This is a genomic window from Pseudomonas eucalypticola (assembly GCF_013374995.1).
Taxonomy (GTDB): domain Bacteria; phylum Pseudomonadota; class Gammaproteobacteria; order Pseudomonadales; family Pseudomonadaceae; genus Aquipseudomonas; species Aquipseudomonas eucalypticola.
Genome location: NZ_CP056030.1, coordinates 621,179 through 677,186 on the forward strand (window position 1 = coordinate 621,179; position 56,008 = coordinate 677,186).

Consider the following 56,008-nt stretch of genomic DNA (forward strand, 5'->3'; position numbering starts at 1 on the left):
AAGACAACTTCCGCTACAACGATGCCGTGATCCGTAACCTGGTCATCCGTCGCGACGAAGCCGTAACTGGTCAGTCCGAGATGCTCAAGGCCGAAGAAAACCGCAGCGAGCGCCGTGAGCGTCGTGACCGTCCTGAGCATGCTGACAGCGCCGATGGCGATGACAGCGACAACAGCGACGCCAGCGATAACGCTGACGAGTAATCCACGGACCTTTTGAGGAGCCAATTACATGGCACGTTTCTTCCGTCGTCGTAAATTCTGCCGCTTCACCGCTGAAGACGTGAAAGAGATCGATTACAAAGATCTCAACACTCTGAAAGCCTACGTATCCGAAACCGGCAAAATCGTTCCAAGCCGTATCACCGGTACCAAAGCTCGTTATCAGCGTCAGCTGGCCGTCGCTATCAAGCGCGCCCGCTTCCTGGCCCTGCTGGCCTACACCGACAGCCACGGCCGCTGAGACCAGGTCGTCGACAGGTAACAAAGGATTGATGCATGCGCCCCATAGCTGATTTCATCATGCGCGGACGCGTGCAGGCCACCCTGGTGGTGGCGGGATGTGCGGCATTGCCGCTGTTGTTCTGGTTGAGTGCCGCCGCAGGTTGTCTTGTACTCCTGCGGCGCGGTTCGGACGCCTCGAGCGTCCTTGGTCTGGGGTTGTTGTCAGGGCTGGTTAGCTGGCACTTCACCCAAGACCCGGCAGGCCTTCTGGTGCTGCTGGGGGCTTGGAGCCTGGCGCTGATGTTGCGCGCCGGCCATTCCTGGAACCGCATACTGCTTGGCAGTGTGGCCGTGGGGCTGTTGTGTGCCGTATGCGTGGGAACTGTGTTCAGTTCCGCCGTCGAACCGCTGGCCAAGGCGTTTGCTGACGTCTTGCCGCAGGCGATGGGTGAGGTCTACCAGAGTTTCTCGGCAGACCAGAAAGCCGCATTCGGTGCATTGATGGTGCCGCTTACGATCATTTCAATCGCGTTTTCGTCGCAGGTCCTGAGCGTGCTGTGCCTGATACTCGGGCGTTATTGGCAGGCGATGTTGTATAACCCCGGTGGGTTCGGTCGCGAATTTCGCGCCATCCGAATCCCCCGAAAAGTGGCGCTGTCACTGCTGGCCATCATGTGCCTCGCACCGTTCTTCGGTACGTACACATTGATCTTGTCGCCGTTGTGCAGCGTTCCACTGGTCTTCGCTGCGCTGGCCCTGATTCACGGGCTGGTAGCGCAGAAGAAACTGGCAGGCTTCTGGCTTGTAGGGGTTTATGTGACATTGCTGCCTTTTATGCAGTTGCTCGGTCCTTTGCTCGTGGTCTTGGCCATTGTCGACAGCCTGATTGATTTTCGCGGACGTTTGGCGTCGAAAGACGCTGACAATGCGAACGGTGAAGGTTAAAAGTTAGAGGATTTCCACATGCAACTGATCCTTCTGGAAAAAGTCGCCAACCTGGGCAACCTGGGCGACAAAGTAAACGTTAAGGCTGGTTACGGCCGTAACTACCTGCTGCCTTACGGCAAAGCCACCGCCGCGACCCCAGCCAACCTGGCTGCGTTCGAAGAGCGTCGCGCCGAGCTGGAAAAAATCGCAGCAGACAAGAAAGCTTCGGCTGAAACTCGCGCTGCCCAACTGGCTGAGCTGGAAGTGACCATCACTGCCACCGCCGGTGACGAAGGCAAGCTGTTCGGTTCGATCGGCACCCACGACATCGCTGACGCACTGACCGCCTCGGGCGTTGAAGTGGCCAAGGCTGAAGTTCGTCTGCCGAACGGCACCATCCGTAACGTTGGCGAATACGACGTAGCCGTGCACCTGCACAGCGACGTAGAAGCTACCGTACGCGTTGTTGTCGTAGCTGCTTAAGTAATACCGATCGGCTTGGCACCTGCGGGTGCCAGCCGGTAACATCGGGCACGATCCTGTACCAACAGGTCGTGCCCTTTGTCTTTCTGTACCCCCTGATTTCAAGTGGCCATGAACGAGATATCCGCTCCCGAGCAATACGATCTGCAAACCGCTGCCCTGAAGGTGCCGCCGCATTCCATCGAGGCCGAGCAGGCCGTGCTCGGTGGTCTGATGTTGGACAACAACGCCTGGGAACGCGTGCTCGATCAAGTATCGGACGGCGATTTCTACCGTCATGACCACCGTCTGATCTTCCGTGCCATCGCCCGCCTGGCCGACCTGAACACCCCGTTCGACGTGGTCACCCTGCATGAGCAGTTGGACAAGGAAGGGCAGAGCAGCCAGGTCGGCGGCCTGGGCTACCTGGGCGAACTGGCGAAAAACACGCCGTCGGTCGCCAACATCAAGGCGTACGCCCAGATCGTCCGCGAGCGGGCCACCCTGCGCCAGCTGATCAGCATCAGCAACGAGATCGCCGACAGCGCATTCAACCCCCAGGGCCGCAACGCCGCCGAGATCCTCGACGAAGCCGAACGGCAGATCTTCCAGATCGCCGAGGCCCGGCCGAAAACCGGCGGCCCGGTGAGCGTGAATGACCTGCTGACCAAGGCCATCGACCGCATCGACACCTTGTTCAACACCGACGAGGCCATTACCGGGCTGTCCACCGGCTACACCGACCTGGACGAGAAGACCAGCGGCCTGCAACCGGCTGACTTGATCATCGTCGCGGGCCGCCCGTCCATGGGCAAGACCACCTTCGCCATGAACCTGGTGGAGAACGCCGTGCTGCGCAGCGACAAGGCCGTGCTGGTCTACTCGCTGGAGATGCCAGGTGATTCCCTGGTGATGCGTATGCTTTCGTCGTTGGGTCGCATCGACCAGACCAAGGTGCGTTCCGGCCGCCTGGATGACGACGATTGGCCGCGGCTGACCTCGGCGGTCAACCTGCTCAACGACCGCAAGCTGTTCATCGACGATACCGCCGGCATCAGCCCCTCGGAAATGCGCGCCCGTACCCGCCGCCTGGTACGTGAGCACGGTGACATCGGCCTGATCATGATCGACTACCTGCAGTTGATGCAGATCCCAGGCTCCAGCGGCGACAACCGTACCAACGAGATTTCCGAGATTTCCCGCTCGTTGAAAGCCCTGGCCAAGGAATTCAACTGCCCGGTGGTGGCGCTGTCGCAGCTCAACCGCTCCCTGGAACAACGCCCCAACAAGCGCCCGGTGAACTCCGACTTGCGGGAATCGGGTGCGATCGAGCAGGACGCCGACGTGATCATGTTCGTGTACCGCGACGAGGTGTACCACCCCGAGACAGAGCACAAGGGCATCGCCGAAATCATCATCGGCAAGCAGCGTAACGGCCCCATCGGTTTCATCCGCCTGGCGTTCATCGGCAAATACACGCGCTTCGAGAACCTGGCCCCAGGCAGCTACAACTTCGACGACGACGAGTAACGTCAATCAGGATTCAAGGACCACCCCCTGTGGGACCGGGCGAAGCTCGGGAATCAGGCGACGCGGACAATCGAATATAGCGTCGCGGCCTTCCCGAGCTTCGCCCGGTCCCACAATTGGTCAAAATTTGTGCTATATTCCGCGCCCGCGTTTTTTCAACACGTAGCCACACGGTCATCGACATGCAAGCAGCCAAGCCGTTATTCGACTATCCAAAGTACTGGGCCGAGTGTTTCGGGCCAGCGCCATTCCTGCCCATGAGCAGGGAGGAGATGGATCAGCTCGGCTGGGATTCCTGTGACATCATCATTGTCACCGGCGATGCCTATGTCGACCATCCGTCGTTCGGCATGGCCATCATCGGCCGCCTGTTGGAAGCCCAGGGTTTCCGTGTGGGCATCATCGCCCAGCCCGACTGGACGTCCAAGGACGACTTCATGAAGCTGGGCGAGCCGAACCTGTTCTTCGGCGTCGCGGCCGGCAACATGGACTCGATGATCAACCGCTACACCGCGGACAAGAAAATCCGTTCCGACGACGCCTACACGCCTGGCGGCCTGGCGGGCAAACGCCCCGACCGCGCCAGCCTGGTGTACAGCCAGCGCTGCAAGGAAGCCTACAAGCATGTGCCGATCGTGCTCGGCGGCATCGAGGCCTCGCTGCGCCGCATCGCTCACTATGACTACTGGCAGGACAAGGTTCGCCACTCGATCCTGATCGACGCCTGCGCCGACATCCTGCTGTACGGCAACGCCGAGCGCGCCATCGTCGAAGTGGCCCAGCGCCTGTCCTACGGCGAGAAGATCGAGAACATTACCGACATTCGCGGCACCGCGTTCGTGCGCCGCGACACGCCCCAGGGCTGGTATGAAGTGGACTCCACCCGTATCGACCGCCCGGGCAAGATCGACAAGATCATCAACCCGTACGTCAACACCCAGGACACCCAGGCCTGCGCCATCGAGCAGGAAAAGGGCGAGGTGGAAGACCCGAACGAAGCCAAGGTCGTGCAGATCCTGGCCAGCCCGCGCATGACCCGCGACAAGACCGTCATCCGCCTGCCGTCGTTCGAGAAGGTACGTGGCGACGCCGTGCTGTACGCCCACGCCAACCGCGTGCTGCACCTGGAAACCAACCCGGGCAACGCCCGCGCGCTGGTGCAGAAGCATGGCGAAGTGGACGTGTGGTTCAACCCGCCGCCGATCCCCATGACCACCGAGGAAATGGACTACGTGTTCGGGATGCCCTACGCGCGCATCCCGCACCCGGCGTACGGCAAGGAAAAGATTCCGGCCTACGACATGATCCGCTTCTCCGTGAACATCATGCGTGGCTGCTTCGGCGGCTGCACCTTCTGCTCGATCACCGAGCACGAAGGCCGCATCATCCAGAACCGTTCCGAAGAGTCGATCATTCGCGAGATCGAAGAGATCCGCGACAAGGTGCCCGGTTTCACCGGTGTCATCTCGGACATGGGCGGGCCGACCGCGAACATGTACCGCATCGCCTGCAAGAGCCCGGAAATCGAATCGGCGTGCCGTAAGCCGTCGTGCGTGTTCCCAGGTATCTGCCCGAACCTGAACACCGACCACTCGGCGCTGATCCAGCTGTACCGCAGTGCTCGTGCCCTGCCGGGGGTGAAGAAGATCCTGATCGCCTCGGGCCTGCGCTACGACCTGGCGGTGGAATCGCCGGAGTACGTCAAGGAGCTGGTCACCCACCACGTGGGCGGCTACCTGAAGATTGCGCCGGAACACACCGAAGAAGGCCCGCTGAACCAGATGATGAAGCCGGGGATCGGCTCCTACGACAAGTTCAAGCGCATGTTCGAGAAGTACTCGAAAGAAGCAGGCAAGGAACAGTACCTGATCCCGTACTTCATCGCCGCGCACCCGGGCACCACCGACGAAGACATGATGAACCTGGCCCTGTGGCTCAAGGGCAACGGTTTCCGCGCTGACCAGGTGCAGGCTTTCTACCCTTCGCCCATGGCGTCGGCCACGGCCATGTACCACTCGGGCAAGAACCCGCTGCGCAAGGTCACCTACAAGAGCGACCCGGTCACCATCGTCAAGAGCGAGGCCCAGCGTCGCCTGCACAAGGCATTCCTGCGCTACCACGACCCGAAGGGCTGGCCGATGCTGCGTGAAGCGCTGGAGCGCATGGGCCGTGCCGACTTGATCGGCCCAGGCAAGCACCAGCTGATCCCGCTGCACCAGCCAGCCACCGACACCTACCAGAGTGCGCGGCGCAAGAACTCGACGCCGGCCGGCAGCCACAAGGTCGCCAAGGAAACCCGCATCCTGACCCAGCACACCGGCCTGCCGCCGCGTGGCAGCGACGGCTCCAAGCCGTGGGACAAGCGCGAACAGGCCAAGGCCGCCGCCGAAGCCCGCGCCAAGGAAGCCGCCAAGGCCCGCCACGACGCGGCCAAGGGCGGCAAGGGCAAGAAGAAGCCGTCACGCCAGCCGGTGTTGCCGCGCTGAGTTGATATCCTCCTGTAGCCGCGGCCTCCGGGCCGCGCCACAGGCGCCGAGCAGCACCGACCCCACCGTAAAGGGCCGCGTGCTGCCAGACGGCGATTGCGACATGTATCGCGTTTCCCCCACTGAACAAGGAACCGTCCAGTGAGCACAGCTCTCATCCAACCTTTCACCACCCCCTCGCAACGTTTTGCCCGCCAGCGCATCGAAACCAGCCTCAACCTGCCGCGCCTGTTCGCGGCCATCGACGCCGACCCCGGTATCGTCGGGGCAGGGGTGGTGTATATCGACAGTGATTTCAATGTCATCACCCTGCGTGAGTTCAAGCCGATCTGCAGCAAGACGGTGAAGCGGGTCATTTTGCGCGAGGCCAAGCGGCATACAACGCCCGAGCAATTCATCAATCGGGTGCAAACAGACAGGCGCGAGTCGCAGGTTTTGCAGGAAGCGATCAACGCCGGTTTGTCGTGCATGGGCGCGGTATTGAGCTGGGTCGTGATGCTCAGCGGCACCATCGCGGCACCCTTTACCGGCGGGACGAGTACGGTCATAACGTTCATCGGCTACAGCGCAGCGACCGCCAGTGGTCTGCAGTGCATTGCTGGCGCCGGGCGTACAGCGGTATCCGCTTACGACCAGGGGGCGGTCGATGAGCTGGATAGCAATGAGTGGTACCAGGCTGTGTCCCTGATTCTGGATGGAATGTCATTGGCAGGCGTTGGCGCATCAGCGGTGACGACCACGAAACTGCTCATGATGGTCAAGGCCAGCACTGGCAGACCGTTGCGTATGGCACTGCAGGGGCTGAACCGCCAAGAGCGCAAGCGGCTGACCGCCGAATTGCTTGCCCTGAAAGACCCGAAACTGACCCCTAAATTGATGAAGCTGAGGCAGGCAGCCAAGGCCTTGGAAACGCGCTATACGCAGGCGCAGTTCAAGCACGCCACGGTTACCCAGATCAGGGACGCGCTTGGCGCCGCTCTTGGTGTGATCGGCAGCGCCCGGTCGGGGAATATCAATGTTGCCGTTGGGCTGTATGAGGAGCATGGCGAGTGAGCACAGAACTGAACCCCGTCAGTTGGCTCGCCAGATACTACCCGGTATTCATTGGCGTAGTGCTTTGCAGTTGCCTGGCAATCGGAACAGCCGTTGCGGTCATTGGCTTCTCCTACTTGGGTGATGTTGCGCTCAAGCCCATCAAGGGCCCCGCGCTTCTGGGGGGCGGCACGTTGGTCGGGCTTATAGTGTTCCTGGCCCACTTCATCATGGTGCGTGGCCGGCTTGCCGCTATGTGGGTCATTGTGGCTGTCCTGTTGGGCTGCCTGTGCACAGGACTTCCCAGCTACCTCTATCAGCCTCCCCTGGGTGTTTACGCGGTAGCGGTGCTATCGCCTCTTGTTGGCCTGCTGTTGCTCAACTCCAGAAGGCACCGCGAGATGCGTCAGCACTGGTTGATGTTGCGTCGCCAGCGCGAGGCGCGTAGCCAATCCGGTTGTTAGCAATGTGCTTCGGCGATCGCAAAAACTGCAGAGCTGGAACTAGCGGTTACAGCGTATCGTTGGGCCACGCTTGCCGCCTTCCGGCTTGCTGACCTTCCGCGACGCAGTCCCTGAATGGCCCGACGGGCGCCTCGCTCAGTTTCGTCATGCGCGCGCCCGATAAATGTGCAACGCTGTCGACGCAAACCGGGCATGGCACGATCTTGGTGCTGTGCTTGAATGAGCAAGCGCTCTAACGCTTGGCTTTGCCACGTGGCATAAGTCTTGCGCGGTACGCTTACCGTCCAGGCTCGCAGGAGGCACGCCGTGTCGATCCATGTCGCATTGCACCATGTCACGCATTACCGTTACGACCGTGCGGTTGAACTTGGTCCGCAGATCGTGCGCCTGCGCCCTGCGCCCCATAGCCGTACGCGGGTGCTTTCCTACGCCTTGAACGTACTGCCCGAGCAGCATTTCATCAATTGGCAACAAGACCCCCAGGGCAATTACCTGGCACGCCTGGTGTTCCCGGAGAAGACCCGCGAATTTCGCGTGGAAGTGGACCTGGTCGCCGAGATGGCGGTGTTCAACCCGTTCGACTTCTTCCTTGAGCCCTATGCGGAAAATATCCCTTTCGCCTACGCCAGGGACGAACAGCACGAGTTGGCGCCGTACCTGGAAACGCTGCCGCTCTCGCCCAGGTTCGAGGCGTACCTGCAGGGCATCGACCGTACCCCCATCCCCGCGGTGGACTTCCTGGTGGGCATCAACCAGCGCCTGAGCCAGGACATTGGTTACCTGATTCGCATGGAGCCGGGCGTACAGACGCCGGAGCAAACCCTGGAAAATGTCTCCGGCTCGTGCCGCGACTCGGCCTGGTTGCTGGTGCAGTTGCTGCGCCACCTGGGCCTGGCTGCGCGCTTCGTGTCGGGCTACCTGATTCAACTGGCCGCCGACGTCAAAGCGCTGGATGGCCCGTCTGGCACCGAAGTGGACTTCACCGACCTGCACGCCTGGTGCGAGGTCTACCTGCCCGGTGCCGGCTGGATCGGCCTGGACGCCACCTCCGGGTTGTTCGCCGGTGAAGGGCATATTCCGCTGGCCTGTAGCCCTGATCCTTCATCGGCGGCGCCCATCAGCGGCCTGGTGGAACCCTGCGAGTGCGAGTTCGGCCACGAGATGTCGGTGGAGCGGATCTGGGAAGCGCCGCGCGTCACCCGGCCTTACACCGAACAACAGTGGCAGGCGATCCAGGCCTTGGGGCGGCAGATCGACGCCGACCTGGTGGAGGGCGACGTGCGCCTGACCATGGGCGGCGAGCCGACCTTCGTGTCCATCGACGACCCCGACGGTGCCGAATGGAACACCGCCGCCCTGGGGGATGCCAAGCGCATACTCTCGGCCCAGTTGTACCAGCGTATGCGCAAGCAGTACGCGCCGAATGGCCTGGTGCACTTCGGCCAGGGCAAGTGGTACCCGGGCGAGCAACTGCCACGCTGGTCGTTGAACGCTTATTGGCGGGTCGACGGCGAGCCCATCTGGCATGACGATGCGCTGATCGCCGATGAAAGCAAAGACTACGGGGCCACCGGTGAGTTGGCCGGGCGCTTTCTGGCCAGCGTGGCCGAGCGGCTGAAGCTGCCGGCCCGCTTCGTCTTTCCAGCCTATGAAGACCATTTCTACTACCTGTGGCGTGAAGGCGCATTGCCCGGCAACGTCACCGCCGTCGACTCGCGCCTGACCGAGGAGATGGAGCGCAAACGCCTGCGCAAGGTGTTCAGCCAGGGCCTGGACACCATCGTCGGCCAAGTGCTGCCTCTGGCCCGCACCGCCGCCGGTGACCAGTGGCAAAGCGGGCGCTGGTACCTGCGTGACGACCATTGCCGCCTGGTGCCCGGTGACTCGGCCCTGGGCTACCGTTTGCCTCTGGCTTCGCAACCTTGGGTCACGGCGGCCGAATACCCCTTCGTCCATCCCCGCGACCCCAACCAGGACCTGGACCTGCTGCCCAGCGCCGCCCAATTGCAGGTGCCGGGGCAGGCGCCTGCAGTGGAAACCGACCGCGCTCCGGCGCTGGATGAATCCGCCGACTGGCTGACGCGCACCGCGTTGTGTGCGGAGGCCCGGCAGGGGCGGCTGTACCTCTTCATGCCGCCGCTGGCGGAGGTAGAGGCCTACCTGGAATTGGTCAGCGTCATCGAGGCCACCGCCAGGGAACTGGACTGCCCCGTGCTGCTGGAAGGCTACGAGCCGCCCCATGACCCGCGGTTGGCCAACTTCCGTATTACCCCCGACCCTGGCGTGATCGAGGTCAACGTACAGCCATCCGCCACTTGGGATGAACTGGTGCAGCGCACCGAGTTTCTTTACGAACAGGCCCGGGAAAACCGCCTGAGCACCGAGAAATTCATGATCGATGGCCGCCACACCGGAACCGGTGGTGGCAACCATTTCGTGCTTGGCGGGGCCACGCCTGGAGATTCGCCGTTCCTGCGCCGGCCCGATCTGTTGCGCAGCCTGATCAGCTACTGGCATAACCACCCATCGCTGTCGTACCTGTTTTCCGGGCTGTTCATCGGCCCGACCTCCCAGGCCCCGCGCATCGACGAAGCGCGCAACGATTCGCTGTACGAACTGGAAATCGCTTTCCAGCAAATGCCCGCCCCGGGTGAGCCGTGCGCTCCATGGCTGGTGGATCGCCTGCTGCGCAACCTGTTGATCGACGTGACCGGTAACACCCACCGGGCCGAGTTCTGCATCGATAAGCTTTACTCCCCGGACGGCGCCACCGGGCGATTGGGGCTGCTGGAACTGCGCGGTTTCGAGATGCCGCCCCATGCGCGCATGAGCCTGGTCCAGCAACTGTTGCTGCGGGCCCTGGTGGCGCGCTTCTGGCGTGAACCTTACGCCCCGGCCAAGCTGGCGCGCTGGGGTACCGAGCTGCATGACCGCTTCATGCTGGCGCATTTCATCGAACAGGACTTCGCCGACGTCATCGCGGAACTGAACACTGCCGGTTACCCACTGCGAGCCGAATGGTTCGCAGCGCACCTGGAGTTCCGCTTCCCCAAGATCGGCGACTACGCCGTCGCCGGTATCGAGCTGGAACTGCGCCAGGCCCTGGAGCCTTGGCACGTGCTGGGCGAGGAGGGCGGTGGCGCTGGAACGGTGCGCTATGTGGACTCGTCGCTGGAGCGTTTGCAGGTGAAGGTCAATGGCCTGTCACCCCAGCGCTACGTGGTGACCTGCAACGGCCGTACCGTGCCGTTGCAACCGACCGGCCGCGTGGGCGAATACGTGGCGGGCGTGCGGTTCCGTGCCTGGCAGCCATTCAATTGCCTGCAGCCGACCATCCCGGTGCATGCGCCGTTGGTCTTCGATATTCACGACACCTGGATGCAGCGCTCCCTGGGCGGTTGCCAGTACCATGTGGCCCACCCCGGTGGCCGCAACTACGTGACGTTGCCGGTGAACGCCAATGAAGCGGAAAGCCGCCGCCTGTCGCGTTTCTTCCGCCTTGGGCATAGCCCTGGTCATCAACCGACTCCTGAACTCACGAACAACGACGAGCTGCCGATGACACTGGACATGCGTCGCACTTGAAAAGGAGAGCCGGGCAACCGGCCGTCCGCATTATCCTGATGCCTTACTGCCCGTGCCGAGCGTTCCATGCCAGACCTGCTTGACCGATACCCGCTGACAGCGGGAAGTTTTGACGAGATGTTGCAGGCAGACGGCTCGGTGCGCCCGCACTGGCGCAGGCTGTTCGAGCAATTGCAGCGCAGCACGCCTGGGCAGTTGGCCCAGCGCCAGGCGCTGTTGACGCGCCAGATCCAGGAAAACGGCGTGACCTACAACGTCTACGCCGACCCCAAGGGTGCTGACCGGCCCTGGGAGCTGGATCTGTTGCCGCATGTCATCCCTGCTGCCGAATGGCAAGTGTTGCGGGCTGGCATCGCTCAGCGGGCGCGCTTGCTCAATGCGGTGCTGGCCGACATCTACGGCCCTCAAAACCTGATACGGGAAGGCTTGCTGCCCGCCGAGCTGGTATACGGGCACAACAATTTCCTCTGGCCGTGCCAGGGCCTGAAACAGCCCGGAGACATGTTCCTGCACCTGTATGCCGTGGACCTGGCGCGCACCCCCGATGGCCGCTGGTGGGTCACCGCCGACCGCACCCAGGCGCCGTCTGGTGCCGGTTACGCCCTGGAAAACCGCATGAGCGTCTCCAGGGCGTTCCCGGAGTTGTACCGCGACCTTAAGGTCGAGCACCTGAGCGGCTATTTCCGGACACTGCAGGACACCCTTCGGCGCCTGGCGCCAGACGGCCACGAGTCGCCGTTGATCGTGCTACTGACCCCAGGGCGCTTCAACGAAAGCTATTTCGAACATCTGTACCTGGCCCGCCAGCTTGGCTACCCCTTGGTGGAAGGCAGTGACCTGACCGTGCGCGATGCCACCGTCTATCTCAAGACCCTCAGCGGCCTGCGCCGGGTGCACGCGATCATGCGCCGGCTGGACGATGACTTCTGCGACCCGCTGGAATTGCGCACCGATTCGGCGCTGGGCGTGCCCGGCCTGCTGGAAGCCGTGCGCCAGGGCCGGGTGCTGGTAGCCAACGCCCTGGGCAGCGGCGTGCTGGAGTCCCCCGGGCTGCTGGGTTTTCTACCCACCATCAATGAGCATTTGTTCGGCGAAAAGCTGATTCTGCCCTCCATTGCCACCTGGTGGTGTGGCGAGCCTCCGGTGCTGGCCCAGGCACTGGAAAAGCTACCCAACCTGGTGATCAAGCCCGCGTTTCCGTCCCAGAGCTTCGCACCGGTATTCGGCCGCGACCTGGACAGCAGGCAGCGCAAGGCCATGGCCGAGCGTATCCAGGCGCGCCCCTATGCCTATGTGGCGCAAGAGCTGGCACAGCTTTCCCAAGCGCCGGTATGGCAAGACTGCGGGCAACTGGCGCCACGCGCCATTGGCATGCGCGTGTATGCCGTGGCCGGACACGATGGTTACCGGGTGCTGCCTGGCGCGTTGACCCGGGTGGCGGCCGAGGCCGACGCCGAAGTGGTCTCGATGCAGCGCGGTGGCGCCAGCAAGGACACGTGGGTGCTGGGCGAGCGCGCGCCCATCGGTGAGCAGTGGAAAGCGCTGCGGACCATCGGCGCGCACGATGTGGTCAGGGTCGACCCCTACCTGCCGTCACGGGTGGTGGAGAACCTGTTCTGGTTTGGCCGCTATTGTGAGCGCTGCGATGACAGCGCGCGCTTGCTGCGCATCATTCTGGGCCGCTACATCGACGGTGACGACCGCCTCGCCCTGGAGGCTGCCGTGGAACTGGCCGAGCGCCTGGGGCTCTTGCCCGAAGAGGGCGAATTGCCAGCGCGCCTGCTGGCAGCTTTGCTCGGGGAAGACTGGGCCTTCAGCCTGCGCAACAACCTGCAACGGTTGCAGTGGGCAGCCTCACAGGTGCGTGGCAAGCTTTCGCGGGAAAACTGGCAGGCCCTGGTGGAACTGCAACGCGAGGCCCAGAGCCTGGACGTGGAAGAACCCGACCTGGGCGAGCTGCTGGACTTCCTCAACCGCCTGGTCATGGCCCTGGCCGCGCTGTCGGGCTTCGCCCTGGACGACATGACCCGCGACGAGGGCTGGCGCTTCCTGATGATCGGCCGGCGCATCGAGCGCCTGCAGTTCCTCAGCACCAGCCTGGCCGGCTTCCTGCGCGGCGTGGGCACTGCCGACCAGGCAGGCCTGGAGTGGCTGCTGGAACTGGGTAACAGCAGCATCACCTACCGTTCGCGGTACCTGGCGGTGCCCCAACTGATACCGGTGCTGGATTTGCTCCTGCTCGATGATCAGAACCCCCATGCCGTGCTGTTCCAGCTCAAGCAGGTGAACCGCGCGCTGCGCCGCCTGAACGATGAATTCGCCGTCCCGCGCGAGCGTGGTTTGGCCATGCTCATCGAGCGGCTGTCGGCCTTCGACCTGGGCAGCTTGGAAAACCCGCTGTTCGGGGCCCCCAGCGTGCAAGCGGTACTCGACGGTCTGGCCGACCTCTTGCAGACCATCGCCGAAGCCAGCGGCCAGGTGTCCGACCGCCTGGCCCTGCGCCATTTCGCCCATGTCGATGATGTCAGCCAACGGACGGTGTCGGTATGAGTGCCCAGTACCAGATCATCCACGATACCCATTACCACTACGACAGCCCGGTATCCCTGGCCCAGCAGCTGGCGCACCTGTGGCCGCGCCCGTGTGCCTGGCAGCTGTGCCGGGAACAGGTGCTGGACATCAGCCCCCAACCCAGCTGGCGCGTCGACGACTACGACGTGTTCGGCAACCCGCTGACGCGCATGACCTTCGAGCGCCCCCATGACGCCTTGAAGGTCAGCGCGCGCTTGAAAGTGGAAGTGCTGGCGCGGCCTGCGGTGGACTTCGCCGGTTCCCAGAGCTGGGAAGTGGTGCGCGACGCCTTGTGCTACAGCAGTGCGCCGATTGCCGAAGACCTGATGAAGGCCTGCCGCTACCGCTTCGAGTCGCCGTACGTGCGCCTCAAGCAGACCTTCGTGGCCTTTTCCGCCAGTTGCTTCCCGCCCGGGCGGCCCTTGCTGGAAGGCACCCAGGCGCTGATGGAGAAAATCTTCGAGGAGTTCACCTTCGACGCCGAGGCCACCCAAGTGGCGACGCCATTGACCGAAGTGCTGGAGCGCCGGCGCGGCGTGTGCCAGGACTTCGCCCACCTGATGCTGGCCTGCCTGCGCTCGCGCGGGCTGGCGGCACGCTACGTCAGTGGCTACCTGCTGACCCAGCCACCGCCCGGCCAACCACGGCTGATCGGCGCCGATGCCTCCCATGCCTGGGTCTCGGTGTACTGCCCGCCGCTGGGGTGGATCGACTTCGACCCTACCAACAACGTGCAGCCGGCGCTGGAACACATCACCTTGGCCTGGGGCCGGGACTTTTCCGATGTGTCGCCTTTGCGCGGGGTGATTCTGGGGGGCGGCAGCCATGACCCGGAAGTGCAGGTCACGGTCATGCCGCTGGACGAGGTGCCGGGCTGATCAGTCCGGCTGCTTGTCGGTCCACTTGGGCAGTACGGTGGGTCGCCAGGCGTCCAGCGCGTCGAGCAGTGCGTCGGCCGAATCGTTCACCTGCAACATGGCGCGGTGTTGTTCGCGCACGAAGTTTTCTTGTACCAGGTGGTCCAGGAAGCCGGTGAGCTTGCTGTAGAAACCATTGACTTCCAGCAGGCCAAGGGGCTTGCCGTGGTAGCCCAACTGGCCCCAGGTCCATACCTCGAACAGCTCCTCCAAGGTGCCCAGGCCGCCAGGCAGGGCGATGAAGGCATCAGCCAGCTCGGCCATGCGGGCCTTGCGCGCATGCATTCCGTCCACCACTTCCAGGCGGGTCAGGCCCTTGTGGCCGATTTCCAGGTCATTGAGGCTGTGGGGGATGATGCCAATGACTTCGCCCCCCGCTTGCAGCACCGCGTCGGCGACGATGCCCATCAGGCCTACGGCACCACCGCCGTAAACCAGGGTGAGTTTGCGCTCGGCCAGCGTCCGCCCCAGGGTCACGGCGGCGTCCCGGTAAGCCGGGTGGGTGCCGCTGCTGGCGCCACAGAAAACACAGACTGAAGTCAGTGACATGGGGATGCTCCTGGCAATGGGGGTGCCATAGGGTAAAGGCCCCGCTGCTCTGGCTCCAGTTTTTCGTTCAGTCGTCCGGGCACTCGGTGCCGGTATTGCCACACGCGTAAGCGGCGAGGAGGCTGCGCAGGAAATTGTTCATGTAAACGCTCCGTGATTGATATTGTATACAATATGCGGTGCGTGCAATGATTGTCCCGTTGATTCTGTCGATGAGGCTCATAGAAGAAGCCTTGCTTAAAAACTGTCCTGGAGATTCACCATGTTCGCGAAAGTAGCTGCTGCCTCCCTGCTTGCCCTGGCTGCCGGCCAGGTATTCGCCGCCGATTGTTCGGTAGACGTCGATTCCACCGACAGCATGACCTTCGACAAGAAGGCCATCGAAATCAGCAAGACCTGCAAGACCTTCACCGTCAACCTGGGCCATTCGGGCTCCCTGGCCAAGAACGTCATGGGCCACAACTGGGTGCTGAGCAAGGCGGCAGACGCCCAGGGCGTGGCCACCGACGGCATGGCCGCCGGCATCGACAAGAACTACCTGAAGGATGGCGACGAGCGCATCCTCGCGCACACCAAGCTCATTGGCGCGGGCGAAAAAGACTCGGTGACCTTCGACGTGTCCAAGCTGCAGGCCGGCACCGATTACGCGTTCTTCTGCTCATTCCCAGGGCACATCTCGATGATGAAAGGCACCGTCACCCTGAACTGACCGCGCAGGCCTCGGCCGAGCGCAGGAGCTGGCAGGCCAGCTCCTGCCGGTGCGTCAGGGTTTGACCTTGAACACATGCCGCAGGTACGCCACGAAGTTTTCGTCCCGGCACTGGGTCTTCGCCGCTTCGTCGGAGATCTTCGCCACCGGCTGGCCATTGCAGTCGGTCATCTTCAGCACGATGCTCATCGGCTCCACCCCGGGGATGTCGCAGGTCAGGTTGGTGCCGATGCCAAAGCTGACATTGATGCGCCCGCGCAGCGCGCGGAAAATCTCCAGGGATTTGGGCAGGTTCAGCCCATCGGAAAACACCAGGGTCTTGCTCATGGGGTCTATGCCCAGCGCCTGGTAATGGGCGATGGCTTTTTCCGCCCATATCACCGGGTCGCCCGAGTCATGGCGCAAGCCATCGAAGAGTTTCGCGAAGTACAGGTCGAAGTCACTGAGGAAGGCATCCATGGTGATGCAGTCCGTCAGCGCTATGCCCAGCAACCCGCGGTATTCACGCACCCAGCAATCCAGGGCGGCGCTCTGGCTGTCGATCAGCCGCGGCCCGAGTTGCTGGTGCGCCATGATCCATTCGTGGGCCATGGTGCCCAGCGGCTTGATGTCCAGCTCGCGCGCCAGGTGCACATTGCTGGTGCCCACGAAGCGTCCTGGGAAGTCATGCTTGAGCACTGATACGACTTCTTCCTGCACTTTGTAGGAAAAGCGCCGGCGGGTCCCGAAGTCGGCCACCTGCAGTTCGGCCAGCTCATCAGCCGAGGCATGCGCCGTCAACCAGTCGAACTTGCGGTACAACTGCTCCCGCGCCTGGCCCAGGGTCACTTCGCGGTAACGCACGCGGTTGCGCACTTCGCTGACGATGGCCAGCAGCGGCACCTCGAAGAGGATCACGTGCAGCCACGGGCCACGCAAGCGAATGCTCAACTGGTCGTTTTCAATGCTGGTCTGCAAGTAGCGCAGGTTGAAGCGGAACAGCCCCAGGAAACGCAGGAAGTCCGGCTTCATGAAATTGATGCGTTCCAGGAAACCCAGCTGGTCGCTGCTCAGGCTCAGTTCGCACAACCGCTCGATCTGGTAGCGGATCTCCGCCAGGTAAGGGCGCAAGTCTTCGCCATTGCGGCAACGAAACTCCCACTCCACCTCGACGTTGGGGTAGTTGTGCAGGACGGCCTGCATCATGGTCAGCTTGTACAAATCGGTGTCGAGCAGGTTCTGCACGATGCGATCAGCGAATACGCTCTCGCTCATTGAGGGCTCCAACTGGGCCTGGCGGCATGACTGAAACGGTAGTGGCGCACAGTAAAGGTACATTCTGCCAGTGTTTTGCCCCGCCTGCGCGCTGCTTGCGTTTGGCGCGAAAGCCTCTGGCGCCGGGTTTTCGCTACCGGTATAGCTAGTTTCCTAACTAACTCTCCGAAATTTCTTACAACAGCTAGCCTGTAATGGTGCGTCGCGTAGCAATTGCGCACCGCTGATGTGCACTTCGGTTACGCACCTTGTTACAGGTCGGTTGCACGCTTGCCTGCCAACTGGTTGCAATGATGGCACCGATTGGTTGCGCCTTTTTCGCAACGGGGTGCTACCAAACGCGTTCCAGACAGTTGCACGACCCGCAGGGGCTACGGTGCAGGGCCCTTGCAGAGGAAAGTGGCGCGACTTTTCGCAGTTTGAAAAATCGCTGGCACGGCGCTTGCTCAGAGCAATTGCTGAAGTTGTGAAGTTGTAGTGCCAACCAAAAAAACTCAGGAGCACCACCTCATGTCGCAGACGTTTTACAGGAAAGGTTTTCTGGCTCTCGCGGTCGCTACTGCGCTGGGCGTTTCTTCGTTTGTTCAGGCAGCCGACATCAAGATCGGCGTGGCGGGCCCAATGACCGGTGCCAACGCATCGTTCGGCGAGCAGTACATGAAGGGGGCGCAAGCCGCCGCTGATGAAATCAACGCCCACGGCGGCGTGAATGGCGGCAAGATCATCCTGGTGGCTGGCGATGATGCCTGCGAACCGAAGCAGGCGGTGGCGGTGGCCAACAAACTGGCAGACCAGGACAAGGTCGCGGGTGTGGTCGGGCACTTCTGTTCCTCATCGACCATTCCGGCGTCCGAGGTGTACGGCGATGCCGGGGTCATTGCTATCACGCCGGGCTCCACCAACCCGGCAGTCACTGAGCGCGGTCTGACCGCGATGTTCCGCATGTGTGGCCGGGACGACCAGCAGGGCGTGGTCGCAGGGGACTACATCGTTGATGTGCTCAAGGGCAAGAAAGTCGCAGTTATCAACGACAAGGACACTTACGGCAAAGGGCTCGCGGACGCCACCTCGGCGCAGTTGACCAAGCGTGGCGTCAAGCCGGTACTGGAAGAGGGCCTGACTCGCGGCGAGAAAGATTTCAGCGCCTTGGTGACCAAGATACGCGGCACCGGCGCCGATGTTGTGTATTTCGGCGGCCTGCACCCAGAAGCCGGCCCACTGGTTCGTCAACTGCGTGAAGCAGGCCTCAAGGACGTGAGGTTCATGTCCGACGATGGCGTGGTCACCGACGAACTGGTGACCACCGCTGGCGGCGCCCAGTACGTCGATGGCGTGTACATGACCTTCGGTGCCGACCCACGCCTGCTGCCAGACAGCAAGGCGGTGGTCGACCAGTTCCGCAAGTCCGGTTATGAGCCTGAAGGCTACACCCTGTATGCCTACGCGTCGATCCAGGCCCTGGCCGCCGGCTTCAACGGTGCCAAGTCTGACAAGGGCGAAGACGCCGCCAAATGGCTGAAGGCCAACCCGGTGAAGACCGTCATGGGCACCAAGACCTGGGACAGCAAGGGCGACCTGAAGGTCTCCGACTATGTGGTGTACCAGTGGGACAAGGACGGCAAATACCACCAGCTCGAAAAGCAGAAATGACATGAGGTCGGACCGGCTTGCGGGGGTAATCCCCAAGTCCGGTCAAACTGGGTCCGGCTCGTTGTCAGCCGGCCCCGTCAGTTCTCTTATTTACCGCTCGTATCCGAGTGGGCAGGCCTGGCTTGCCCGCGCGGACCCGTGCGGCCCAGAAGTTCGTGAGCGTGCATGATGGATGGTATTTTCCTGCAACAAATGATCAACGGCCTGACCCTGGGGTCGGTCTACGGTTTGATTGCCATCGGCTACACCATGGTCTACGGCATCATCGGCATGATCAACTTCGCCCATGGCGATGTGTACATGATCTCCGCCTACCTGGCTGCCATCGGCCTGGCGGTACTGTCGTTCTTCGGTGTCGAGTCCTTCCCTTTCCTGATTCTCGGCACGCTGGCGTTCACCATCGTGGTCACCGGGGTCTACGGTTTTGTCATCGAGCGGGTGGCCTACAAGCCGCTGCGCAACTCCACGCGCCTAGCGCCGCTGATCAGCGCCATTGGCATCTCGCTGATTCTGCAGAACTACGCGCAGATCGCCCAGGGCCCCAACCAGCAGGGCGTGCCCACGCTGCTCAGTGGTGGCTGGCGCTTCGACATCGGCACCGGCTTCGTGCAGATCACCTACACCAAGGTGTTCATCCTGGTGGCCGCGTTCGCCGGCATGGCGGCACTGACGTACATCATCAAGTACACCAAGCTGGGCCGCATGTGCCGGGCTACCCAGCAAGACCGCAAGATGGCGTCGATCCTGGGTATCAACACCGACCGGGTGATTTCCTACGTATTCATCATCGGCGCGGCCATGGCGGCGCTGGCCGGGGTACTGATCACGGTCAATTACGGCACCTTCGACTTCTACGCCGGCTTCATCATCGGCATCAAGGCCTTCACCGCAGCGGTGCTGGGCGGCATCGGCTCGCTGCCAGGGGCCATGCTCGGCGGCTTGATCCTGGGCGTTGCCGAGTCGCAGTTCTCGGGCCTGATCAATTCTGACTACAAAGACGTGTTCAGCTTCGCCCTGCTGGTGCTGATTCTGATCTTCCGACCCCAAGGCCTGCTGGGTCGCCCACTCGTGGCGAAGGTATAACTATGTCTGCTGCCCCAATCAAACCAATCGATATCAAGCAAAGCCTGATCGACGCAGTCATTGCCGGGCTGCTGGCGCTGATCGTGTTCGGCCCCATCGTTGGCGTCGTGCTGCAAGGCTACAGCTTCAACCTGCAACCGACTCGCGTTGCCTGGCTGGTGCTGGCCGTTGCGGCAGGACGTTTCCTGATCAGCCTGTTTCTGCAGACGCCGCGTGGGGCACGCCTGTCCCAGGGTATGGAACGTGGCGGTTCGGGCGTGCATGTGCTGGCACCGGGGCACAAGTCAGCGCTGCGCTGGGTGATCCCGCTGGTGATCGTGCTGGCTATCGTCTTCCCGGCGTTTGCCAACAAATACGTGCTGACCATCGTCATCCTCGGGCTCATCTACGTGCTGCTGGGCCTGGGCCTGAACATCGTGGTAGGCCTGGCGGGCCTGCTCGACCTGGGGTACGTGGCCTTCTATGCCATTGGCGCCTATGGCCTGGCGCTGGGCTACCAGTACCTGGGCCTGGGCTTCTGGTCGGCCCTGCCACTGGCAGCCCTGGCGGCGGCGTTCGCCGGGTGCATATTGGGTTTCCCGGTGTTGAGGATGCATGGCGACTACCTGGCCATCGTCACCCTGGGCTTCGGTGAAATCATTCGGTTGGTGCTGAACAACTGGCTGTCGTTCACCGGTGGCCCGAACGGTGTGCCGGTGCCATCCCCGACCTTCCTGGGCCTGGAGTTCGGCCGGCGGGCCAAGGAGGGCGGCGTGCCCATCCACGAATTCCTGCACATCGACTACAACCCCGACCTGAAATTCGTCTTCATCTACGCCGTGCTGTTCCTGGTGGTGATCGGTGTGCTGTACATCAAGCACCGCCTGACCCGCATGCCAGTGGGCCGTGCCTGGGAAGCCCTGCGCGAAGATGAGATCGCCTGCCGGGCCATGGGCCTGAACCACGTACTGGTGAAACTCTCGGCCTTCACCCTCGGGGCGTCTACCGCGGGGCTTGCCGGCGTGTTTTTCGCCAGTTACCAGGGCTTCGTCAACCCCACCTCATTTACCTTCTTCGAGTCTGCGTTGATCCTGGCCATTGTGGTGCTGGGCGGCATGGGCTCCACGGTCGGGGTGGTGATCGCCGCATTCGTGCTGACCGTGGCACCCGAGCTGCTGCGTTCGTTCGCCGAGTACCGGGTGCTGCTGTTTGGCGTGCTGATGGTGCTGATGATGATCTGGAGACCGCGTGGCCTGATTCGCATCAGCCGCGCTGGTGTGGTTCCGCGTAAAGGAGTGGCGCCATGAGTGAATACGTACTCACGGTCGAAAAACTGATGATGCACTTCGGTGGCATCAAGGCCCTTAGCGATGTCAGCCTGAAGGTCAAGCGCAATTCGATCTTTGCCCTGATCGGCCCCAATGGGGCCGGCAAGACCACGGTGTTCAACTGCCTGACCGGCTTCTACAAGGCGACTGGCGGGCGCATCGAGCTGGAAACCCGCGGCATCAAGACCAACGTCATCAAGCTGCTGGGCGAACCCTTCCAACCCACTGACTTCGTCTCGCCGCGCAGTTTCGCCAGCCGCCTGTACTACAAGATGTTCGGTGGCACCCACCTGGTGAACCGCGCCGGGCTGGCGCGCACCTTCCAGAACATTCGCCTGTTCCGGGAAATGTCGGTGGTGGAAAACTTGCTGGTGGCCCAGCACATGTGGGTAAACCGCAACATGGTGGCCGGTATTCTCAACACCCGCGGGTATCGCCAGGCCGAGGAGGATGCGCTCAATACCGCGTTCTACTGGCTGGAAGTGGTCGACCTCGTGGACTGTGCCAACCGCCTGGCCGGCGAGCTTTCCTACGGCCAACAGCGGCGCCTGGAAATCGCCCGCGCCATGTGCACGCGGCCCCAGGTCATCTGCCTGGACGAACCGGCCGCCGGCCTCAACCCGCAGGAAACCGAGGCCCTGAGCGGCATGATCCGCCTGCTGCGCGACGAGCACGACATGACCATCGTGCTGATCGAGCACGACATGGGCATGGTCATGGGTATTTCCGACCATATCGTGGTGCTGGACCACGGCAACGTGATCGCCGAAGGCGGCCCGGAGCAGATCCGCAACGACCCGAAAGTGATCGCCGCCTACCTGGGCGCGGATGAAGAGGAGCTGGCATGAGTAACCCGATCCTCGAGCTGAAAGAGATCGACGTGTTCTACGGGCCCATCCAGGCGCTGAAGAAGGTCTCGCTGCACATCGACGAAGGCGAGACCGTAAGCCTGATCGGCTCCAACGGCGCGGGCAAGTCGACCCTGTTGATGTCCATCTTTGGCCAACCGCGCGCCGCGGCCGGGCAGATCATCTACCAGGGTACCGACATCACCAGGAAGTCGTCCCACTACATCGCCTCCAACGGCATTGCCCAGTCGCCGGAAGGCCGGCGGGTATTCCCGGACATGTCGGTGGAAGAAAACCTGATGATGGGCACCATCCCTATTGGTGACAAATTCGCCGGCGAAGACATGCAGCGCATGTTCGACCTGTTCCCCCGGCTCAAGGAACGCCGCAACCAGCGCGCCATGACCATGTCGGGCGGCGAGCAGCAAATGCTCGCCATCGCCCGGGCCCTGATGAGCCGGCCCAAGCTGTTGCTGCTGGACGAACCGTCGCTGGGCCTGGCGCCTATCGTTGTGAAACAGATCTTCAGCACCTTGCGCGAGCTGGCCAAGTCGGGCATGACCATCTTCCTGGTGGAGCAGAACGCCAACCACGCGCTGAAGCTGTCGGACCGGGCGTACGTGATGGTCAACGGCGAGATCCGGCTGACGGGCACGGGGCGGGAGCTGTTAAGCAATGACGAGGTGCGCAACGCTTACCTTGGTGGCCATTGACCGCTCGAAACAGCCGCTAGAAAAGGGTTTTCCACAGCATTGTGGAAAACCCTTTTTCGTTGCTCGCCTACTGCGACATAAAACCGCCCTAATTCATTGTTTTGTCATGCAATGCACTTGTCCCCGTTTATTGTGGAACGGGCTGTGGGTAAGTTGGGTGTAGGTTGCTCTGAGCCTTGATCGGCGTGGCGTGCAGAGCTGTGATCATTATTTGATCAGGGGTTTCAAGGTGACATGGCTGGCAGTTTGTCAAGGGTTTATCCACTGTCGCTTACCGTTCGTCAAGGCCGAAAAATCCTGTGGATAAGTCTGTGGGCAAGCATTGGAAAGACTGCGCTGAGGGCCGTGGTTGCTGGCCCGCCGCCATCCCTGCTATTCGCCCTCACGCTTGGCAGAGCCCGGCGGTGCATGATTGCCTTGGTTCGGTCAAGGCCAAAACCCCTTACAAGCGGCTACAACCCCCGCACCAAGAGGGCTTGTCCATCGTGAAGTTGCCCACGGATACTGTGCAAGGCCCTGTGGATAAGGTGCGCACAAGCTTCGGCGCCCCAGCAGGATCAAGGGTTTGCGGCTGGCGATCATTTTTTGAACAGCACTGGCTTTTAACTTGCCGTCTCGGGCAAGCGCGGGCATGCTTTGAAATCATCTTTCCCAGCCGTTCCAGGAGCATGCAATGACTTCCACCGTGTTTATCACTGGCGCCACTTCCGGGTTTGGCGAAGCTTGTGCCCGTCGCTTTGCCGAGGCCGGCTGGTCGCTGGTGCTGACCGGGCGCCGCGAGGAGCGTTTGAACGCCCTGTGCGAAGAGCTTTCCAAGCAGACCAAGGTGCATGCGCTGGTGCTGGACGTGCGCGACCGCAAAGCGATGGAGGAAGCCATCGCCAACCTGCCGCCGCAGTTCGACAAGCTGACTGGCCTCATCAACAACGCCGGCCTGGCCCTGGGTGTCGACCCCGCGCCCAAGTGCGACCTGGATGACTGGGACACCATGGTCGACACCAACGTCAAAGGCCTGATGTACAGCACCCGCCTGCTGCTGCCACGCCTGATCGCCCAAGGCCGCGGTGCAAGCATCGTCAACCTGGGCTCGGTGGCCGGTAACTATCCGTACCCGGGCAGCCACGTGTATGGCGCCACCAAGGCGTTCGTCAAACAGTTCTCGCTGAACCTGCGCTGCGACCTGCAAGGCACCGGCGTGCGCGTGACCAACCTGGAGCCGGGCCTGTGCGAAAGCGAATTTTCGCTGGTGCGCTTCAATGGCGACCAGGCGCGCTATGACGCCACCTACGCGGGTGCCGAGCCGATCCAGCCGCAGGATATCGCCGACACCATCTTCTGGATCCTGAACACGCCTGCCCACGTCAACATCAACAGCCTGGAGCTGATGCCCGTCACTCAGAGCTGGGCAGGCTTCGCCATCGAGCGGCCGCACAAAGCCTGACGGGCGCTTCAGTGCCGGGCTAAGGCCTGATAACAGGTTGCCAGGTGGTACGGGGTGGTCGACGGCATGTCCAGCCGGCTCACCGTGCCGCTGGCATCACGGCACTCGTACCAGCCGCTTTCGTGCAGGAAGCGCTCGCGCAGCACCTGCACCTGGCTGGCTACGTCACCCCCGGCCCGCAGGGTCAATGCCCGCAGGTATTCGGCCTGGGCCCAGATACGCTGGGTACCATCACGCACGCCGCCGTCGACGTCCAGCATCGCCAGCACGCCGCCGGCCCGTACGCCCATCCGCTGCGAAGGGGCGAACGCCGCCTCCAGTGAGCTGTGCAGTTCACTGCCCTTGAGTAGTGTCGACGACTCCAGCAGGTAGAACCACTCGAACTGATGGCCTGGCTCCCACCAGTTATCCACAGCCCCGCACGGTTTTTCCATCAGAAAACCAGACGCCGGGTCGACGAAGCGCACTTGCATGGCCAGGCACAGGTCTACCAGGGCGGCTTCCACGGCGCCGTCCTCGCGCACTGCCAAAGTGGCCAGAAAGGCCTCGGCCAAGTGCATCAATGGGTTTTGCAACGGCCCTGTGCCCTGTGCCGACCAATCCTCACCCAGCACGGCCTCGTACAGGCCATCGCCTGTGGAAAACTGCGTGGCCACCACGCTCAACGCAGCATCCAGCACCGACTCGGCCAGCGGGTCGCGAGACTGCTGCCAGTAATGGGCACAGGCGAAGATGATGAAGGCGTGGGTATACAGGTCCTTGCTGCGGTCCAGTGGCCGGGCCTGGGCGTCGATGCTGTAGAACCAGCCGCCATGCTCGGCGTCATGGAAGTGCTTCTGCAGCGAACGGAACAGCGCCGCCGCGTGCTCACGGGCGCCAGGCACGTCAGCCAATGTCGAGAACAGGTACAACTGCCGGGCACAGGCCATGGCACGGTAGCGCTGCACGGGCATGGGCCGCTGCTGCGGGTCCAGGGCCTCGTAGGGTAGCGCCAGTTCGGCGTTCCAGCCTGGGCCTTGCCACAGGGGCACGATGGTCTTCAGGAAGTGCTCATGCACAGCGGTGAAGGCAGGGGAGAGGGAAGCAGCTTCTGGCATGAGGAAAAGTCGTCACGGCGGTCTGAACGTCGGGGCGACATGGTATCAGATCAGTTTGAAGTGGCGCCCGGTTCGATTTGTGGGAGGGGGCGGGCCCGCCCTGCCAGTCATGTCAGGGCGGGCGCCAAGCCTACTTTTTCCAAGTCAGCAATACGCATTTCTCTGGAGATGGCAGGATATTTTTATGCTCGGCCAAGTCGGCAGCCAAGCGGCTCGGCGAAATCCCTTTCCTTTTATCTATCGGGGCTTTTTTGATTATGTAATAGTCAAAGACTAGAGGGGTACTACCGCCGTGTTCGACCAACGGCCGAAACAGCGTATTATGCAGTGCAACCCAGAGCGAGCTGAAACTGCCACTTGCCGCCATGTGTGCAGCCCAGACAATGTCCCGTATGCCATCCTTGACGGCAAACATCCGTAAATACATCCAGCTATCAGGTTCCCCTTGAAATGGATTGATTGCAAATGCCGTTGAAGCATCTTGATCGTTCATGTCATCGAAGAATTTGATGTCCAACTCTCCGTCGATCACCCCCCAAATATCAGGTGCCGGTAACGTATCGTCCCAATTTGGCTGTGCCATGGTGGAATCTCCTGCCCAGATGAAGCAGCTCATGCTGCCAGGTGATTTAGGATCCAACGCGCCCGGGATCACAACTGGTACTTTTGACAGTAAGCACGGTAATTACCGGGTGTAGGCCACCCGGCTTTCAAGCGGATCGGACGGGGTCAGCCAGCCAGCAGCCAGGCGCCGGTCAGTGCCGACAGGGCCCCGGCCACGCGTACCAGCGGGCTGGCGGCCTGGGGCAGCACGCGCACCACGGCGTAGCCCACGGCATGCAGGGCAGCGGTGGCAGCGACGAAGCCGGCAGCGTAGGCCCATGGGCTGGACATTTCCGGCAACTCCAGGCCGTGGGCAACGCCATGGAACAGCGCGAACAGCGCGGTGGCGCCGACGGCCAGCGCGACCGGTGGGCGAATCGCCAAGGCCACGGCCAGGCCCAGGGCCAGTACCGAGGCGGCGATACCGCTCTCCAGGCCCGGCAGCTCAAGCCCTTCGAAACCCAGCAGGCCGCCGATCAGCATGGTGCCGACGAAGGTGCAGGGCAGGGCCCAGCGGGCGTTGCCGGTCTGCTGCGCGGCCCACAGGCCGACGGCGAGCATGGCCAGCAGGTGGTCGATGCCGGTCAGCGGGTGCAGCACACCGGCGACGATACCGTGTTCACCGTGGCCGGGGTGGGCGAAGGCCAGGGCGGGGGTGAGCAGCAGGACGGCGGCGCCGAAGAGTTTTTTCAGGGTCATTGGTTGGCTTCCTTGTTGATTGGCAGGTGCGCCCTTTGGCGAGTGAGCGATCAGGCAGCGGTCAGCAGGCCCTGGCGCTCGATGAAGGCGATGATGGCTTCAAGGCCCTGGCCGGTCTTCTGGTTGCTGAACACGAACGGCTTGTCGCCGCGCATGCGGCGGGTGTCGCTGTCCATCATTTCCAGAGACGCGCCGACCAGGGGGGCCAGGTCGATCTTGTTGATCACCAGCAGGTCGGATTTGCAGATGCCCGGGCCGCCCTTGCGTGGCAGCTTGTCGCCGGCCGACACATCGATCACGTAGAGGGTCAGGTCCGATAGTTCGGGGCTGAAGGTGGCCGAGAGGTTGTCGCCGCCCGACTCCACCAGAATCAGGTCCAGGCCGGGGAAACGGCGGTTGAGTTGGTCCACGGCCTCCAGGTTGATGGAGGCATCCTCGCGAATGGCGGTGTGCGGGCAGCCGCCGGTTTCCACGCCGATGATGCGCTCGGGCGCCAGGGCCTCGTTGCGCACCAGAAAGTCGGCGTCTTCGCGGGTGTAGATGTCGTTGGTGACCACGGCCAGGTTGTAGCGCTCGCGCAACGCCAGGCACAGGGCCAGGGTCAGGGCGGTCTTGCCGGAACCGACCGGGCCGCCAATGCCGACACGCAGGGGCTGGGTATTCATGGTTGTCATCTCCTAGGAACGGAACAGGCGGCTGTACTGGCGCTCATGGGCCATGCTCGCCAGGGACAGGCCGAAGGCGGCGCTGCCATAGTGGTGGGGGTCAAGTTCAGTGGCGTGCTGCTGCGCTTGCTGCAGCAAAGGCAGCAGTTGGCTGGTCAGTCGCTGTGCGGCTTGCTGGCCCAGGGGCAGGGTTTTCATCAGTACCGCCAACTGGTTTTCCAGCCAGCTCCACAGCCACGCGGCCAGGGCATCGGCGGGGCTGATCTGCCAGGCGCGGGCCGCCAGGGCCCAGCCAAGGGCCAGGTGTGGTTCGGCGGTGGCCGCGAGGAAGTCCCTGGCGGCGGCATCCAGTTCGGGCAGGCCATCGAGCAGTTGCTTGAGCGAATAGCCCATTTGCCGGCTTTCCTGGGCCATTTCCCGGGTTTCGCGGCTGGCGCGGTGCTCATCGCTGAGCGTGCGCAGCGCAGCCCAGTCACCGCTGGCCGCAGCCTGGCAATGGGCCAGCAGCAACGGGGCTTCGAAGCGCGCCAGGTTGAGCAACAGTTGGTCGCTGATCCAGCGCCGTGCGTCGTCGGCCTGCTTCACCGTGCCCTGTTCCACGGCCATTTCCAGGCCTTGGGAATAGCTGTAGCCACCGATGGGCAGTTGTGGGCTGGCCAGACGCAGCAGGGCCCAGGCCGGGTTCATGTACGCACGCCGAATTGATGCAGTTTGGGCGCGTAATTGAAGTCTTCCTCGCCTGCGCGCGAATGATGGTGGCCGCCGCCGTAGGCGCCATGCTCGGGCTGGAAGGGAGCTTCGATGGCTTCGGTGCGCGCGCCCAGTTGTTCGAGCATGGCCTTGAGCACGTAGTCGTCCAGCAGGCGCAGCCAGCCGTCGCCCACTTGCAGGGCCACATGGCGGTTACCCAGGTGGTAGGCAGCGCGAGTCAGTTCGAAGGCGTTGGCGCAGGTGACATGCAGCAGGGCTTCGGGGCGCGCGACCACTTTGACGATGCGCCCGTCCTGCGCTTCCAGGCATTCGCCATCATGCAAGGGCGGCTGACCGCGTTCGAGGAATAGTCCGACGTCCTCGCCATCGGCACTAAAACAGCGCAGGCGGCTTTTGCTGCGGGCTTCGAAATTCAGGTGTAATTCGGCCGACCAGTCAGGTTTTGGCTCGGTTCTGCGGTGGATCACCAGCATTTTCAGGCATCCGGCTGTGTGCGATGAAGTGCTGACAGCAAGTGTCTTGCCAACATGCTAGCGCTGCAAATGCCGGCCCTGTGCCAGAACTTTGGGCAACAAATTGATACAAATTGGTGCGCATGCCGGTATGTGGCACCAACTTGGTTCAGTCGTCAATGCTGCTAAGGCCCTGCCAGTGCTTGGCGCCCATGAAGATGAAGCGCAGTTGCTGGGTGATCTTCGCTTGGGGGGACAGTTGCAATGGGTGGCGCTCGGCCGGGGTGTCGATCAGTTCCGGGAGGGTGGCGAACACGGTCTTGACCACGAGGTCGGCCATGACCGCCAAGGCAGCGTGGTCCAGGTGTTGCCACTTGGGCATCAACGCCAGGTCAGCGGCCAGGTCAGAACTGATGGCGTCGCGCAGGCAAGTCAGTGCTTGGCGGACCGGGCGCGAATCGCCGTACTGCTCACGGGCCAGAAACAGAAACTGCGAACGGTTGGCCGCCACACTGTCCAGGAAAATACGCACGGAAGCGTCGGTAAGGCCGCCAAGCTCGAATTCGTTGCGGCGCACGCGGCGGATCGTATCGCGGAAGGTCTCGCCCACTTCGCTGACCAACGCCAGGCCCAGTTGGTCCATGTCATCGAAATGGCGATAGAAGCCGGTAGGCACGATACCCGCGGCCTTGGCCACTTCGCGCAGGCTGATGCTACCGAATCCGCGCCCCGCGTCGATCAACTGCCGGGCGGCGTTGAGGAGGGCGTGGCGGGTCTGCTGTTTCTGTTCGGCGCGGGCAAGCATGGTGCGGAATTCTTTGAAGGGCAGCGCAGCACTCTAGCAAATCGGCGGAAAAATCAAAGCCCGGCGCAGGGTCCGGGCTTTTTTCAGGGCGGCCAAGGCTTAGCTGGCGCGGTTCAGGGTGCGGTCGGAACCGTCTTGTGCCACTTGCAGCATAGTGCTGTTCGAAGAAGCCTGGCTGACGCGGTTCAAGGTGCGATCCGAACCGTCCTGAGCAACGCGGTTCAGGGTACGGTCGGAGCCGTCCTGGGCAACGCGGTTCAGGGTGCGGTCGGAACCGTCTTGAGCGACGCGGTTCAGGGTACGGTCGGAACCGTCTTGAGCGACGCGGTTCAGGGTACGGTCCGAGCCATCCTGGGCGACCATCACGGCAGCGCTGTGCTGGGTGATAGCAGGTTGAACATTACCCGCGGCGAATACGTTGGCGGCCAGTACGGAAAGGGTCAGGGTCAGCAGCAATTGGCGTTTCATGGTTTGGCGCTCCTTTGGAGGGCTGAAAAGTGGGTACGAAGCCAATGCTACTCTTGAGAATTAGATATAAAAGTTCATATAGGCAATGGTAAGAATCAACCAAATTGATTGTTCATCCGCAGGCTTGTAAATCAACGCCTTAGGGCGGTTTCAGGTGCACCATGCCAGGGATTTTTCGCCGGCTGTGCGCTGTTGTGGAACCTACCCGCCGATGCATGGGCCGGCCGATTTCACAAATCGGGTTAAACCCATGGCCGCTTTGCCAGTCCTAGAAGGTAATGCTGTAACCGAGCGCCCCGCCGCAGGCGGCCCCGCTGTCATTTGGAGATTCGTGCATGACGCGCCCTCGCAAGATCCTGGCCTGGATAGTTGGCACCCTGGTGGTGCTGATCGCCGTATTAGTGGTGGTCATCGCCACTTTTGACTGGAACCGCGTGAAGCCGACGCTCAATGCCAAGGTGTCGGAGGCCTTGCACAGGCCGTTCGCCATTAATGGCAACCTTGACGTACTGTGGGCCCGCGAGCCCCAGGAAGGCGGCTGGCGGGCATGGGTGCCATGGCCCCATTTCGTTGCTGAAGACCTGACCCTGGGCAACCCGGAGTGGTCCAAGGAACCACAAATGGTTGGCCTCAAGCGCGTGGAGTTCCGCCTGTCGCCATTGCCGCTGCTGGCCGAGCGCATCGTCATCCCGCGTATCGACCTGACCCAGCCGGACGCCAACCTGCAGCGCCTGGCTGACGGCCGCGCCAACTGGACTTTCGACTTCGGCCCTAAAGACCCTGACGCCGAGCCGTCGAAATGGGTCATGGACATTGGAGCCATCGGTTTCGACAAGGGCCATGTGGTGTATGACGACGTGACCCTCAAGGCCCACGCCGACGTGCTGATCGACCCCCTGGGCAAGCCCATTCCGTTCAGCGATATCGTTGGCAGCGGCGCGGCGAAGAAGGTGACCGACCAGGGCGCGACTGCCCAGGACTACGCTTTCGGGTTCAAGGTAACGGGCCGATACAAAGATCAGCCCGTCAACGGCACCGGCAAGATCGGCGGACTGCTGGCCTTGCAGGACGCTGCGCAACCCTTTCCGGTGCAGGCAGATGTGCGCATCGCCGACACCCATGTCGCCGTTGCCGGTACGCTGACCGACCCGCGCAACCTGGGGGCCCTGGACCTGCGCCTCAAGCTCGAAGGTGCCAGCCTGAGCAAGCTCTACCCGCTGACCGGCGTGACGCTTCCCGACTCGCCGCCGTACTCCACCGACGGCCACCTGCAAGCCAAACTGCATGAGCCTACGGGCGCGAGCTTCGAATACCAGAGCTTCAACGGCAAGATCGGCAACAGCGACATCCACGGTGACCTGGCCTTCGTTGCCAGCCAGCCGCGGCCCAAGCTCAGCGGTAAGCTAGTATCCAACCAACTGCTGTTCACTGACCTTGCGCCATTGATCGGCGCCGACTCGAACGCCAAGCAGGCGGCCCGCGGCAGTGAAAGCAAGCAGCCGGCCGGCAAGGTGCTGCCGGTCGAGGAGTTCCGCACTGACCGTTGGCGCGCCATGGACGCCGATGTGGAATTCACCGGCAAGAAAATCGTGCAGAGCAAGGACCTGCCGTTCACCGACCTGTACACCCATGTGGTACTCAACGATGGGCAACTGAACCTGGAACCGCTGCGTTTCGGTGTTGCCGGCGGCAACCTGGATGCGCAGATCGGTCTCAATGGCCGCACCACGCCCCTGCAGGGCCATGCCAAGCTGACCGCGCGGGGCTTCAAGCTCAAGCAGTTGTTCCCGACCTTCGAACCGATGAAAACCAGTTTTGGCCAACTCAACGGCGATGCCGACATCAGTGGTACTGGCAACTCGGTGTCCGCACTGTTGGGCAGCTCCAACGGTAACCTGAAGCTCCTGATCAACGACGGCGCCATCAGCCGTGGCCTGATGGAGATTGCCGGCCTCAACGTGGGCAACTACGTGGTGGGCAAGATCTTTGGCGACAACGACGTGAAGATCAACTGCGCTGCCGCCGACCTGGGCATCAAGGACGGCCTGGCTACGCCGCGCTTGATTGTGTTCGATACCGAGAACGCGATCATTTATGTGGACGGCACCGTCAACTTCAAGACCGAGCAGCTGGACTTGAAGATCAACCCCGAGTCCAAGGGTTTCCGCCTGCTGTCGCTGCGTTCGCCGCTTTACGTGCGTGGCCCGTTCGCCAAGCCCAGCGCCGGGGTGCAGGCGGTGCCGTTGCTGCTGCGTGGGGCCGGCATGGTTGCCCTGGGCGTGGTAGCGGCGCCGGCAGCCGGGCTGTTGGCGCTGGTGGCGCCCAGTGGTGGCGAGCCCAATCAGTGCACGCCGTTGCTGGAACAAATGAAGGCAGGCAAGGCGCCGAAGACGGTCCAGAGCACACATTGATCGCATAAGCCCCACCGTGCCCCGTTCCCCGCAGAGTCGGTAGCCGCGCCTCTGTGGGACCGGGCGAAGCTCGGGAACCAGGCACCACTATTTCAAGATTTCAAGGCAAAAAAAGGACCGGTTTCCCGGCCCCTTGGTATCACGAAAAGCCTTACAGCCCTTCGAGGATATCCGCCATGTCGTCGGCGTGTTCTTCTTCCTGGGCCAAAATGTCTTCGAATACTCGGCGGGTGGTAGGGTCCTTGTCGCCGATGTACTGGATGATCTCGCGATAGCTGTCGATGGCGATGCGCTCGGCCACCAGGTCTTCGTAGACCATTTCCTTCAGGGTGCTGCCCGGCTTGTATTCGGCATGGGAACGGCCGCTGAGGCTGTCAGGGTTGAAGTCCGGCTCACCGCCCAGTTGCACGATGCGTTCAGCCAGCTTGTCGGCATGTTCGGCTTCCTGGGTGGCGTGCTCCAGGAATTCCGAGGCCGCTACCTGGGCCTTGACGCCCTTGGCCATGTAGTAATGGCGTTTGTAGCGCAGCACGCACACCAGCTCCGTGGCCAGCGAGTCGTTGAGCAGGCGGATGACTTCCTCGCGGTCGCCTTCATAGCCTTCGGTCACTGCGCCGTTGTCCACGTTCTGGCGAGCGCGATCACGCAGGGTGTTCTTGTCGATCGTTGCAATACTCATGGCAATCTCCAGGCTATTCGGTACGGTTGGGGCCGTCGGGCTCTATCGCCCCCCGTCAACTGGGGGCCCGGCCCGATCGGTTCAGAGGTTGTGAGTGCGCGGCAGGCCGGAAAGTTTTATCGGGCTTGCTGCGCACCGACGTCAGGGCATGGCCTTGACGTTGGCCTTGCGCTGGTCGCAGGTCATGAAGCCCTTGCTGTCCACATGGCCGCTGGCGTCAAAGCTGACGTAGTAGGCCTGTTGCTTGCCATCGGTATTGAGCACGTAGTTGTTGCAGGTGCCGGCGGTGGTCTTGCCATTGCCGTCGACCACCGAAGACGGTGTGCCGCCAATGGCGATGACCTGTTGCATGGTCATGCCGTTATCCACTTGCTTGACCAGCGGTTCATTGCGATAGGTGACGAAGTCCACCGGGTTTTCGACCTTGGTGTTGGCGCAGCCAGCCAGCGAAGCCAGTACGCACGCAGCGGCCAGGGTTTGCTTGTACATAGGTGTCGCTCCTTCGAATGAGCCAATAGTGGCCCCGTAATACTTTGAGCAACGGCGTTGTCCGAAGGTTCGATGTCAGTGCGCTAGTATTGAAGTTTGTCCACAGGATCTTTCCCATGTCGCAGCCCGGTGCCACGCGCTACCCCCTTGTCCTTGTGCCCGGCATGCTCGGTTTCGTACGCCTGGTGCTGTATCCCTACTGGTTCGGTATCGTGCGCGCCTTGCGCCGGGGCGGGGCGCAGGTGTTTCCCATCCAGGTCTCGCCCCTCAATGGCACCGAAGTCCGGGGCGAGCAACTGTTGCAGATCATCCAGCGTATCCGCCATGAGACCGGCGCCGCCAAGGTCAACCTGATAGGCCACAGCCAGGGGGCACTGACCGCCCGCTACGCCGCGGCCAAGCGCCCGGACTGGGTGGCCTCGGTGACCTCGGTGGCCGGGCCCAACCACGGCTCCGAGCTGGCGGACTACCTGGAGCGTCGCTACCCGCGAAATTCCGTAGGGGGCCGGTTGCTGAATTTCATTCTGTACGTGCTGGGCCTGGTGATGGGAGCGCTGGAAACCGGCTGGCGCGGGCCGATCCTGCCCATCGATGTCCACGCCTCGCACCAGTCCCTGACCTGCGCCGGGGTGGCGGCCTTCAACCAGCGTTATCCACAGGGCATCCCCCTGACCTGGGGTGGCCAAGGCGAGCCGGTGGTCAACGGGGTGCATTACTACTCCTGGTCCGGCGTGCTGCAAGACCCGCGCAGCGATGGCGGCGGCAACCGCGTGGACGGCTCGCACGCCAGTTGCCGTTTGTTTGCCAAAACCTTCGTGCGCGAAGCAGGGCAATGCGATGGCATGGTGGGGCGCTACAGCTCGCACCTGGGGTTAGTGATCGGCGATGACTACCCCATGGACCACCTGGACATCGTTAACCAATCCCTGGGGCTGGTGGGCAAGGGCGCCGAGCCCGTGCGCCTGTTCACCGAACACGCCGCGCGCCTCAAGGCGGCGGGGCTCTGAAGCGTCGACCCTGGGGTGTGACAAAGTTTGTCTACACTTCAGGGCAGGCCGCGCAGCCCAGCGCGGCGACAAGGAGACCACTCCATGAAGCTATTGCACGCGCCCCTCCTGGCACTTGGCCTGTTGCTGTGTTCACAAGGTTTCGCCGCCACTGCGCAACAGAACAAGATGACCACCTGCAATGCCGACGCCACGGCCAAGAGCCTGAAAGGCGACGAGCGCAAGGCCTTCATGAGCACTTGCCTCAAGGCCACCCCGGCCGCCACCACCAAGACCCTGACGCCGCAGCAGCAGAAGATGACCACCTGCAACGCCGACGCCAAGACCCAGAACCTGAGTGGCGACGCACGCAAAACGTTCATGAGCACCTGCCTGAAGAAATGACGGTTTGCCTCTGACCCCCTGCTCGAGCGAGCGTGGCTCGCGATGGCGCGCAGCAGCGCCTTCGCGGGTTTCGCTTGCCTCTGTCGGCAGTCGCCCTTCGCCGGAACTGGCTCTGTGAGGTGAAGGCTGGCAGACTGCCCATCCTCCATGTGTTACCTGTTCGAGGCGGTATGCCAACGTTTTCCCAGCGTCATGTGTTATGGGCCAGCCTGCTCATCGTATTCGGTGGGCTATTGCTGGTAATGCCTTTGCGCCTGTTGCCTAGCCTGTTGGCTGGCCTGCTGGTGTATGAACTGGTCAACATGCTGACCCCGCAATTGCAGCGCCTGGTGTCCGGCCCGCGGGCCCGGTGGGTGGCGGTAGCGCTGCTGGGGACCGTGGTGGTCAGCCTGCTGGCGGTGATCTTTGCCTTGGGCATCAGTTTCCTGATGCACGAGGCCGAGAACCCGGGCGCGTTCCTCGACAAGTTCATGGGCGTGCTGAACCGGGCGCGGGCGCAGTTGCCGCCGTCCATCGATGCCTACCTGCCGGCCAATGCCCTGGAATTTCGTACGGCGCTGGGCGACTGGGTGAGCAAGCACCTGGCCGACCTGCAATTGGTGGGCAAGGACGCGGTGCACACCTTCGTCACCCTGCTGATCGGCATGGTGCTGGGCGCCATCGTCGCCTTGAACCGCATTCCGCCGGGGGTCGACCACAAGCCGCTGGCTGGCGAACTGCTGGTGCGCATGACGCTGCTGGTGCAGGCGTTCCGCAATATCGTTTTCGCCCAGATCAAGATCGCCGCGCTGAACACGGTGTTCACGTCCGTGTTCCTGCTGGTGATCTTGCCGTTGTGCGGAATCAAGCTGCCACTGACCAAGACCATGGTGGCCCTGACCTTCATCCTTGGCCTTTTGCCGGTGATCGGCAACCTGATCTCCAACACGCTGATCACCATCATCGGCCTGTCGGTATCGATCTGGGTAGCCGCCGCGGCGCTGGGTTGGCTGATTCTTATCCACAAGCTGGAGTATTTCCTCAACGCGCGGATCGTGGGCGGGCAGATCAGGGCCAAGTCGTGGGAATTGCTGCTGGCGATGCTGGTGTTCGAGGCGGCGTTCGGCTTGCCGGGGGTAGTCGCAGGCCCCATCTACTACGCCTACCTGAAAAGCGAGCTGCGCCGCGCCGAACTGGTCTGACCGTAGCGGCGGACCTGGCCGCGTCCGGCTTCACGCGGTGTATCCAGATACTGCGCCGCGCCTCGGAACGCGGCCAGGTCCGCTGCTACGGTTTCAGCCGTAGCGCTTGCGCGCTTCGATGGCCAGGCCGCTGCCGATGCTGCCGAAGATATTGCCTTCCACATGCCGGGCATTTGGCAGCATCGCCGCCACGCTGTTGCGCAGCGCCGGAATGCCGCTCGAACCGCCAGTGAAGAACACGGTGTCCACCTGTTCCACGCCCACGCCCGCATCACCCAGCAACTGGGTGACGCTGCCGCGTACACGCTCCAGCAAGGTATCGATGGCGCCTTCGAACAGGGCCCGGCTCATGTCCACGCTCAGGCCTGGCTCGATACGGTCCAGCGCCACCAGCCGATTGTCGGCGTGGGTCAGCTGGATCTTGGTTTCTTCCACTTCCATCGCCAGCCAGTGGCCGGCGCGCTGGTCGATCAGCTTGAACAGGCGGTCGATGCCGTCGGTGTCTTCGATGTCATAGCGCATGCTGCCCAGGGCCAGCTGGGATTTCTGCGAATACACCGAGTTGATGGTGTGCCAGGTGGCCAGGTTCATGTGGTGGCTGGTGGGCATGAAGGCGCCGCTCTTCATGCGGCTGCCGTAGCCGAACAGCGGCATCACGCCCTGCAGGCTCAGTTGCTTGTCGAAGTCGGTACCGCCAATGTGCACGCCGCCGGTGGCCAGGATGTCGTCATGGCGGTTGTCCAGGTTGTGGCGCTCGGGTGCCAGGCGGATCAGCGAGAAGTCGGAGGTACCACCACCGATGTCGACGATCAGTACCAGTTCTTCACGCTGAATGCTCGACTCGTAGTCGAAGGCCGCGGCGATGGGCTCGAACTGGAAGGACACTTCCTTGAAGCCGATTTTCTTCGCTACGTCTTCCAGGGTGTCCTGGGCTTCCTGGTCGGCAACCTTGTCGTCGTCGACGAAGTGCACCGGGCGGCCCAGCACCACTTCGTCGAACGCACGGCCGGCGTTGGCTTCAGCGCGCTTTTTCAGCTCGCCGATGAACATGCCCAGCAGGTCCTTGAACGGCAGGGCGGTGCCCAGCACGCTGGTATCGTGCTTGATCAGCTTGGAACCCAGCAGGCTCTTGAGCGAGCGCATCAGGCGGCCTTCGTAGCCTTCCAGGTACTCGTGCAACGCCAGGCGGCCATACACCGGGCGGCGTTCCTCGATGTTGAAGAACACCACCGACGGCAGGGTGATCTTGCCGTCTTCCAGCGCGATGAGGGTGTCGACGCCCGGTCGGTGCCAGCCGACGGTGGAGTTGGAGGTGCCGAAGTCGATGCCGCAGGCGCGGGCCGGGGTTTGGTTGGTCATGTCGTTGCCGGATTCTGTGCAAAAAACGGCCGCGCAGTGTATGCCAGTGGCAGCCAGAATCAAGGCCGTGGGGTGTTTAATTGCTGTCTGGTCACACCTTGAAACCTGCGCCCACACCCCCAATCTTGTAGCCAACCCCTGTGGCTGCACCCTGGGCCGTTCAGCAAAGCCTGCCAGCAGCCGATAAACTTCCAGCGCATCGGCGAGTCTCTACACTTGAGTGGACAGACCGCGCGATCCCGATAAACGGATGGTGATCCTTCGATGGACTTCAAAGACTACTACAAGATATTGGGCGTCGAGCCGACCGCGGACGAGAAGGCGATCAAGACCGCCTACCGCAAACTGGCGCGCAAATATCACCCCGACGTCAGCAAGGAAAAGGACGCCGAAGAGAAATTCAAGGAGGCCTCCGAGGCCTATGAGGCGCTGAGCAACGCGGACAAGCGCGCCGAATACGACGAAATTCGCAAATACGGCCAGCATGGCCGGCCGTTCCAGGGCCCGCCCGGTTGGCAGGGCCGCGGCGGTGGCGGTTTCGAGGAAAGCGCCGGGGACTTCTCCGACTTCTTCAGCTCCATTTTCGGCGGTGCCGCCGGGCGTGGCGGCAATGGCAACCCCTTTGGCCGCGGCCAGCAACGCAGCGCCGGGAGGCGAGGACAAGACGTGGAAATGGAACTGGCGATCTTCCTCGAGGAAACCCTGGCCAACGAGTCGAAGCAGATCAGCTTCCAGGTGCCCCAGTACAACGGTGCCGGGCAGCAGACGGGCAACACCACCAAGACCCTCAACGTGAAGATTCCCGCCGGGGTCACCGACGGCGAGCGCATTCGCCTCAAGGGTCAGGGCGCTCCGGGCGTGGGCGGTGGCGCCAATGGCGACCTGTATCTGATCATTCGGCTGGCACCGCACCCGATGTTCGATGTCGAAGACCATGACCTGATCATCACCGTGCCGCTGGCCCCCTGGGAAGCGGCACTGGGCACCAAGGTCGCGGTACCCACCCTGACGGGGCGCATCAACCTGACCATTCGCCCCGACAGCCAGAGCGGCCAGCGCCTGCGGGTAAAGGGCAATGGCTTGATGGACAAGCAGGGTCAGCGTGGTGACCTGTACGCACAATTGAAGGTGGTGATGCCACCGCACGCCGACGAGGCTACCCAGGCCCTGTGGAAAACTCTGTCGGAGAAGGCGGCATTCGACCCCCGAGCCAACTGGAGTCGCTGATATGGAAACGTCCCGGTACGTTCAACTGGACATGCAAGCGTTCTGTCAGGCCACCGATATGCCGGCGGCCTTTGTGATTGAAATTGTCGAGCACGGAATAGTCGAACCTACCGGACGAACGCCGGAGGAGTGGTTGTTCGACGACTTCTCCCCGGTGATCGCCCGCCGCGCCGCCAAGTTGCACCACGACCTGGACCTTGAATGGGAAGGCGTGGCGCTCGCGCTGGAGTTGCTGGAAGAGGTACGCGACCTGCGCGCCGAAAACGCCATGCTGCGCCAGCGCCTGGGGCGGTTTATCCAGAGCTGACCGGCCCTGTGACGCCGGGTTGCCGGCGCCACGGGGGCACACCGTCAGAACAGGAAGTAGCGTTGGGCCATGGGCAGTGTCTCGGCCGGCTCACACCACAGCAGCACGCCATCGGCCTTGACCTGGTAGGTCTGCGGGTCGACGTCGATGTCAGGCAGGTAGCCGTTGTGGATAAGGTCGGTTTTCTGCACGGTGCGGCAGCCCTTGACCACGCCAATCTGTTTTTTCAACCCCAGTTGCTCGGGCACCCCGGCCTCCAGCGCTGCCTGGCTGATGAAGGTGATGCTGGTGGCGTGCCGCGAGCCACCGTAGCTGGCGAACATGGGGCGGTAGTGCACCGGCTGTGGCGTGGGGATCGACGCGTTGGCGTCGCCCATCAGGCTGGCCGCAATGGCGCCCCCCTTGAGGATCAGGGTGGGCTTGACCCCGAAGAACGCCGGCCGCCACAACACCAGGTCGGCCCATTTGCCGATTTCGATCGAGCCAACTTCATGGCTGATGCCATGGGTAATGGCCGGGTTGATGGTGTACTTGGCGATGTAGCGTTTGGCGCGGAAGTTGTCGTTGCCGGGGGCATCCTCGGCCAGGGCGCCGCGTTGTTTCTTCATCTTGTCGGCGGTTTGCCAGGTGCGGGTGATCACCTCGCCCACCCGGCCCATGGCCTGGCTGTCGGAGCTAATCATCGAGAACGCGCCCAGGTCGTGGAGGATATCTTCGGCGGCGATGGTCTCGCGGCGGATGCGGCTCTCGGCGAAGGCCACGTCCTCGGCGATGCTGGGGTCCAGGTGGTGGCACACCATCAGCATGTCCAGGTGTTCGTCGATGGTGTTGCGGGTGAACGGCCGGGTGGGGTTGGTGGAGCTGGGTAGTACGTTCTTGAAGCCGCACGCCTTGATGATATCGGGGGCGTGGCCGCCGCCGGCACCTTCGGTGTGGTAGGTGTGGATGGTGCGGCCCTTGAAGGCGCCGAGGGTGGTTTCCACGAAGCCCGACTCGTTGAGGGTGTCGGTATGGATGGCCACCTGCACGTCGTACTGGTCGGCCACGCTCAGGCAGTTGTCGATGGAGGCCGGGGTGGTGCCCCAGTCTTCGTGCAGTTTCAGGCCGATGGCGCCGGCCTTCACCTGTTCGATCAGGGGTTCCGGCAGGCTGGCGTTACCCTTGCCGGTGAAGCCGATGTTCATGGGGAACGAGTCGGCGGCCTGGAGCATGCGCGCCATGTGCCACGGGCCCGAGGTGCAGGTGGTGGCGTTGGTACCGGTCGCCGGGCCCGTGCCGCCGCCGATCATGGTGGTGACGCCACTCATCAGGGCTTCTTCGATCTGCTGCGGGCAGATGAAGTGGATGTGGGTGTCGATGCCGCCGGCGGTGAGGATCATGCCCTCACCGGCGATGACCTCGGTGCTGGCGCCGATGGCGATGGTCACGTCGGGCTGGATGTCCGGGTTGCCGGCCTTGCCGATGGCAGCGATGCGGCCATCCTTGAGGCCCACGTCGGCCTTGACGATGCCCCAGTGGTCGATGATCAGGGCGTTGGTGATCAGGGTGTCGACCACTTCGGCAGCCAGCAACTGGCCCTGGCCCATGCCATCGCGGATCACCTTGCCGCCGCCGAACTTCACTTCTTCACCGTAGGTGGTGAAATCCTTTTCCACTTCGATCCACAGATCGGTATCGGCCAGGCGTACCTTGTCGCCGACGGTGGGGCCGAACATGTCGGCATAGGCTTGTCTCGAGATTTTCATGCTGCGTCCTTACCAATTTGCCGTGCCGTGCACCTTGTGAGATGTGTCAGAGGTCGCCCATGATGCGGCCGGCGAAGCCGAATACGCGGCGGTTGCCGGCCAGGTCCACCAACTCCACGTCGCGGCTCTGGCCCGGCTCGAAGCGCACGGCGGTGCCGGCCGGAATGTTCAGGCGCATGCCGCGGCTGGCGGCGCGGTCAAAGGTGAGGGCGTCGTTGGTTTCGAAAAAATGGTAGTGCGAGCCCACCTGGATGGGCCGGTCGCCACTGTTGGCCACGCTCAGGCTGACGGTGCGGCGGCCGACGTTGAGTTCGATATCGCCGGGTTGGATCTGGTATTGGCCTGGAATCATGCGGCCCTCCTCAAAGTGTCTTGTAGAAAAACGCCGTGGCGGTGTATTCACCATCCGGCCGGCAGGCAAACCCGGGGATCTGCCCTGCGCGCTTGTAGCCCTGGGACAGGTAGAAGGCCTCGGCGGGCGAGCCGGCTTCGGTGTCCAGGTGCAGCAGGCCGCGCTTGTACTGGCGGGCGGCGACCTCCACCGCCTGCATCAATTGCTGCCCCATGCCGCGCCGCTGGGCGTCGGAGCGCACCATCAGCTTCTGCACCTCGGCCCGGTTGAGGCCATTGACGCGTTTGCAGAACACCAATTGCGCGCTGGCCATGACTTGTTCGTCACGTACCACCGCCCACAGCACCAGGTCGTTGATGGCGATGCGGTTTTTCACTTCGTCGAAATAGCTGTTGGCTTCATGGGCGTCCAGGTCGGCAAGAAAGCCGATGGAGGCGCCCTGCTTGACCGAATCCAACAGCAATTCGACCAGGCCCTGGCGGTAGTGAGCGAAGCTTTCAACGGTGACGCGGCGCAATTGGGCGGCATTCATGGCGGCTTACTCCACGGGAGTCGGGGAAGGTTCGGCGCCCGGGTTCAGGATCAGTTGCATGAAGGTCAGGTCCAGCCAGCGACCGAACTTGCTGCCCACCTGGGGCATCTGCCCCGTGATCGTGAAACCGAGTCGCTCGTGCAGACGGATGGACGCCGCGTTGCCACTCTCGATGGCGGCGACCATCACGTGTTTGTCACAGCCGCGTGCGCGTTCGACCAGGGCATTCATCAGCAGCGGCCCCAGGCCGTTGCCCCGTTGATCGGCGCGTACGTAGACCGAGTGTTCGACGGTCTGGCGAAAGCCCTGAAAAGGACGCCAGTCACCAAATGAAGCGTAGCCCAGCACGGCGTCATTGGCGTCGACCGCTACCAGGATAGGGTAGTGCTGGGCCTGCCGAGCGGCATACCAGGCCTGGCGGTTGCCCAGGTCCACGGGTTGTTCGTTCCAGATGGCGGTGGTGTTGAGCACCGCATCGTTGTAGATATCGCGGATGCCGGGCAGGTCGGCATGCAGGGCGTCACGTACGCGAAAAGTCATGGCGGGCCTCAGGCGATCGGTTGGTGGACGGTGACCAGCTTGGTGCCGTCGGGGAAGGTGGCTTCCACCTGGATCTCCGGGATCATTTCCGGGATACCTTCCATTACCTGTTCACGGTTGAGCAGGGTGGTGCCGTAGTGCATCAGCTGGGCGACGGTCTGGCCGTCGCGGGCGCCTTCCAGCAGCGCAGCCGAGATATAGGCCATGGCTTCCGGGTAGTTGAGCTTCACGCCACGCGCCAGGCGGCGCTCGGCGACCAGGCCGGCGGTGAAGATCAGCAGCTTGTCTTTTTCGCGGGGTGTCAGGTCCATGGTGTGTCCATTCGTGGGCAGTAACAAAACAGGTGGCTGAATGGCGACGGGGCGCGCATCAGGTGCTCCAGATTCTGGGAGGCAGGGCTTCTTTGCCCAGCACTTCGGGGCGTAACAGTTTCCACAGGCCGATCAGCCAGTCGCGGGCCTGCAGGCCTTCGTGGGCCAGGCAGCGGGCCACCAGCAGGCCTGGCAACTGGCTGAGGTCGCCGCGCACCTGGCCCTTGAAGGCCCGGCATCGTTCAAGCAGTTCAGGACTGACGTCGGCGCTCACCAGCAAGGTGGCGAATACGGTGTGCCCGTCCAGGCCCATGGGCGAGTCGAGCAGGCCGTCGTTGCCGGTGACCCGCTGGCGCTCGTGCCAGAGCAATTGGCCGTCGCGGCGTATGTCCAGGCGGCTCTGGAAATGTCCGCGCTCGAAACGCTCGTCGGCCGCGGGTCGGCCCAGGGCAACCACGTCCCAATAGAACAGCCGGGCGTCGCCTTCAAGGTCGATGCTGGTGGTCAGTTCGGCCTGGGCGGCGCTGTAGACGATGGTTTCCTGGGGCAGCCACTCCAGGGTCGCCCCCGGGCCCACGCGCAGGTTCAGGGTCTGGTAGGCGGGGCCAGCGGCGCGGTACCACTTGGCCGCGCCAGGGCTGGTCAACTGCGCCCAGGCGCCTGCGCCGACGCTGGCGCTGATGTTCAACCGGTCACCGCCGGCGATGCCCCCCGGGGGGTGGACGATGATGTGCTGGCACACCTGGGGGCCTTCGGCGTACAGGTGCTTCTGCACTCGCAACGGGCCCTGGTGGCGGCGCAGTGTGGGCCGCGTGGTGTCGCCGAAGCGGCCATAGCCCAGCTCGAGCTCGGCGTGCCAGCTCGGCGTGTACAGGGCGGTGGAGACGGGCAGGTTCATAGGCGCATTCGTTATTGGTTTGCGTGCAGATTAAATGGTTACCAGGCCGCGTACACCCTCGGCCTCCATATTTTTCCCGCGGCCCTGCTGCACAATTTCGCCGCGGGACATCACCAGGTACTGGTCGGCCAGCTCGGCGGCGAAGTCGTAGAACTGCTCCACCAGCAGAATCGCCATGTCGCCACGGGCCGCGAGCTTCTTGATCACCGCGCCGATTTCCTTGATCACCGAGGGCTGGATACCCTCGGTGGGTTCGTCGAGGATCAGCAGGCGCGGGCGGCTGGCCAGGGCACGGCCAATGGCCAATTGTTGTTGCTGGCCGCCGGACAGGTCGCCGCCGCGGCGGTGTTTCATCTGCAGCAGCACGGGAAACAGTTCATAGATGAACGCCGGTACTTGCTTGGCCTCGGCGGCGCTGAAGCGCGACAGGCCCATCAACAGGTTCTCTTCAACCGTTAGGCGCCCGAAGATCTCGCGGCCCTGGGGCACGTAGGCAATGCCAGCGTGCACCCGCTGGTGTGGCTTGAAACCGGTGATGGGCTTGCCTTCCCACTGCACGCTGCCTTCCTTGGACGGGATCAGGCCCATCAGGCACTTGAGCAGGGTGGTCTTGCCCACGCCGTTGCGGCCCAGCAGGCAGGTGACTTCGCCCACTTTCACGTCGAAGGACAGGCCGCGCAGGATGTGGCTGCCGCCGTAGTATTGGTGAAGCTTCTGGACTTCCAGCATGGTATTGCTCCAAATGTTCCCGTGGCCCCGGCCATGTCTGTAGAACCAAGCTGCGCCCAGTCCTACAGGCTCAGGTGGCCTCAACGACCCAGATAAACCTCGATCACCCTTTCATCGGCCTGCACCTGCTGCAACGATCCCTCGGCCAGCACGCTGCCCTGGTGCAGCACGGTCACGTAGTCGGCGATGGTGTCGACGAAGCCCATGTCGTGCTCCACCACCATCAGCGAATGCTTGCCGGCCAGGGTCTTGAACAGTTCGGCGGTGAACTCGGTCTCGGCGTCGGTCATGCCCGCCACCGGCTCGTCCAGCAGCAACAGTTGCGGGTCCTGCACCAGCAGCATGCCAATTTCCAGGAACTGCTTCTGGCCGTGGGACAGCAGTCCGGCCGGGCGGTGCACCGAGGCACTGAGCCGGATGGTTTCCAGCACCTCGTCGATGCGGTCTTTCTGTTCGCCATTGAGCCGCGCGCGAAGGCTGGCCCATACCGACTTGTCGGTTTTCTGCGCCAGTTCCAGGTTCTCGAACACGCTCAGGGCTTCGAACACCGTGGGCTTCTGAAATTTGCGGCCGATGCCGGCCTGGGCGATCTCGACTTCGCTCATGCGGGTCAGGTCCAGGGTCTCGCCGAACCAGGCCTTGCCGTGGCTGGGGCGGGTCTTGCCGGTGATGACATCCATCAGCGTGGTCTTGCCCGCACCGTTGGGGCCGATGATGCAGCGCAGCTCACCGACGCCGATGTACAGGTTCAGGCTGTTGAGGGCCTTGAAGCCGTCGAAACTGACGCTGATGTCTTCCAGCGTCAGGATCGTGCCGTGGCGGGCGCTGAGGCTGCCGTCCACGCGCTGGCCCAGGCCAATCGCGTCGCGGCTGGTGCCGGCATCACGGTTGGGCTCGAGGATGGGTTCGAGCATCAGTTCCGGGGTGGGGGTGGTCTTCATTGTTCGCCCCTTTTCTTGATCAGGCCGATGACGCCCTTGGGCAGGTACAGGGTGACGATGATGAACAGCGCGCCCAGGAAGAACAGCCAGTATTCGGGGAAGGCCACGGTGAACCAGCTCTTCATGCCGTTCACCAGCCCGGCGCCCAGCAACGGGCCGATCAGCGTGCCGCGCCCGCCCAGGGCCACCCACACGGCGGCCTCGATGGAGTTGGTGGGCGACATCTCGCTGGGGTTGATGATGCCTACCTGGGGCACGTACAGGGCGCCCGCCAGGCCGCACAGCACGGCGCTGAGCACCCAGATGAACAGCTTGAAGCCGCGCGGGTCGTAGCCGCAGAACATCAAGCGGTTCTCGGCGTCGCGCAGGGCGGTCAGCACCCGGCCGAACTTGCTTTGCGCCAGGCGCCAGCCCAGCAGCAGGCTGCCCACCAGCAAGGCCACGGTGAGCAGGAACAGCACCGCGCGGGTGCCCTGGGAGGTGATATTGAAGCCCAGGATGCTGCGGAAGTTGGTAAAGCCGTTGTTGCCGCCAAAGCCGGTCTCGTTGCGGAAGAACAGCAGCATGCCGGCGAAGGTCAGGGCCTGGGTCATGATCGAGAAATACACGCCCTTGATCCGCGAGCGGAAGGCGAAGAAGCCGAACACCAGCGCCAGCAGTCCCGGCGCCAGCACCACCAGGCACAGGGCCCAGAGGAAGTGCTGAGTGCCGACCCAATACCAGGGCAGCTCGGTCCAGGACAGGAAGGTCATGAAGGGCGGCAGGCTATCACCGGCTGACTCGCGCATCAGGTACATGCCCATGGCGTAGCCACCCAGGGCGAAGAACAGGCCGTGGCCCAGGGACAATAGCCCGGCGTAGCCCCAGACCAGGTCCAGGGCCAGGGCGACGATGGCGTAGCAGAGGATCTTGCCCACCAGCGTCAGCGTGTAGGCCGAGACCTGCAGGCTGTTGCTTTCCGGCAGCAGGGACAGCAGCGCCAGGGCCACCAGCAGCGCCACGATCAGCGCGCCGATGGCAATGGTGGCCTTGGGACCGGCCTTTTGTGCAGCGGTTACCATCAGGGGCTGGTTCATCAGTCGATCACCCGTCCTTTCAATGCAAAGAGGCCCTGGGGACGTTTCTGGATAAACAGAATGATCAGCGCCAGGATGAGGATCTTGCCCAGTACGGCACCGATCTGTGGTTCCAGGATCTTGTTGGCGATGCCCAGCCCGAACGCCGCCGAGACGCTGCCGGCCAGTTGGCCGACGCCGCCCAGCACTACCACCAGGAATGAGTCGATGATGTAGCCCTGGCCCAGTTCCGGGCCGACGTTGCCGATCTGGCTCAGGGCCACGCCGCCCAGGCCCGCGATGCCCGAACCCAGGCCGAAGGCAAGCATGTCGATGCGCCCGGTGGGCACGCCGCAGCAGGCAGCCATGTTGCGGTTCTGGGTGACGGCGCGCACGTTCAGGCCCAGGCGGGTCTTGTTCAGCAGCAGCCAGGTCAGCACCACCACGAACAGCGCGAAGGCAATGATGACGATGCGGTTGAAGGGCAACACCAGGTTAGGCAGTACTTGAATACCGCCGCTCAGCCATTCGGGGTTGGCCACTTCCACGTTCTGGGCGCCGAAGATCAGCCGCACGGCCTGGATCAGGATCAGGCTGATGCCCCAGGTGGCCAGCAGGGTTTCCAGCGGGCGGCCATACAGGTGGCGAATGATGGTGCGCTCCAGCGCCATGCCGATGCAGGCGGTGACGAAGAACGCCACCGGCAGGGCCACCAGCGGGTAGAACTCGATGGCACCGGGGGCCAGGCGCTGGAACAGGATCTGCACGGCGTACGTGGAGTAGGCGCCGATCATCAGCATCTCGCCGTGGGCCATGTTGATCACCCCCAGCAGGCCGAAGGTGATGGCCAAGCCCAGGGCGGCCAGCAGCAGGATCGAGCCCAGGGACATGCCGCTGAAGGCCTGGCCCAGCAGGTCGCCGATCATCAGCTTGCGCTTGACCTGCACCAGGCTGGTTTCCGCCGCAGTGCGCACGCCAGGGTCTTTTTCCACGTCCGGTTGCAGCAGGTTTTCCAGGCGCGTACGGGCCATGGGCTCGCCGGTGTCGCCCAGCAGGCGTACGGCGGCCAGGCGCACGGCCGGGTCGGGGTCTACCAGTTGCAGGTTGGCCAAGGCCAGGCTCAGGGCGGTCTTGATGCCGCTGTCCTGTTCGCCGGCCACCACATGGTCCAGCAGTTTCAGCTGGCTGGGTTGGGCGCTTTTCTGCAGTTGCTGGGCGGCAGCCAGGCGCACGGGCTTGTCGTTGCTCAACAGTTGCTGGCTGGCCAGGGCGTTATCCACCAGGCCACGCAGGCGGTTGTTCAGGCGCACCTTGCGCAGGTTGGCGTCAGTGGGGGCGTCAGGCTTGTCGATGACGGCATGCTTGTCAGCGTCCATCGACACCCGGCCGTCCTGCAGGGCCAGCAGCAGCTCTAGGCGCTCGGGAATGGGCTCGGCGGCCCAGGTTTCCAGTAATTGGGCCTGCTGCGCGGAAGTGCCGGCGACGAAGTCGTCAGCGTCGCTGGCGTAGGCGGCCAGGGGTAGCAGCAGGATGAGGGATAGCAGAAGGCGATAGAGGGACATGGCAGCGTCCTGAAAAGCGGAAAACGGGTTGGCTCCACGCGCGACCCCTGTGGGACCGGGCGAAGCTCGGGAAGAACGCACCGCGGTGTGTCTTTAACACTGCGGTGGCCTTTTCCCGAGCTTCGCCCGGTCCCACAAGGGTGAGAGCGAGCTGAGGCGTAGAGGCCGTGCTTAGTTGCTCTTCACCGCATAGTCAGGCTTCTTGTCGTTGCCTGGGATGAACGGGCTCCAGGGTTCGGCGCGGATCGGTTCCTTGGTCTGCCACACCACGTTGAACTGGCCGTCGTCCTGGATCTCGCCGATCATCACCGGCTTGTGCAGGTGGTGGTTGGTCTTGTCCATGGTCAGGGTGAACCCCGACGGCGCGGCGAAGGTCTGGCCGCCCATGGCGTCGCGCACTTTGTCCACATCGGTGGACTTGGCCTTCTCGGCTGCCTGGGCCCACATGTGGATGCCCACGTAAGTGGCTTCCATCGGGTCGTTGGTCACCGCCTTGTCGGCACCCGGCAGGTTGTGGGCTTTGGCGTAGGCTTTCCAGTCGGCGACGAACTTGGTGTTGACCGGGTTATCCACCGACTCGAAGTAGTTCCAGGCGGCCAGGTTGCCTACCAGCGGCTTGGTATCGATGCCACGCAGTTCTTCCTCGCCCACCGAGAAGGCCACCACCGGCACGTCGGTGGCTTTCAGGCCCTGGTTGGCCAGTTCCTTGTAGAAGGGCACGTTGGAATCGCCGTTGACGGTGGAGATAACGGCCGTCTTGCCGCCGGCGGAGAACTTCTTGATGTTGGCAACGATGGTCTGGTAGTCGGCGTGGCCGAACGGGGTGTAGACCTCTTCGATGTCGCTGTCCTTCACACCCTTGGAGTGCAGGAAGGCGCGCAGAATCTTGTTGGTGGTGCGCGGGTACACGTAGTCGGTGCCCAGCAGGAAGAAGCGCTTGGCGCTGCCGCCGTCTTCGCTCATCAGGTATTCCACCGCCGGGATGGCCTGCTGGTTCGGCGCGGCGCCGGTATAGAAAACGTTGGGCGACATTTCTTCGCCTTCATATTGGACCGGGTAGAACAGCAGGCCGTTGAGTTCCTCGAACACCGGCAGTACCGACTTGCGCGATACCGAGGTCCAGCAGCCGAACACCACCGCCACTTTGTCCTGGGTCAGCAACTGGCGGGCCTTCTCGGCGAACAGCGGCCAGTTGGACGCTGGGTCCACCACCACGGGCTCCAGCTTCTTGCCATTGACCCCGCCTTTGGCGTTGATCTCGTCGATGGTCATCAAGGCCACGTCTTTCAACGAGGTCTCGGAGATTGCCATGGTGCCCGACAGCGAATGCAGAATACCGACCTTGATGGTCTCGGCGGCCTGGATAGTCCAGCTCATGCCCATGGCGGCAATGGATGCCGTGAGGGTAAACGCCTTGATCAAGCTACGACGCTTCATGGTGCAATCTCCATTGGTTAAGTATTTTTAGTGGGGCAGATGGCGACTTCCATTGGGGTAATTGCAAGGGGTGTGCCGAAGTGGTGCAAGGCCGTGGGATGGCGCTATCAGGGGTGTAAAGGTCGCTTGGCCGCACCGGGCTGGTGCGCGTTTGGCGGGGTGGTGCGGCTGGGTGGACGTTGCTGGTGCATTGCTAGCGGTGCTGCTAGGTCTGCGCCAAGGCGGACCAGGCGATTGCCTGGACATACCTCGCCCAGGAAAAGCGCGGCACGGACGGCGCTCGATTCAAGGGCAATATTAGAAGAAATTTTTTTGGACAAAAAGAGCGGCGCGATCAGCACGCCGCCCAATAGCGTCAGAAGCTCAGATCCACCTTCGTCCATAAGGTACGGCCGGTTTCGTTCACGGCCTGGGGGTCGCTGGCCGGGTAGCCGAAGCCGGCGTTGCCCGCCAGGTTCAGGTGCTCCGAATAGTTTTTGTCGAGCAGGTTGTCGACGCCGGCGCTCACCTTCAGGTGCTTGTTGATGCGGTAGGCGCCGTTAAGCGAGAACACACCGAAGCCCGGACTCTTTTCATAATCCTTGCCCACCACGTTGCCCGCGCCGATGTCCACGCGGTTCTGTGCGGCCACCACGCGCCACAACGCGCCGGCACTCCAGTCTTGCTGGCTGTAGGTCAGGCCCAGGCGTGACTCCAGTGGCGGCATCTGCGCCAGGGCCTTGCCGTCACTGGTGTTCTTGCCCCAGGCGTAGGCCAGGGTGGCGTCGGCTTTCCAATGTTCGGTGAGCATGTAGGCCGCACCCAGTTCGCCACCCATGATGTGCGCGTCGACGTTGCGGGCCTGGGAGTTGCTGGCGGTGTAGTCGAACAGGATGAAGTCGCGCACCTGGCCAACGTAGCCCGAGGCCCAGGCTTCTACGTGCTCGGTCTTGTACTGGATGCCGACATCCAGCTGGGTTGTTTTTTCCGGTTTCAGGTCGTGGAAGGCGTTGACGGCTCCCGGGCCTGAGGTGGGCGAGAACAGCTCCCAGTAATCGGGAAAGCGCTGCACATGGCCCAGGCCGATGTAGGTGGTGGCCGGCACTGCCGCCAGGTCATGCTCGTAGCGCAGGAAACCGCTGGGCAGGGTCTGCACGCGGGTGTCGTCGGCGGTGGGATTGGCGCTGGCACTCATGCCTGAACCGAGGGTCTGGCGGTAATCCCTGGCCTGGGCACGGTCCACGCGAGCGCCGCCGATGACCCGGTCGTTGCCCGTGGCATACCAGGTCAGTTCGCTGAACACACCCAAGTCCTGCATCTCGGCGTCCTTGCTGCGGGGCACGTGCTTGTAGGCGTCCACGCCCATGGCGCTGCGCTTGCGGTGCTCGCTGACCTGGGCGTCGAGGCCGCTGAGCAGTTGCCAGTCGGCCCATTTCCAGGTGGCCTTGATGCGTGCGCCCAGGGTGCGCCGGTCGGGGTTGCTGGCCATCGGGCCGGCCATCATGCCGGTGCCGGACGGGGTGCGCAGGGTGTAGTTGTCCATCACGTGGTCGGCGTAGTTGTAGTAGACCTGGGCCTCTACCTTGTCGAGTACCTCGCCCAGGTTACTCTTCTCCAAGCGCATTCCCAGGCTTTCGCGCTTGAACTGGGTGCCGTCCATGCCGCGCCCGGCGTAGCGGGATTCGCCGTCGCCCTTGCCGGCCGTGAGTTCCAGCAGGGTGTCGGCGTCGGGCGTCCAGCCCAGGGCGACATCGCCGTTCCATTTGTCCCAGCGCGACGGCACGGCATCGCCGTTGCCATCCTTGTAATCATCGGACTGCGAGGTGTTGCCGACAAAGCGGGCGTAGCCGTCGGCGTTGCCCACGGCGGCATCCACCACCTTGTCGAAGCGGCCGTTGGAACCGGCCAGCAGGCTGGCATTGAAGCGGCTGCCCAGCTCGCCGGAGTGCTCGGGTTCACGCTCGAACAGGATGGTGCCAGCCGACGCACCAGGCCCCCACTGCACGGTTTGCGGGCCCTTTATCACGGTGAGGCGGTCGAAGGTTTCCGGGGCGATGTAGGACGTAGGCGCGTCCATGCGGTTGGGGCAGGCGCCCAGCACGTTGCCGCCGTTGGTAAGGATGTTCAGCCGCGAGCCGAACATGCCGCGCAGCACCGGGTCGCCGTTGGTGCCGCCGCTGCGGATGGCGGAGAAACCGGGAATGGTCTTCAGGTAGTCGGCACCGTCACTGGCCGGCACGGGCTGGCGTGGGTCCTTGGGGTTGGTGACGATGGTCAGCGGTGAGCTGGGCGCTACGGCAGTGATGACGGTAGGGCTCAGTTCGGTGGCATCGACAGGTTCGGCAGCGATGACAACCGGGCTCAACAGGGTGCCGCACAGCGCGGCAGCGGTGCGCTTGCGCGACAGCAGAAAGGCAGGGGTAGACCTGGACATGAATGTTCCAACTTCAATCAGTCAAACAGGCACGGGCACGCGCCCACTGCTACGAATCGCAGCGTGGCGGGGCATGGCGTGAAGGTTGGCTAGAGGAAGCGGGTAGCGGGTGGGGCGCGGGTCAGCGCGCCGGGGAAGATGGCCTGGCGTGCATGGCCCTGGCGAGTCGACGGCACCCACCCCGCGACGGCGGCGGGCTTGGCCGGCGGCAGGTGTTCGGGGGTGGTGGGCAGCGCCGGGGTATGGAAGAACAGGCTGCAGTAGCCGCACTTTTCCCACAGGGGGTGCAGCGCCGGGTCGCCGTGGTGGTTGCCCATGTCCATGCCTGGCATGTCCATGGGCATTTCCATGGCCATGCCGCGCTCGTGCTCCATCGGCATCGCCTGGGACACAAGCGGGCCGATGAAGATCATCAGCATGGCGAACAGGCTCAGCCAGGTCGCCCGCGGCGGGCGAGCGGCAGGTGGCCTGTGGTGGGCGCGGCGGCTCATGGATTAGGGCGTAGCCGTGGGTGCCTGCTTGAGGACCACTACCTGCACGTTGATGTCACCGGCCTGCTTGAAGTGCAGCGTCAGCGGGAAGTGGCCGCCGTCCTGCAGTTGGCTGCGGTCCTTGAGGTCCAGCAGCATCAGGTGGTAACCCATGGGCTGGAAGGTGGCCTGTTCACCGGGGCCGATGTTGACGGCTTCCACGTGGGCCATGGTCATCATGCCGTCGCTGTTCATGTGCTGGTGGATCTCGACGCTGCCGGCGATGGGGCTGTCGGCGCCCAGCAGGCGGTCGGCGGCGTTGCCGTCGTTGCGGATACTCAGGTAGGCCGCGACGGTCGGCGCGTTGGGTGGCAGTTCCTGAGACCAGGGTTGCAATACCTGAATATCCTGGGCCTGGGCCACGAGGGCGGGGGCGAGCAAGGTCAACGCTAACAGCACTTTCTTGAGCATGGTGTACGTCCATGAGCAGCGTGTGGGATGACGGCGGGGGAATTATCCATGATAGGCACGTGTTGCGCAGCACCAGAATGGTGCCCGGACATATCCGGTAATCAGGGGGCGGCGACCATTGCCATGTGCGCGCTATCCGGTCGCGTTCGCGCCAGTGGGCGGGAAACGCTCACCGCCTCGCGGTGCTCTGCAGGGCCTGCAGCAGCGCCCCTGGACTATGGAACTCGAGGTCCACCGCCGGCAACAATGGGCGCTTGAGGACCAGTACCGGAATACCGCGCTCGCGCGCTACCTCCAGCTTTGGCTCGGTGGCCGCGCTACCGCTGTTCTTGCTGATCAGTACGTCGATGCATTGGCGCTGAAACAGTGTGCGCTCATCTTCCAGGGTGAAGGGACCACGGGCTCCGATCACTTCGCAGCGCTCATTGCCCGGGCAGCTTTCCAGGGCACGTAGCGTCCAGAACTGCTCGGGCGGAATATCACCGAGGTGTTGCAATGGCTCGCGGCCCAGGGTGAACAGTGGGCGCTTGAACGGCGCCAATGCCCGGATCAGCGCGGGCCAGCCCTCGAATTCGCGCCAGTCATCACCGGGCTGGGGCTGCCACGCCGGGCGGCGCAGGGCCCAGCAGGCAACCGCGGCCAAGCGTGCGGCGGCCACGGCATTGGCGCTGATCTGGGCGGCATAGGGGTGGGTGGCATCGATCAGCAGGGTGATGCCTTCGGCCTTCATGAAGGCGGCCAGACCTGCGGCGCCGCCATAGCCGCCCACCCGCACGGTGCAGCGCAGGTCTGTGGGCACCCGGCCTACACCGGCAAGGCTGTAGATGTGTTCCGGCCCCAGCGTGCGGGCAATGGCGAGCGCCTCGGTGACGCCGCCCAGCAGCAGGATGCGCTTCATGGGCTGACGTCCAGTGGCTTCACCAGCTCCAGCAAGGTAATGGGTAGCGCCTGGCGCCAGGTATCAAAGGCGCCCAGTGGCTGAGCCTGGGCGACATGGATGCGGGTAAGCTCGCCGCCATGCTGTTCGCGCCAGTGGGCCAGGGCCATTTCGCTCTGCAAGGTCACGGCGTTGGCCACCAGGCGGCCCCCGGGCTTGAGCTGCCGCCAGCAGGTGTCGAACACGCCGTCGCGGGTGACGCCGCCGCCGATGAATATCGCATCGGGACGTTCCAGGCTTTCCAGCGCCTGGGGCGCACGGCCGCGTATCAGCTGAAGGCCGGGAACGCCCAGGGCATCACGGTTGTGCTCGATCAATCGTTGGCGGCCCTCGTCCGATTCGATGGCCAGGGTGCGACAACTGGGATGCGCGCGCATCCATTCAATGCCGATGGAGCCGCTGCCGGCACCTACGTCCCATAGCAGCTCGCCGGGCTGTGGCGCCAGGCGGGCGAGGGTGATGGCACGCACGTCGCGCTTGGTGATCTGGCCGTCATGGCTGAACGCGCTGTCGGGCAGGCCGGCCAGGCGCGACAGGCGTGGGGCGTGCAGGTCAGCGCGGCAGTCGATGGCCAGCACGTTGAGATCGGCCACGGGCGGTTCAGGCCAGGTGGCGGCGGTGCCGTCCCGGCGCTGCTCCTGCGGGCCACCCAGATGTTCGAGTACGGTCATGAGGCTAGCGCCGTAACCGCGCTCGCGAAGCAGGTGCGCGATGGCTGCCGGGCTATGGCCATCGTTGCTCAGCACTAGCAGGCGCACGCCATTGGCCAACTGCGCGTTGAGCGCGGCGACAGGGCGCGCCACCACCGACAGGGTCACGACATCCTGCAACGGCCAGCCCAGCCGAGCCGCCGCCAGCGACAACGAAGAGGGGGCGGGGTGAATCAGCAACTCGGCTTGTGGCACCTGGCGCGCCAGGCTGGCGCCCACGCCGAACAGCATCGGGTCGCCGCTGGCGAGCACGCACACGGGCTCGCCGCGCACGGCCAGCACGGGCTCAAGGGAGAAGGGGCTGGGCCACGCGACCTGTGTGGCACGGATGCAATGGGGCAGCAACGCCAGTTGGCGCGGGCTGCCGAAAATGCGGGTGGCATGGAGCAGCGCATGGCGGGCAGTCTTGCCAAGGCCGGGATAGCCGTCCTCACCAATGCCTACGATTGTCAGCCAAGGTGACATGAATCTTCCTCATAACCAGCGATTCCGACGGGCAGGCTTTTCATGCCTTCGGACAAAGCAGGCATAATACCGCGCCTTCTACACTGACAACGCCTTTTCACGATTGCCGGACGCCCCCTTGAGCCCAACCCAACCGCCTGCTTCGATCCGCCCCTCGGCCTGCCCGGGGTTGCTGCGCGTCGTCCAGGCGCTGGATGGCGGCATCTGCCGCATCAAGCTGGCAGGCGGGGTGTTGAGCGCCGGGCAGGCCCGCGCCGTGGCCCACGCCGCTGAGCACTACGCTGGCGGCGTCATCGAGGCCACCAACCGCGCCAACCTGCAGATTCGTGGTATTGGCGGTTCGCACCCGGCCATGCTCGAAGGGTTGCTGGCGGCCGGCCTGGGCCCGCGCAACAGCGGTGGCGACGATGTGCGCAATGTGATGCTCAGCCCCAGTGCCGGCATCGACCCCAGGATGCGTTTCGATACCCGGCCATTGGCTGCCCAGATACTGCACAGCCTGGAAAGCCGCGCGCGGTTGCATGAACTGTCGGCCAAGTTCGCGGTGCTGCTCGATGGCGGGGAAGCGCTGGCCATGCACGAGCACGCCCATGATGTATGGCTGGCCCCGGTCACTGTGGGCGGGCAGATGTGGCTGGGCTTCGGCCTGGCCGGTTGCCCCGGTACGGCGCTGGCGGCGGTGGCACCGCCGCAGGGCCATGCATTGGTGATCGCTGTACTGGAGCGCTTTCTCGATGTCGCTCGCCCGGAGCAGACGCGCATGCGCCATGTGCTGGAAAGCATGAGCCCGCAGGATTTCATCGCGCCGTTGCCGTGCGACCTGCGCCTTGGGCCCTTCCCGGTCCAGGCCGCGGCCAGCGACTGCCTGGGTACTTACCCACAGCGGCAGGCGGGCCAGGTATTCGTCGGCGCGGCGCCGCCGCTGGGGCGCCTTGACCCTGGCATGCTGCGGGGCCTGGCACGCCTGGCTGAACACTTCGGTGACGGCACCTTGCGCCTGACGCCGTGGCAAAGCGTGCTGCTGCCCTTCGTCGATGCAGGGGATGCCGCGACGCTGACCCTGGAACTGGCGGCCCTGGGCCTGTTGTGCAGCAGCACCGAACCGCTGGCCGGGCTTATCGCCTGTACCGGCAGCGCCGGCTGCAAGAAGGGCCTGGCCGATACCAAGGCCGATGCCCGCGTGCTGGCCTCCCTTCTGCCTGCGCCGCAGGCCGTGCACTTGTGCGGCTGCCCCCGATCCTGTGCCGCTGCCCATGTGGCGCCGGCCACCTTGCTGGCCACCTCGGCTGGCCATTACGACCTGTATCTGCGTGACGCCGGGCAACCGGGTTTCGGTGCCCTGCGCGCGCGCAATCTAGACCTGCAAGCGGCCAGCGAACTGCTGGCCCGCCTGCCCACGGAGCAACACCGATGATTGATTACATCCGCGACGGTCAGGAGATCTATCGCAACTCCTTCGCCATCATTCGCGCGGAGGCGGACCTGAGCGGCATTCCCGCAGACCTGGAAAAACTCGCCGTGCGAGTCATCCACGCCTGCGGCCTGGTGGACGTGGTGCAACACCTGCGGTTCTCCCCCGGCGCCGGCAAGGCCGGCCGTGAGGCCTTGGCCAAGGGCGCACCGATTCTGTGTGACGCGCGCATGGTGTCCGAAGGCATCACCCGCGCGCGCCTGCCGGCCAACAACGAAGTGATCTGTACCCTGCGCGATGACAGCGTGCCGGAGCTGGCCCGCGAGTTGGGCAATACCCGTTCAGCAGTGGCCCTGGAACTGTGGCGACCGCACCTGGAAGGCGCGGTGGTGGTGATCGGCAACGCCCCCACGGCGCTGTTCTACCTGCTGGAAATGATCGACGCCGGCGCACCGAAGCCAGCACTGATACTGGGCTTCCCGGTGGGTTTTGTCGGCGCGGCGGAATCCAAGGC

Annotated in this window: 54 protein-coding genes and 1 pseudogene (2 of these 55 cut by a window edge); 26 read left to right on the forward strand and 29 right to left on the reverse strand. The window is 63.4% G+C overall.

The window, feature by feature from the left end; translation table 11 throughout:
* From rpsF to HWQ56_RS02890, 11 genes are all read left to right on the forward strand, one after another.
* Positions 1-203 carry the 3' end of a 30S ribosomal protein S6 gene (gene rpsF, locus HWQ56_RS02840; protein ID WP_027979704.1) on the forward strand. It extends 223 nt beyond the left edge of the window, so 203 of the gene's 426 nt are visible here — the last part of the coding sequence; the start codon falls outside the window, past its left edge; it ends in the stop codon at positions 201-203.
* Positions 204-231: 28 nt separating this feature from the next.
* Entirely contained in the window at positions 232-462 is a 231-nt protein-coding gene (rpsR, locus tag HWQ56_RS02845) for a 30S ribosomal protein S18 (protein ID WP_008368574.1), read from the forward strand.
* A gap of 35 nt (positions 463-497) precedes the next feature.
* On the forward strand, positions 498-1,388 hold the full coding sequence (locus HWQ56_RS02850) for a YybS family protein (RefSeq protein ID WP_158154338.1): 891 nt from the start codon (positions 498-500) through the stop codon (positions 1,386-1,388).
* An 18-nt stretch (positions 1,389-1,406) separates the two neighbouring features.
* A complete protein-coding gene (rplI, locus tag HWQ56_RS02855; RefSeq protein ID WP_027979702.1) occupies positions 1,407-1,853 on the forward strand; it encodes a 50S ribosomal protein L9 in 447 nt (148 codons plus the stop codon).
* A 111-nt stretch (positions 1,854-1,964) separates the two neighbouring features.
* The gene (gene dnaB, locus HWQ56_RS02860) at positions 1,965-3,362 is read left to right on the forward strand and encodes a replicative DNA helicase (protein ID WP_158154339.1); all 1,398 of its coding nucleotides are present in this window, start codon (positions 1,965-1,967) and stop codon (positions 3,360-3,362) included.
* A 182-nt stretch (positions 3,363-3,544) separates the two neighbouring features.
* On the forward strand, positions 3,545-5,848 hold the full coding sequence (locus HWQ56_RS02865; protein WP_158154340.1) for a YgiQ family radical SAM protein: 2,304 nt from the start codon (positions 3,545-3,547) through the stop codon (positions 5,846-5,848).
* Between the two features lie 141 nt (positions 5,849-5,989).
* Positions 5,990-6,901, forward strand: a complete 912-nt coding sequence (gene ssp4 / locus HWQ56_RS02870; protein ID WP_176569733.1) for an Ssp4 family T6SS effector — start codon at positions 5,990-5,992, stop codon at positions 6,899-6,901.
* On the forward strand, positions 6,898-7,344 hold the full coding sequence (locus HWQ56_RS02875; RefSeq protein ID WP_176569734.1) for a hypothetical protein: 447 nt from the start codon (positions 6,898-6,900) through the stop codon (positions 7,342-7,344). The genes ssp4 and HWQ56_RS02875 overlap by 4 nt, the downstream gene beginning before the upstream one ends.
* Before the next feature lie 306 nt (positions 7,345-7,650).
* Positions 7,651-10,929, forward strand: coding sequence for a transglutaminase family protein (locus HWQ56_RS02880; RefSeq protein WP_176569735.1), 3,279 nt, complete (start codon positions 7,651-7,653; stop codon positions 10,927-10,929).
* Between the two features lie 66 nt (positions 10,930-10,995).
* Positions 10,996-13,479, forward strand: coding sequence for a circularly permuted type 2 ATP-grasp protein (locus tag HWQ56_RS02885; RefSeq protein WP_176569736.1), 2,484 nt, complete (start codon positions 10,996-10,998; stop codon positions 13,477-13,479).
* Positions 13,476-14,378, forward strand: coding sequence for a transglutaminase family protein (locus HWQ56_RS02890; RefSeq protein WP_176569737.1), 903 nt, complete (start codon positions 13,476-13,478; stop codon positions 14,376-14,378). Before HWQ56_RS02885 ends, HWQ56_RS02890 begins: the two co-directional genes overlap by 4 nt.
* On the opposite strand, the gene HWQ56_RS02895 is transcribed toward HWQ56_RS02890, so the two are convergent.
* Entirely contained in the window at positions 14,379-14,966 is a 588-nt protein-coding gene (locus HWQ56_RS02895) for a cytokinin riboside 5'-monophosphate phosphoribohydrolase (RefSeq protein ID WP_158154347.1), read from the reverse strand.
* A 262-nt stretch (positions 14,967-15,228) separates the two neighbouring features.
* Here HWQ56_RS02895 and azu point away from each other — a divergent pair, with 262 nt between their 5' ends.
* Positions 15,229-15,675 carry an azurin gene (gene azu, locus HWQ56_RS02900; protein ID WP_158154348.1) on the forward strand — a complete coding sequence of 149 codons (447 nt, stop codon included), beginning with the start codon at positions 15,229-15,231 and terminating at the stop codon, positions 15,673-15,675.
* A 54-nt stretch (positions 15,676-15,729) separates the two neighbouring features.
* Here the strand turns inward: azu and pncB are convergent, their stop codons facing one another.
* Positions 15,730-16,929, reverse strand: a complete 1,200-nt coding sequence (gene pncB / locus HWQ56_RS02905) for a nicotinate phosphoribosyltransferase (RefSeq protein WP_176569738.1) — start codon at positions 16,927-16,929, stop codon at positions 15,730-15,732.
* A gap of 510 nt (positions 16,930-17,439) precedes the next feature.
* Here pncB and HWQ56_RS02910 point away from each other — a divergent pair.
* From HWQ56_RS02910 to HWQ56_RS02935, 6 genes are all read left to right on the forward strand, one after another.
* Complete coding sequence (locus tag HWQ56_RS02910) at positions 17,440-18,579, forward strand: ABC transporter substrate-binding protein (RefSeq protein WP_176569739.1); 1,140 nt, start codon at positions 17,440-17,442, stop codon at positions 18,577-18,579.
* Between the two features lie 168 nt (positions 18,580-18,747).
* Complete coding sequence (locus HWQ56_RS02915; RefSeq protein ID WP_176572326.1) at positions 18,748-19,662, forward strand: ABC transporter permease subunit; 915 nt, start codon at positions 18,748-18,750, stop codon at positions 19,660-19,662.
* Positions 19,663-19,664: 2 nt separating this feature from the next.
* Positions 19,665-20,948 carry a high-affinity branched-chain amino acid ABC transporter permease LivM gene (livM, locus tag HWQ56_RS02920; protein ID WP_158154351.1) on the forward strand — a complete coding sequence of 428 codons (1,284 nt, stop codon included), beginning with the start codon at positions 19,665-19,667 and terminating at the stop codon, positions 20,946-20,948.
* On the forward strand, positions 20,945-21,817 hold the full coding sequence (locus tag HWQ56_RS02925) for an ABC transporter ATP-binding protein (RefSeq protein ID WP_158154352.1): 873 nt from the start codon (positions 20,945-20,947) through the stop codon (positions 21,815-21,817). Before livM ends, HWQ56_RS02925 begins: the two co-directional genes overlap by 4 nt.
* Positions 21,814-22,530 (forward strand): ABC transporter ATP-binding protein, encoded by a 717-nt coding sequence (locus tag HWQ56_RS02930; protein WP_158154353.1) that lies wholly within the window; start codon positions 21,814-21,816, stop codon positions 22,528-22,530. Before HWQ56_RS02925 ends, HWQ56_RS02930 begins: the two co-directional genes overlap by 4 nt.
* 673 nt (positions 22,531-23,203) lie before the next feature.
* Positions 23,204-23,971, forward strand: coding sequence for an SDR family oxidoreductase (locus tag HWQ56_RS02935; RefSeq protein WP_158154354.1), 768 nt, complete (start codon positions 23,204-23,206; stop codon positions 23,969-23,971).
* 8 nt (positions 23,972-23,979) lie between these two features.
* On the opposite strand, the gene HWQ56_RS02940 is transcribed toward HWQ56_RS02935, so the two are convergent.
* From HWQ56_RS02940 to HWQ56_RS02975, 8 genes are all read right to left on the reverse strand, one after another.
* Positions 23,980-25,068 (reverse strand): AGE family epimerase/isomerase, encoded by a 1,089-nt coding sequence (locus tag HWQ56_RS02940; RefSeq protein WP_176569740.1) that lies wholly within the window; start codon positions 25,066-25,068, stop codon positions 23,980-23,982.
* Positions 25,069-25,198: 130 nt separating this feature from the next.
* Positions 25,199-25,651 carry a hypothetical protein gene (locus tag HWQ56_RS02945; RefSeq protein WP_176569741.1) on the reverse strand — a complete coding sequence of 151 codons (453 nt, stop codon included), beginning with the start codon at positions 25,649-25,651 and terminating at the stop codon, positions 25,199-25,201.
* A 146-nt stretch (positions 25,652-25,797) separates the two neighbouring features.
* Positions 25,798-26,370, reverse strand: a complete 573-nt coding sequence (locus HWQ56_RS02950; protein ID WP_158154356.1) for a HupE/UreJ family protein — start codon at positions 26,368-26,370, stop codon at positions 25,798-25,800.
* Between the two features lie 50 nt (positions 26,371-26,420).
* On the reverse strand, positions 26,421-27,035 hold the full coding sequence (gene ureG / locus HWQ56_RS02955; protein WP_158154357.1) for an urease accessory protein UreG: 615 nt from the start codon (positions 27,033-27,035) through the stop codon (positions 26,421-26,423).
* Positions 27,036-27,047: 12 nt separating this feature from the next.
* Entirely contained in the window at positions 27,048-27,722 is a 675-nt protein-coding gene (locus HWQ56_RS02960; RefSeq protein ID WP_176569742.1) for an urease accessory protein UreF, read from the reverse strand.
* Complete coding sequence (gene ureE, locus HWQ56_RS02965) at positions 27,719-28,219, reverse strand: urease accessory protein UreE (protein ID WP_158154359.1); 501 nt, start codon at positions 28,217-28,219, stop codon at positions 27,719-27,721. Before ureE ends, HWQ56_RS02960 begins: the two co-directional genes overlap by 4 nt.
* A gap of 148 nt (positions 28,220-28,367) precedes the next feature.
* On the reverse strand, positions 28,368-29,003 hold the full coding sequence (locus HWQ56_RS02970) for a TetR family transcriptional regulator (protein WP_176569743.1): 636 nt from the start codon (positions 29,001-29,003) through the stop codon (positions 28,368-28,370).
* Positions 29,004-29,102: 99 nt separating this feature from the next.
* A complete protein-coding gene (locus HWQ56_RS02975) occupies positions 29,103-29,471 on the reverse strand; it encodes a hypothetical protein (protein ID WP_176569744.1) in 369 nt (122 codons plus the stop codon).
* A gap of 335 nt (positions 29,472-29,806) precedes the next feature.
* Between HWQ56_RS02975 and HWQ56_RS02980 the strand changes: the two genes are divergently transcribed.
* Positions 29,807-31,882: an AsmA family protein gene (locus tag HWQ56_RS02980; RefSeq protein WP_176569745.1), complete on the forward strand. Its 2,076-nt coding sequence runs from the start codon at positions 29,807-29,809 to the stop codon at positions 31,880-31,882.
* A gap of 151 nt (positions 31,883-32,033) precedes the next feature.
* On the opposite strand, the gene HWQ56_RS02985 is transcribed toward HWQ56_RS02980, so the two are convergent.
* The gene (locus HWQ56_RS02985) at positions 32,034-32,561 is read right to left on the reverse strand and encodes a ferritin-like domain-containing protein (protein WP_158158630.1); all 528 of its coding nucleotides are present in this window, start codon (positions 32,559-32,561) and stop codon (positions 32,034-32,036) included.
* Positions 32,562-32,702: 141 nt separating this feature from the next.
* The gene (gene osmE, locus HWQ56_RS02990; protein ID WP_158158629.1) at positions 32,703-33,050 is read right to left on the reverse strand and encodes an osmotically-inducible lipoprotein OsmE; all 348 of its coding nucleotides are present in this window, start codon (positions 33,048-33,050) and stop codon (positions 32,703-32,705) included.
* Positions 33,051-33,166: 116 nt separating this feature from the next.
* On the opposite strand from osmE, the gene HWQ56_RS02995 reads away from it, so the two are divergent.
* The 3 genes from HWQ56_RS02995 (at position 33,167) to HWQ56_RS03005 (ending at position 35,622) form a co-directional block, all read left to right on the forward strand.
* Positions 33,167-34,057, forward strand: a complete 891-nt coding sequence (locus HWQ56_RS02995; protein WP_176569746.1) for an esterase/lipase family protein — start codon at positions 33,167-33,169, stop codon at positions 34,055-34,057.
* An 84-nt stretch (positions 34,058-34,141) separates the two neighbouring features.
* Positions 34,142-34,441, forward strand: coding sequence for a PsiF family protein (locus HWQ56_RS03000; protein ID WP_176569747.1), 300 nt, complete (start codon positions 34,142-34,144; stop codon positions 34,439-34,441).
* Positions 34,442-34,611: 170 nt separating this feature from the next.
* A complete protein-coding gene (locus tag HWQ56_RS03005) occupies positions 34,612-35,622 on the forward strand; it encodes an AI-2E family transporter (protein ID WP_158155833.1) in 1,011 nt (336 codons plus the stop codon).
* A gap of 93 nt (positions 35,623-35,715) precedes the next feature.
* On the opposite strand, the gene HWQ56_RS03010 is transcribed toward HWQ56_RS03005, so the two are convergent.
* Positions 35,716-36,981: an Hsp70 family protein gene (locus HWQ56_RS03010; protein WP_158155835.1), complete on the reverse strand. Its 1,266-nt coding sequence runs from the start codon at positions 36,979-36,981 to the stop codon at positions 35,716-35,718.
* A 264-nt stretch (positions 36,982-37,245) separates the two neighbouring features.
* On the opposite strand from HWQ56_RS03010, the gene cbpA reads away from it, so the two are divergent.
* Together cbpA and HWQ56_RS03020 are read left to right on the forward strand one after the other, a co-directional pair.
* Complete coding sequence (cbpA, locus tag HWQ56_RS03015; RefSeq protein ID WP_158155838.1) at positions 37,246-38,208, forward strand: curved DNA-binding protein; 963 nt, start codon at positions 37,246-37,248, stop codon at positions 38,206-38,208.
* Position 38,209: 1 nt separating this feature from the next.
* The gene (locus tag HWQ56_RS03020) at positions 38,210-38,515 is read left to right on the forward strand and encodes a chaperone modulator CbpM (RefSeq protein ID WP_158155840.1); all 306 of its coding nucleotides are present in this window, start codon (positions 38,210-38,212) and stop codon (positions 38,513-38,515) included.
* Positions 38,516-38,559: 44 nt separating this feature from the next.
* Here HWQ56_RS03020 and ureC read toward each other — a convergent pair whose 3' ends face one another.
* From ureC to cbiE, 16 genes are all read right to left on the reverse strand, one after another.
* A complete protein-coding gene (gene ureC, locus HWQ56_RS03025; RefSeq protein ID WP_176569748.1) occupies positions 38,560-40,260 on the reverse strand; it encodes an urease subunit alpha in 1,701 nt (566 codons plus the stop codon).
* A gap of 46 nt (positions 40,261-40,306) precedes the next feature.
* Positions 40,307-40,612 (reverse strand): urease subunit beta, encoded by a 306-nt coding sequence (locus HWQ56_RS03030; protein WP_158155848.1) that lies wholly within the window; start codon positions 40,610-40,612, stop codon positions 40,307-40,309.
* Positions 40,613-40,622: 10 nt separating this feature from the next.
* Positions 40,623-41,144, reverse strand: a complete 522-nt coding sequence (locus tag HWQ56_RS03035) for a GNAT family N-acetyltransferase (RefSeq protein WP_158155850.1) — start codon at positions 41,142-41,144, stop codon at positions 40,623-40,625.
* A 6-nt stretch (positions 41,145-41,150) separates the two neighbouring features.
* Complete coding sequence (locus tag HWQ56_RS03040) at positions 41,151-41,684, reverse strand: GNAT family N-acetyltransferase (protein ID WP_158155852.1); 534 nt, start codon at positions 41,682-41,684, stop codon at positions 41,151-41,153.
* An 8-nt stretch (positions 41,685-41,692) separates the two neighbouring features.
* Positions 41,693-41,995, reverse strand: a complete 303-nt coding sequence (locus HWQ56_RS03045; RefSeq protein WP_158155854.1) for an urease subunit gamma — start codon at positions 41,993-41,995, stop codon at positions 41,693-41,695.
* Positions 41,996-42,053: 58 nt separating this feature from the next.
* Positions 42,054-42,893: an urease accessory protein UreD gene (locus HWQ56_RS03050; RefSeq protein WP_158155856.1), complete on the reverse strand. Its 840-nt coding sequence runs from the start codon at positions 42,891-42,893 to the stop codon at positions 42,054-42,056.
* 30 nt (positions 42,894-42,923) lie between these two features.
* Entirely contained in the window at positions 42,924-43,622 is a 699-nt protein-coding gene (urtE, locus tag HWQ56_RS03055; protein WP_176569749.1) for an urea ABC transporter ATP-binding subunit UrtE, read from the reverse strand.
* An 80-nt stretch (positions 43,623-43,702) separates the two neighbouring features.
* Positions 43,703-44,563 (reverse strand): urea ABC transporter ATP-binding protein UrtD, encoded by an 861-nt coding sequence (gene urtD / locus HWQ56_RS03060; RefSeq protein ID WP_158155860.1) that lies wholly within the window; start codon positions 44,561-44,563, stop codon positions 43,703-43,705.
* Entirely contained in the window at positions 44,560-45,639 is a 1,080-nt protein-coding gene (urtC, locus tag HWQ56_RS03065) for an urea ABC transporter permease subunit UrtC (protein WP_158155862.1), read from the reverse strand. Before urtC ends, urtD begins: the two co-directional genes overlap by 4 nt.
* On the reverse strand, positions 45,639-47,180 hold the full coding sequence (gene urtB, locus HWQ56_RS03070; protein WP_176569750.1) for an urea ABC transporter permease subunit UrtB: 1,542 nt from the start codon (positions 47,178-47,180) through the stop codon (positions 45,639-45,641). Before urtB ends, urtC begins: the two co-directional genes overlap by 1 nt.
* 171 nt (positions 47,181-47,351) lie before the next feature.
* On the reverse strand, positions 47,352-48,617 hold the full coding sequence (gene urtA / locus HWQ56_RS03075; protein ID WP_158155866.1) for an urea ABC transporter substrate-binding protein: 1,266 nt from the start codon (positions 48,615-48,617) through the stop codon (positions 47,352-47,354).
* Between the two features lie 355 nt (positions 48,618-48,972).
* Positions 48,973-51,030 carry a TonB-dependent copper receptor gene (locus HWQ56_RS03080; RefSeq protein WP_176569751.1) on the reverse strand — a complete coding sequence of 686 codons (2,058 nt, stop codon included), beginning with the start codon at positions 51,028-51,030 and terminating at the stop codon, positions 48,973-48,975.
* 89 nt (positions 51,031-51,119) lie between these two features.
* A complete protein-coding gene (locus HWQ56_RS03085; RefSeq protein WP_176569752.1) occupies positions 51,120-51,521 on the reverse strand; it encodes a DUF2946 domain-containing protein in 402 nt (133 codons plus the stop codon).
* Positions 51,522-51,524: 3 nt separating this feature from the next.
* Positions 51,525-51,971: a copper chaperone PCu(A)C gene (locus tag HWQ56_RS03090; protein WP_176569753.1), complete on the reverse strand. Its 447-nt coding sequence runs from the start codon at positions 51,969-51,971 to the stop codon at positions 51,525-51,527.
* Positions 51,972-52,140: 169 nt separating this feature from the next.
* Positions 52,141-52,869, reverse strand: a complete 729-nt coding sequence (locus HWQ56_RS03095; protein ID WP_176569754.1) for a cobalt-precorrin-6A reductase — start codon at positions 52,867-52,869, stop codon at positions 52,141-52,143.
* A complete protein-coding gene (gene cbiE / locus HWQ56_RS03100; protein ID WP_176569755.1) occupies positions 52,866-54,083 on the reverse strand; it encodes a precorrin-6y C5,15-methyltransferase (decarboxylating) subunit CbiE in 1,218 nt (405 codons plus the stop codon). Before cbiE ends, HWQ56_RS03095 begins: the two co-directional genes overlap by 4 nt.
* A gap of 42 nt (positions 54,084-54,125) precedes the next feature.
* On the opposite strand from cbiE, the pseudogene cobG reads away from it, so the two are divergent.
* Positions 54,126-55,501, forward strand: a pseudogene (cobG, locus tag HWQ56_RS03105) (precorrin-3B synthase).
* Positions 55,494-56,008 carry the 5' portion of a precorrin-8X methylmutase gene (locus tag HWQ56_RS03110; RefSeq protein ID WP_158154181.1) on the forward strand. 112 nt of this gene lie beyond the right edge of the window, so 515 of the gene's 627 nt are visible here — the first part of the coding sequence; the start codon lies at positions 55,494-55,496; the stop codon falls past the right edge of the window. The pseudogene cobG and the gene HWQ56_RS03110 overlap by 8 nt, the downstream one beginning before the upstream one ends.

Bases quoted from the DNA above. Each gene is read 5' to 3' on its own strand.
- rpsR (WP_008368574.1), top strand. From the start codon at position 232: ATGGCACGTTTCTTCCGTCGTCGTAAATTCTGCCGCTTCACCGCTGAA.
- HWQ56_RS02850 (WP_158154338.1), top strand. From the start codon at position 498: ATGCGCCCCATAGCTGATTTCATCATGCGCGGACGCGTGCAGGCCACC.
- rplI (WP_027979702.1), top strand. From the start codon at position 1,407: ATGCAACTGATCCTTCTGGAAAAAGTCGCCAACCTGGGCAACCTGGGC.
- dnaB (WP_158154339.1), top strand. From the start codon at position 1,965: ATGAACGAGATATCCGCTCCCGAGCAATACGATCTGCAAACCGCTGCC.
- HWQ56_RS02865 (WP_158154340.1), top strand. From the start codon at position 3,545: ATGCAAGCAGCCAAGCCGTTATTCGACTATCCAAAGTACTGGGCCGAG.
- HWQ56_RS02885 (WP_176569736.1), top strand. From the start codon at position 10,996: ATGCCAGACCTGCTTGACCGATACCCGCTGACAGCGGGAAGTTTTGAC.
- HWQ56_RS02890 (WP_176569737.1), top strand. From the start codon at position 13,476: ATGAGTGCCCAGTACCAGATCATCCACGATACCCATTACCACTACGAC.
- HWQ56_RS02895 (WP_158154347.1), bottom strand. From the start codon at position 14,966: ATGTCACTGACTTCAGTCTGTGTTTTCTGTGGCGCCAGCAGCGGCACC.
- azu (WP_158154348.1), top strand. From the start codon at position 15,229: ATGTTCGCGAAAGTAGCTGCTGCCTCCCTGCTTGCCCTGGCTGCCGGC.
- pncB (WP_176569738.1), bottom strand. From the start codon at position 16,929: ATGAGCGAGAGCGTATTCGCTGATCGCATCGTGCAGAACCTGCTCGAC.
- HWQ56_RS02910 (WP_176569739.1), top strand. From the start codon at position 17,440: ATGTCGCAGACGTTTTACAGGAAAGGTTTTCTGGCTCTCGCGGTCGCT.
- HWQ56_RS02915 (WP_176572326.1), top strand. From the start codon at position 18,748: ATGGATGGTATTTTCCTGCAACAAATGATCAACGGCCTGACCCTGGGG.
- livM (WP_158154351.1), top strand. From the start codon at position 19,665: ATGTCTGCTGCCCCAATCAAACCAATCGATATCAAGCAAAGCCTGATC.
- HWQ56_RS02925 (WP_158154352.1), top strand. From the start codon at position 20,945: ATGAGTGAATACGTACTCACGGTCGAAAAACTGATGATGCACTTCGGT.
- HWQ56_RS02930 (WP_158154353.1), top strand. From the start codon at position 21,814: ATGAGTAACCCGATCCTCGAGCTGAAAGAGATCGACGTGTTCTACGGG.
- HWQ56_RS02935 (WP_158154354.1), top strand. From the start codon at position 23,204: ATGACTTCCACCGTGTTTATCACTGGCGCCACTTCCGGGTTTGGCGAA.
- HWQ56_RS02940 (WP_176569740.1), bottom strand. From the start codon at position 25,068: ATGCCAGAAGCTGCTTCCCTCTCCCCTGCCTTCACCGCTGTGCATGAG.
- HWQ56_RS02945 (WP_176569741.1), bottom strand. From the start codon at position 25,651: ATGGCACAGCCAAATTGGGACGATACGTTACCGGCACCTGATATTTGG.
- HWQ56_RS02950 (WP_158154356.1), bottom strand. From the start codon at position 26,370: ATGACCCTGAAAAAACTCTTCGGCGCCGCCGTCCTGCTGCTCACCCCC.
- ureG (WP_158154357.1), bottom strand. From the start codon at position 27,035: ATGAATACCCAGCCCCTGCGTGTCGGCATTGGCGGCCCGGTCGGTTCC.
- HWQ56_RS02960 (WP_176569742.1), bottom strand. From the start codon at position 27,722: ATGAACCCGGCCTGGGCCCTGCTGCGTCTGGCCAGCCCACAACTGCCC.
- ureE (WP_158154359.1), bottom strand. From the start codon at position 28,219: ATGCTGGTGATCCACCGCAGAACCGAGCCAAAACCTGACTGGTCGGCC.
- HWQ56_RS02970 (WP_176569743.1), bottom strand. From the start codon at position 29,003: ATGCTTGCCCGCGCCGAACAGAAACAGCAGACCCGCCACGCCCTCCTC.
- HWQ56_RS02975 (WP_176569744.1), bottom strand. From the start codon at position 29,471: ATGAAACGCCAATTGCTGCTGACCCTGACCCTTTCCGTACTGGCCGCC.
- HWQ56_RS02980 (WP_176569745.1), top strand. From the start codon at position 29,807: ATGACGCGCCCTCGCAAGATCCTGGCCTGGATAGTTGGCACCCTGGTG.
- HWQ56_RS02985 (WP_158158630.1), bottom strand. From the start codon at position 32,561: ATGAGTATTGCAACGATCGACAAGAACACCCTGCGTGATCGCGCTCGC.
- osmE (WP_158158629.1), bottom strand. From the start codon at position 33,050: ATGTACAAGCAAACCCTGGCCGCTGCGTGCGTACTGGCTTCGCTGGCT.
- HWQ56_RS02995 (WP_176569746.1), top strand. From the start codon at position 33,167: ATGTCGCAGCCCGGTGCCACGCGCTACCCCCTTGTCCTTGTGCCCGGC.
- HWQ56_RS03000 (WP_176569747.1), top strand. From the start codon at position 34,142: ATGAAGCTATTGCACGCGCCCCTCCTGGCACTTGGCCTGTTGCTGTGT.
- HWQ56_RS03005 (WP_158155833.1), top strand. From the start codon at position 34,612: ATGCCAACGTTTTCCCAGCGTCATGTGTTATGGGCCAGCCTGCTCATC.
- HWQ56_RS03010 (WP_158155835.1), bottom strand. From the start codon at position 36,981: ATGACCAACCAAACCCCGGCCCGCGCCTGCGGCATCGACTTCGGCACC.
- cbpA (WP_158155838.1), top strand. From the start codon at position 37,246: ATGGACTTCAAAGACTACTACAAGATATTGGGCGTCGAGCCGACCGCG.
- HWQ56_RS03020 (WP_158155840.1), top strand. From the start codon at position 38,210: ATGGAAACGTCCCGGTACGTTCAACTGGACATGCAAGCGTTCTGTCAG.
- ureC (WP_176569748.1), bottom strand. From the start codon at position 40,260: ATGAAAATCTCGAGACAAGCCTATGCCGACATGTTCGGCCCCACCGTC.
- HWQ56_RS03030 (WP_158155848.1), bottom strand. From the start codon at position 40,612: ATGATTCCAGGCCAATACCAGATCCAACCCGGCGATATCGAACTCAAC.
- HWQ56_RS03035 (WP_158155850.1), bottom strand. From the start codon at position 41,144: ATGAATGCCGCCCAATTGCGCCGCGTCACCGTTGAAAGCTTCGCTCAC.
- HWQ56_RS03040 (WP_158155852.1), bottom strand. From the start codon at position 41,684: ATGACTTTTCGCGTACGTGACGCCCTGCATGCCGACCTGCCCGGCATC.
- HWQ56_RS03045 (WP_158155854.1), bottom strand. From the start codon at position 41,995: ATGGACCTGACACCCCGCGAAAAAGACAAGCTGCTGATCTTCACCGCC.
- HWQ56_RS03050 (WP_158155856.1), bottom strand. From the start codon at position 42,893: ATGAACCTGCCCGTCTCCACCGCCCTGTACACGCCGAGCTGGCACGCC.
- urtE (WP_176569749.1), bottom strand. From the start codon at position 43,622: ATGCTGGAAGTCCAGAAGCTTCACCAATACTACGGCGGCAGCCACATC.
- urtD (WP_158155860.1), bottom strand. From the start codon at position 44,563: ATGAAGACCACCCCCACCCCGGAACTGATGCTCGAACCCATCCTCGAG.
- urtC (WP_158155862.1), bottom strand. From the start codon at position 45,639: ATGAACCAGCCCCTGATGGTAACCGCTGCACAAAAGGCCGGTCCCAAG.
- urtB (WP_176569750.1), bottom strand. From the start codon at position 47,180: ATGTCCCTCTATCGCCTTCTGCTATCCCTCATCCTGCTGCTACCCCTG.
- urtA (WP_158155866.1), bottom strand. From the start codon at position 48,617: ATGAAGCGTCGTAGCTTGATCAAGGCGTTTACCCTCACGGCATCCATT.
- HWQ56_RS03080 (WP_176569751.1), bottom strand. From the start codon at position 51,030: ATGTCCAGGTCTACCCCTGCCTTTCTGCTGTCGCGCAAGCGCACCGCT.
- HWQ56_RS03085 (WP_176569752.1), bottom strand. From the start codon at position 51,521: ATGAGCCGCCGCGCCCACCACAGGCCACCTGCCGCTCGCCCGCCGCGG.
- HWQ56_RS03090 (WP_176569753.1), bottom strand. From the start codon at position 51,971: ATGCTCAAGAAAGTGCTGTTAGCGTTGACCTTGCTCGCCCCCGCCCTC.
- HWQ56_RS03095 (WP_176569754.1), bottom strand. From the start codon at position 52,869: ATGAAGCGCATCCTGCTGCTGGGCGGCGTCACCGAGGCGCTCGCCATT.
- cbiE (WP_176569755.1), bottom strand. From the start codon at position 54,083: ATGTCACCTTGGCTGACAATCGTAGGCATTGGTGAGGACGGCTATCCC.